The 47,089-nt window shown below is 50.7% G+C and carries 46 protein-coding genes and 1 tRNA gene (1 of these 47 only partly in view); 25 read left to right on the top strand and 22 right to left on the bottom strand.

Going from position 1 to position 47,089, the window contains the following annotated elements; translation table 11 throughout:
- Both PG722_RS09925 and PG722_RS09930 read right to left on the bottom strand, forming a co-directional pair.
- A protein-coding gene (locus PG722_RS09925; RefSeq protein WP_270580442.1) for an MATE family efflux transporter crosses the window boundary here: on the bottom strand, positions 1 to 1,313 show its 5' portion. 76 nt of this gene lie to the left of the window's left edge; 1,313 of the gene's 1,389 nt are visible here — the first part of the coding sequence; it begins with the start codon at positions 1,311 to 1,313; its stop codon lies beyond the left edge, outside the window.
- Between the two features lie 157 nt (positions 1,314 to 1,470).
- Positions 1,471 to 2,337, bottom strand: coding sequence for an AraC family transcriptional regulator (locus PG722_RS09930; RefSeq protein WP_118286228.1), 867 nt, complete (start codon positions 2,335 to 2,337; stop codon positions 1,471 to 1,473).
- 183 nt (positions 2,338 to 2,520) lie between these two features.
- On the opposite strand from PG722_RS09930, the gene PG722_RS09935 reads away from it, so the two are divergent.
- Positions 2,521 to 3,435: a sugar phosphate isomerase/epimerase family protein gene (locus PG722_RS09935; protein WP_118286227.1), complete on the top strand. Its 915-nt coding sequence runs from the start codon at positions 2,521 to 2,523 to the stop codon at positions 3,433 to 3,435.
- Positions 3,436 to 3,538: 103 nt separating this feature from the next.
- Here PG722_RS09935 and PG722_RS09940 read toward each other — a convergent pair whose 3' ends face one another.
- Entirely contained in the window at positions 3,539 to 3,889 is a 351-nt protein-coding gene (locus PG722_RS09940) for an LPS biosynthesis protein (protein WP_199667462.1), read from the bottom strand.
- Positions 3,890 to 5,392: 1,503 nt separating this feature from the next.
- Here PG722_RS09940 and PG722_RS09945 point away from each other — a divergent pair.
- The 3 genes from PG722_RS09945 (at position 5,393) to PG722_RS09955 (ending at position 8,478) form a co-directional block, all read left to right on the top strand.
- The gene (locus PG722_RS09945; RefSeq protein ID WP_270580443.1) at positions 5,393 to 6,514 is read left to right on the top strand and encodes an iron-containing alcohol dehydrogenase; all 1,122 of its coding nucleotides are present in this window, start codon (positions 5,393 to 5,395) and stop codon (positions 6,512 to 6,514) included.
- A 689-nt stretch (positions 6,515 to 7,203) separates the two neighbouring features.
- Positions 7,204 to 7,995 carry an S-layer homology domain-containing protein gene (locus PG722_RS09950; RefSeq protein ID WP_270580444.1) on the top strand — a complete coding sequence of 264 codons (792 nt, stop codon included), beginning with the start codon at positions 7,204 to 7,206 and terminating at the stop codon, positions 7,993 to 7,995.
- Between the two features lie 165 nt (positions 7,996 to 8,160).
- Positions 8,161 to 8,478, top strand: coding sequence for a hypothetical protein (locus tag PG722_RS09955; protein ID WP_270580445.1), 318 nt, complete (start codon positions 8,161 to 8,163; stop codon positions 8,476 to 8,478).
- A 50-nt stretch (positions 8,479 to 8,528) separates the two neighbouring features.
- Here the strand turns inward: PG722_RS09955 and PG722_RS09960 are convergent, their stop codons facing one another.
- Entirely contained in the window at positions 8,529 to 9,608 is a 1,080-nt protein-coding gene (locus PG722_RS09960) for a sensor histidine kinase (protein WP_270580446.1), read from the bottom strand.
- Positions 9,609 to 10,000: 392 nt separating this feature from the next.
- On the opposite strand from PG722_RS09960, the gene gap reads away from it, so the two are divergent.
- From gap to PG722_RS09990, 7 genes are all read left to right on the top strand, one after another.
- The gene (gene gap / locus PG722_RS09965; RefSeq protein WP_118480641.1) at positions 10,001 to 11,029 is read left to right on the top strand and encodes a type I glyceraldehyde-3-phosphate dehydrogenase; all 1,029 of its coding nucleotides are present in this window, start codon (positions 10,001 to 10,003) and stop codon (positions 11,027 to 11,029) included.
- A gap of 150 nt (positions 11,030 to 11,179) precedes the next feature.
- On the top strand, positions 11,180 to 11,614 hold the full coding sequence (locus PG722_RS09970) for a MarR family winged helix-turn-helix transcriptional regulator (RefSeq protein WP_118480639.1): 435 nt from the start codon (positions 11,180 to 11,182) through the stop codon (positions 11,612 to 11,614).
- Between the two features lies 1 nt (position 11,615).
- Positions 11,616 to 12,392, top strand: coding sequence for a sulfite exporter TauE/SafE family protein (locus PG722_RS09975; protein WP_270580447.1), 777 nt, complete (start codon positions 11,616 to 11,618; stop codon positions 12,390 to 12,392).
- A 39-nt stretch (positions 12,393 to 12,431) separates the two neighbouring features.
- On the top strand, positions 12,432 to 13,235 hold the full coding sequence (locus PG722_RS09980; protein WP_270580448.1) for a zinc-ribbon domain-containing protein: 804 nt from the start codon (positions 12,432 to 12,434) through the stop codon (positions 13,233 to 13,235).
- Complete coding sequence (locus tag PG722_RS14225; RefSeq protein WP_442867844.1) at positions 13,236 to 13,484, top strand: zinc-ribbon domain-containing protein; 249 nt, start codon at positions 13,236 to 13,238, stop codon at positions 13,482 to 13,484.
- Positions 13,485 to 13,764: 280 nt separating this feature from the next.
- Complete coding sequence (locus tag PG722_RS09985; RefSeq protein ID WP_270580449.1) at positions 13,765 to 14,955, top strand: AfsR/SARP family transcriptional regulator; 1,191 nt, start codon at positions 13,765 to 13,767, stop codon at positions 14,953 to 14,955.
- Between the two features lie 57 nt (positions 14,956 to 15,012).
- Positions 15,013 to 15,591, top strand: coding sequence for a flavin reductase family protein (locus tag PG722_RS09990; RefSeq protein ID WP_117490031.1), 579 nt, complete (start codon positions 15,013 to 15,015; stop codon positions 15,589 to 15,591).
- Between the two features lie 392 nt (positions 15,592 to 15,983).
- Here the strand turns inward: PG722_RS09990 and nagA are convergent, their stop codons facing one another.
- From nagA to PG722_RS10030, 8 genes are all read right to left on the bottom strand, one after another.
- Positions 15,984 to 17,096, bottom strand: coding sequence for an N-acetylglucosamine-6-phosphate deacetylase (gene nagA, locus PG722_RS09995; RefSeq protein WP_270580450.1), 1,113 nt, complete (start codon positions 17,094 to 17,096; stop codon positions 15,984 to 15,986).
- Positions 17,097 to 17,111: 15 nt separating this feature from the next.
- Entirely contained in the window at positions 17,112 to 17,849 is a 738-nt protein-coding gene (nagB, locus tag PG722_RS10000; protein ID WP_270580451.1) for a glucosamine-6-phosphate deaminase, read from the bottom strand.
- Between the two features lie 118 nt (positions 17,850 to 17,967).
- A complete protein-coding gene (locus PG722_RS10005) occupies positions 17,968 to 19,452 on the bottom strand; it encodes a PTS transporter subunit EIIC (protein WP_270580452.1) in 1,485 nt (494 codons plus the stop codon).
- A gap of 123 nt (positions 19,453 to 19,575) precedes the next feature.
- Entirely contained in the window at positions 19,576 to 19,833 is a 258-nt protein-coding gene (locus tag PG722_RS10010) for an HPr family phosphocarrier protein (protein ID WP_118730010.1), read from the bottom strand.
- Positions 19,834 to 19,854: 21 nt separating this feature from the next.
- The gene (locus PG722_RS10015; RefSeq protein ID WP_118730009.1) at positions 19,855 to 20,349 is read right to left on the bottom strand and encodes a PTS sugar transporter subunit IIA; all 495 of its coding nucleotides are present in this window, start codon (positions 20,347 to 20,349) and stop codon (positions 19,855 to 19,857) included.
- A gap of 370 nt (positions 20,350 to 20,719) precedes the next feature.
- The gene (licT, locus tag PG722_RS10020) at positions 20,720 to 21,565 is read right to left on the bottom strand and encodes a BglG family transcription antiterminator LicT (RefSeq protein ID WP_118730008.1); all 846 of its coding nucleotides are present in this window, start codon (positions 21,563 to 21,565) and stop codon (positions 20,720 to 20,722) included.
- A complete protein-coding gene (locus PG722_RS10025) occupies positions 21,562 to 22,332 on the bottom strand; it encodes a copper homeostasis protein CutC (protein ID WP_118730007.1) in 771 nt (256 codons plus the stop codon). Before PG722_RS10025 ends, licT begins: the two co-directional genes overlap by 4 nt.
- A gap of 133 nt (positions 22,333 to 22,465) precedes the next feature.
- Positions 22,466 to 22,621, bottom strand: a complete 156-nt coding sequence (locus PG722_RS10030; protein WP_158578359.1) for a hypothetical protein — start codon at positions 22,619 to 22,621, stop codon at positions 22,466 to 22,468.
- Positions 22,622 to 22,874: 253 nt separating this feature from the next.
- Here PG722_RS10030 and rfbD point away from each other — a divergent pair, with 253 nt between their 5' ends.
- Together rfbD and PG722_RS10040 are read left to right on the top strand one after the other, a co-directional pair.
- On the top strand, positions 22,875 to 23,738 hold the full coding sequence (gene rfbD, locus PG722_RS10035) for a dTDP-4-dehydrorhamnose reductase (RefSeq protein ID WP_118730006.1): 864 nt from the start codon (positions 22,875 to 22,877) through the stop codon (positions 23,736 to 23,738).
- Positions 23,735 to 25,009, top strand: coding sequence for a dicarboxylate/amino acid:cation symporter (locus tag PG722_RS10040; protein ID WP_270580453.1), 1,275 nt, complete (start codon positions 23,735 to 23,737; stop codon positions 25,007 to 25,009). The genes rfbD and PG722_RS10040 overlap by 4 nt, the downstream gene beginning before the upstream one ends.
- Positions 25,010 to 25,308: 299 nt before the next feature.
- Here the strand turns inward: PG722_RS10040 and PG722_RS10045 are convergent, their stop codons facing one another.
- From PG722_RS10045 to PG722_RS10055, 3 genes are all read right to left on the bottom strand, one after another.
- Positions 25,309 to 26,694, bottom strand: coding sequence for a tyrosine-type recombinase/integrase (locus PG722_RS10045; protein ID WP_270580454.1), 1,386 nt, complete (start codon positions 26,692 to 26,694; stop codon positions 25,309 to 25,311).
- Between the two features lie 7 nt (positions 26,695 to 26,701).
- Positions 26,702 to 27,304 (bottom strand): helix-turn-helix domain-containing protein, encoded by a 603-nt coding sequence (locus PG722_RS10050; protein WP_270580455.1) that lies wholly within the window; start codon positions 27,302 to 27,304, stop codon positions 26,702 to 26,704.
- An 802-nt stretch (positions 27,305 to 28,106) separates the two neighbouring features.
- Positions 28,107 to 29,243, bottom strand: a complete 1,137-nt coding sequence (locus tag PG722_RS10055) for a hypothetical protein (protein ID WP_270580456.1) — start codon at positions 29,241 to 29,243, stop codon at positions 28,107 to 28,109.
- A gap of 608 nt (positions 29,244 to 29,851) precedes the next feature.
- Between PG722_RS10055 and PG722_RS10060 the strand changes: the two genes are divergently transcribed.
- The 6 genes from PG722_RS10060 (at position 29,852) to PG722_RS10085 (ending at position 34,036) form a co-directional block, all read left to right on the top strand.
- The gene (locus tag PG722_RS10060) at positions 29,852 to 30,244 is read left to right on the top strand and encodes a hypothetical protein (RefSeq protein WP_270580457.1); all 393 of its coding nucleotides are present in this window, start codon (positions 29,852 to 29,854) and stop codon (positions 30,242 to 30,244) included.
- A 152-nt stretch (positions 30,245 to 30,396) separates the two neighbouring features.
- On the top strand, positions 30,397 to 30,720 hold the full coding sequence (locus PG722_RS10065; protein ID WP_270580458.1) for a hypothetical protein: 324 nt from the start codon (positions 30,397 to 30,399) through the stop codon (positions 30,718 to 30,720).
- 13 nt (positions 30,721 to 30,733) lie between these two features.
- Positions 30,734 to 31,045, top strand: coding sequence for a hypothetical protein (locus PG722_RS10070; protein WP_270580459.1), 312 nt, complete (start codon positions 30,734 to 30,736; stop codon positions 31,043 to 31,045).
- Between the two features lie 22 nt (positions 31,046 to 31,067).
- Positions 31,068 to 31,418 carry a hypothetical protein gene (locus tag PG722_RS10075; protein ID WP_270580460.1) on the top strand — a complete coding sequence of 117 codons (351 nt, stop codon included), beginning with the start codon at positions 31,068 to 31,070 and terminating at the stop codon, positions 31,416 to 31,418.
- Positions 31,419 to 31,486: 68 nt separating this feature from the next.
- Positions 31,487 to 32,515: a hypothetical protein gene (locus PG722_RS10080; RefSeq protein ID WP_270580461.1), complete on the top strand. Its 1,029-nt coding sequence runs from the start codon at positions 31,487 to 31,489 to the stop codon at positions 32,513 to 32,515.
- Positions 32,516 to 32,671: 156 nt separating this feature from the next.
- The gene (locus PG722_RS10085) at positions 32,672 to 34,036 is read left to right on the top strand and encodes an FtsK/SpoIIIE domain-containing protein (protein ID WP_270580462.1); all 1,365 of its coding nucleotides are present in this window, start codon (positions 32,672 to 32,674) and stop codon (positions 34,034 to 34,036) included.
- A gap of 70 nt (positions 34,037 to 34,106) precedes the next feature.
- Here the strand turns inward: PG722_RS10085 and PG722_RS10090 are convergent, their stop codons facing one another.
- Positions 34,107 to 34,757 (bottom strand): SprT-like domain-containing protein, encoded by a 651-nt coding sequence (locus PG722_RS10090; protein ID WP_270580463.1) that lies wholly within the window; start codon positions 34,755 to 34,757, stop codon positions 34,107 to 34,109.
- Between the two features lie 654 nt (positions 34,758 to 35,411).
- A tRNA-Leu gene (locus PG722_RS10095) sits at positions 35,412 to 35,498 on the bottom strand.
- Positions 35,499 to 35,874: 376 nt separating this feature from the next.
- Here PG722_RS10095 and PG722_RS10100 point away from each other — a divergent pair.
- Positions 35,875 to 37,248, top strand: a complete 1,374-nt coding sequence (locus PG722_RS10100) for an S-layer homology domain-containing protein (RefSeq protein WP_270580464.1) — start codon at positions 35,875 to 35,877, stop codon at positions 37,246 to 37,248.
- A 45-nt stretch (positions 37,249 to 37,293) separates the two neighbouring features.
- Here PG722_RS10100 and PG722_RS10105 read toward each other — a convergent pair whose 3' ends face one another.
- Genes PG722_RS10105 through PG722_RS10115 form a run of 4 tightly spaced genes read right to left on the bottom strand, consistent with a single transcriptional unit; the run spans position 37,294 to position 38,969 of the window.
- Positions 37,294 to 37,887, bottom strand: coding sequence for a stalk domain-containing protein (locus PG722_RS10105; RefSeq protein ID WP_270580465.1), 594 nt, complete (start codon positions 37,885 to 37,887; stop codon positions 37,294 to 37,296).
- Entirely contained in the window at positions 37,875 to 38,132 is a 258-nt protein-coding gene (locus PG722_RS10110) for a hypothetical protein (RefSeq protein WP_270580466.1), read from the bottom strand. The genes PG722_RS10105 and PG722_RS10110 overlap by 13 nt, the downstream gene beginning before the upstream one ends.
- Positions 38,133 to 38,141: 9 nt before the next feature.
- Positions 38,142 to 38,396, bottom strand: a complete 255-nt coding sequence (locus tag PG722_RS14230) for an S-layer homology domain-containing protein (protein WP_442867845.1) — start codon at positions 38,394 to 38,396, stop codon at positions 38,142 to 38,144.
- Positions 38,397 to 38,435: 39 nt separating this feature from the next.
- The gene (locus PG722_RS10115; protein WP_270580467.1) at positions 38,436 to 38,969 is read right to left on the bottom strand and encodes a WG repeat-containing protein; all 534 of its coding nucleotides are present in this window, start codon (positions 38,967 to 38,969) and stop codon (positions 38,436 to 38,438) included.
- 462 nt (positions 38,970 to 39,431) lie between these two features.
- On the opposite strand from PG722_RS10115, the gene PG722_RS10120 reads away from it, so the two are divergent.
- Positions 39,432 to 40,808 carry an S-layer homology domain-containing protein gene (locus PG722_RS10120; protein ID WP_270580468.1) on the top strand — a complete coding sequence of 459 codons (1,377 nt, stop codon included), beginning with the start codon at positions 39,432 to 39,434 and terminating at the stop codon, positions 40,806 to 40,808.
- Positions 40,809 to 40,865: 57 nt separating this feature from the next.
- Here PG722_RS10120 and PG722_RS10125 read toward each other — a convergent pair whose 3' ends face one another.
- Entirely contained in the window at positions 40,866 to 41,876 is a 1,011-nt protein-coding gene (locus PG722_RS10125; protein WP_158578080.1) for a LacI family DNA-binding transcriptional regulator, read from the bottom strand.
- 257 nt (positions 41,877 to 42,133) lie between these two features.
- Between PG722_RS10125 and PG722_RS10130 the strand changes: the two genes are divergently transcribed.
- Genes PG722_RS10130 through PG722_RS10145 form a run of 4 tightly spaced genes read left to right on the top strand, consistent with a single transcriptional unit; the run spans position 42,134 to position 46,851 of the window.
- Positions 42,134 to 43,294, top strand: a complete 1,161-nt coding sequence (locus PG722_RS10130; protein ID WP_270385372.1) for a zinc-dependent alcohol dehydrogenase — start codon at positions 42,134 to 42,136, stop codon at positions 43,292 to 43,294.
- Between the two features lie 44 nt (positions 43,295 to 43,338).
- A complete protein-coding gene (locus PG722_RS10135) occupies positions 43,339 to 44,871 on the top strand; it encodes a sugar ABC transporter ATP-binding protein (protein ID WP_270580469.1) in 1,533 nt (510 codons plus the stop codon).
- Positions 44,872 to 45,834 carry an ABC transporter permease gene (locus tag PG722_RS10140; RefSeq protein WP_110435556.1) on the top strand — a complete coding sequence of 321 codons (963 nt, stop codon included), beginning with the start codon at positions 44,872 to 44,874 and terminating at the stop codon, positions 45,832 to 45,834.
- Positions 45,835 to 45,861: 27 nt separating this feature from the next.
- Positions 45,862 to 46,851: a sugar ABC transporter substrate-binding protein gene (locus PG722_RS10145; RefSeq protein ID WP_270580470.1), complete on the top strand. Its 990-nt coding sequence runs from the start codon at positions 45,862 to 45,864 to the stop codon at positions 46,849 to 46,851.
- Positions 46,852 to 47,089 lie beyond the last annotated feature (238 nt).

Consider the following 47,089-nt stretch of genomic DNA (forward strand, 5'->3'; position numbering starts at 1 on the left):
GCGATTACTGCGGTCAGCACCTCCGCGATGGGGAACGCCAGCCACACGCCGGCCGGCAGCAGGTGCGCGAACAGCCATGCCGCCGGCAGCACAAAGATCAGCTGGCGCAGCAGCGACACGAGCAGCGACTGCACACCGCCCTCGGTGGCCTGGAACACGCCCTGTATGGCAATGTTTGCACCTGCGAACACAAAGCTGACCGCCAGCACGCGCAGACCGATCACGCACAAGCCCATCGTGCCTGTGGACAGTGAGAAAATACCTGCCAGCGGCTGCGCCAGAATTTCTACAGCCGCAGTGCAAACCAGCATGAGAACAATGGTGTACATCAGACCGCAGCGCACGCCCTCACGGATGCGTTTCGCATTCTGCATGCCGTAGCTGAACGACACAATCGGCGTAATCGCGTCACGCAGACCGAACGCCGCGAACAAAACGAACTGCTGAATTTTGTAAACAATGCCATAAGCGGTGACATACGAACTGTCCAGACTGCCGAAAATCAGATTGACACAATAATTCATCACGCTCATCGCGCCCTGTGCTATGATGGCCGGTACGCCGATGGAGTAAATCTCGCCGACGATACTGCGGCGCAGGCACAGAGCCTTGCGGTTGAACGGCAGTTCCCTGTTCAGCCGGAAATGGAACACGGCCGCCAGAGCCAGAGACGCAATCTGACCGAGCACGGTCGCCCATGCCGCACCTGCCACACCCAGTTTCGGACAGCCGAGCAGACCGTAGATCATGATTGGGTCAAGCACGATGTTCGTCAGTGCGCCTGTCACCTGTGCGATTGTAGAATAAAGCGAACGGCCGGTCGCCTGCAGGGTTTTCTCAAACACCGAGAAGAACAGAATACCGAACGAGGCCATACAGCAGATGCGCAGGTACTGACTGCCCATCGCCAGAGCGATCGGGTCGCTCGTCTGCGAGCCGATGTACGCGCCCGCACCGAACGCGCCGAACAGCAGGCACACCGCATAAATAATCCCCATGAGCGTCAGCGCATTGCCTGCCGCTGCCCCCGCCTTCTCCCGGTCACCCTGACCGAGTGCGCGTGCGATGAGCGCATTTGCGCCAACACCGGTGCCGATGCCGACGGCGACCATCATCATCTGCACCGGAAATGCAAGTGTCAGCGCGTTGACCGCGATTTCACCGTTTTCCGCCATGTTTGCCACAAAATAGCTATCCACAATGTTGTAGACCGCCTGCAGCATCATGGATAGTATCATCGGTGTGCCCATCTGCAGCATGAGCCGTCCTACCGGCGCGGTCGCCATTCGTTTTTCTGCCTTGTTCCGATCCATATCGAAACCTCCTGATTGGATTTTCGGAGTCTTTACGGAAAGCTGCCACAACCTGTCTTTTGCACAAAAGAAAAAAGTGCGTAAATCCATCTGGATTTACGCACTTCTGCTACTCGACTGCTTTATTTTATCAGCGTTTTTCACACTTGTCAAGCGGTTAGACCGGATACTTCCGAAAGATTCCCGGTGCAACGCCGACGTTCTTGCGGAAGCTGTGAATGAAATTCTCCTCACTGTTGTAGCCGGTCGCGTAGGCGATTTCCTTGACCGACAATTCGGTGGAGGCCAGCATATACTTCGCCTTGTCGATGCGGCGCAGCACGATATACTCATATGGCGAATAACCGGTCCGCGCCTTGAACTGCCGTGAGAAATGCGATGGACTCAGGCTGACGGCTGCTGCCGCGTCCTGTACGCCGATCGGCTCGAACAAATGCCGGTTCATATAGCGGATAGCCTGCGCGATACGGTCGCCGCCTGCGGTGCTCTCGGTGGTCTCGTCCAGCAGGAGCAGACACAGCAGCCTGTGGATCAGCTGTGAGCACCGTGCCTCGCTCAGCCGCGCGTCCTCGGCGCAGGCGCTCCGCAGAGAATCCAGCATTTGCGCAATCTCCGCCGGTGCGGCCGGCGAAAATGCCCTGCGGCCGCGTGCCTGCAGGATTTTCTGATAGAACGCGCGGGCATTCAGGCCGTTGAACAGCAGCCAGGTGAACTCCAGTCCGTCCGAGGCGGCATAGCTGTATGGCTCACGGCAGTCGAACAGCACGATCTGTCCGGCGCCGGCGATGGCAGGCGTACCGTTCAGCGTCAGCTCCATTGCGCCATCATGCACAAAAAACAGCATGATATTTTGGTTGTGGTCACCCTGCAGGGCAATTTCCGACCGGTGATTGAAGGAATACCGGCTGTTGCAGAAGTAATGTCCGAGCCGCGTCGGGTAATAAAAAAGCTCCTTTGCAAGCGAAGACGGCGTAAAAAAGTACCGTTCCGAGGTCTGATGGACACCTAATTCGGGAATCAGCATAGCGGTCACTCTCCTTGCCTCTATCCTATCAGAAGTATCCGTTTGATGCAATAGCGAATAGCAGGATTTCGCAGGTTTAGGGTGATTTGTATCATTGGCAAGACGGCAGAAACGCTTTATAATAGAGCCATCAAACAGGGAAGCCACCCTTGATATGGCAAACAGACAAGGAGGATCATTCTTATGAAAATCGCATTTGACGTTGACGTTCTTGCCAAGCAGATGTCCATCAACGATTATGTTCACAAGGTAGCTGACTGGGGCTACAAGTACATCGAGCAGTCCCCGCATCCGCGTATTAACCCGTTCTACAAGCACCCGCTGTTCTCCAAGGAGTGCCAGCAGGAGTACAAGCAGGCTCTCAAGGAGACCGGTGTAGAGATTTCCTCTTTCATCGTTGTTTACCGCTGGTCCGGCCCGACCGAGGAGCAGCGCCAGCACGCAGTTGCAAACTGGAAGCGCATGATTGAGATCGCGGTTGACATGGGCGTACCGGTCATCAACACCGAGTTCTCCGGCGACCCGAACCAGCAGGAGATCTGCAACGGTATGTTCTTCAAGTCCATGGAGGAGCTGCTGCCGATCATCGAGCGTGAGGGCATCCGCGTAGAGTGCCAGTCCCACCCGTATGACTTCGTAGAGCTGAACGACGAGGCCTGCGACATCGTTAAGTCCTTCCGTTCCAAGAACCTGGGCTACGTTTACTCTGCATCCCACGGCTTCTTCTACGATCAGGGCAAGGGCGACGTTCGCCACATGCTGAAGTACGCTGGCGATGAACTGACCCACGTTCTTCTGGCTGACACCTGGAACCAGACCAAGGACTGCCGCTACATCGTAAATCCGCCCTGGCTGAACCAGCGCGGCCGTGCTGACTACACCATCCATCAGCACACCGCTATGGGTGAAGGCGAGGTTGATTTCGACGGCATCTTCGAGACCCTGCGTGAGATGGACTTCGCGAACAAGCAGCTGAAGCCGGACGCACCGAAGGTTGGCGGCGACAATATCATCTGCGTATCCTACTTCGGCTTCCCGGAGAAGATGGATCAGCAGGCTCCGGAGGCACTCGACCGCATCAAGCACGAGCTGCTGTAAAGAATACTTCCTGAATACACAAAAGGACTTGAGTTTTCACTCAAGTCCTTTTTCCTTCGGCAGATAAAAACGGACAAACCGCTTTGGTTTGTCCGTTATATTTTTATTCTCCGCAACCGGGACAGTCGGAACAATCGCCGCACTCGATACCTTCCGCGGCCTTGCGATCCTCATAGGCGCGCAGCGTGCCTTCGGTTATGTGGCTGAGAGCCGCCAGCCGCTCATTTACCATATCCCACAGGCACATCGGCAAATGGTCGCGGTGCCCGCGGTGGATAGTCACGCACTCGAAGCAGTTGCCGTGATGGCGGCACGCCTCCTTACACGGGCAGTGATCACCGGATTCGCGCACCTGACGCAGAAATTCCAGCTTGATCTTGAGCGCTTCTTCCTTCTTGCCCTCGCGGTCAAGGTCGTTCTGCAGGATGGCCAGCTCGTTTCCGTCTATTTTCATAAGTATCGCTCCTCTATATATTGCACTGTATTGCATTTCCATCATAGCAGAGTTTTGACAGTTTCGTCAAAGCAACTTTATCCAAAACCGTGTTTTCGTGCAGTTATACAGATTTTCAACACTCATTTTATCTATTTTGCCATTGACAAAAAAGGACAAAATAAAGCCCTCATTCACAGACACATGAACGAGGGCTTTTACTTCCAAATCTCCATAGATCCTCTTTTCCCGACAGGATATTTCCCATCGCATTTGGATTGGTATTCGGTTGTTTTTTCGGCATCTTTCGATCTTACGTTCGCGGAACCGCCCGGCTAAGGTTCGTTTACTGCACAAACTACATAGTCCGTTTGGTTGCCTTTCCTACATTCGGGAACTCTATTTCCAGTGGGTGATGCGTCACTGCTCGGCGGAAGATGTGATACAGCCTGCCTTGTCGAACCGGATGTTACTCGGACTTTGATATCATCTCGTTCCGATGCGGTATGTCTATGCTGCAGATACTCATCAGTATGCCCATCGGCGGGTGCAGCATCCGGCAGGTATCGTAAGATACTTCGTTTTGTTCGCCGGCGCATCAAATATCAGGGTTCTGTCATGTATGAACCTTACTTTCCTGCTGCCTCGATCCGCTTGACTGTCTTAGTATGCCATGTACGGATAGTTAAATTCACGAGGATAGCTTCCCCAAAGTTACCGTTGTTGTTACCTTTGCTTAGAAGCCGATCGCGCTTTTCAGGCGGTTCAAATTGTGGAATTGGAACTCGCTCATTTTTTCAGCTATCACCTTGATCGTTTCGGTCACAGCGCCGCGGCGAGTCCCGCGAACTGGTAAGATGCCTCTTCTGATACCATTGGACTCACCTCTTTCGTGGGTATCAAACCGGATTGACATCCTTCAGATCAGATGAAGGTTTGCGCCTTTTGGAGTAAAACCCCTGTTTTACTTTGCCTTTGGTGTTTGCCTTTATCTTTTCTGTGTCATTATAATATCATTAATATTGCACAACGTCAAGCGTTTTTTACGACTTTTTAGATTGCATATTGCACAACAAAAAGCCGTTCATTTCGGTGATTTGGCTCTTTTCTCCAAGTGTGGAATTTGGTATAATAAAAGTGTTAGGGCTTGCGAAGCGAGCGGAATCTGCGCTGACGCCGCGCGGGGCGCGGCACGGGTATGTCGCGCAACTCGTTGGTCTGGATATAACGGACGGCACCTGCGAGTTACAATTATCAGTAATCTTTGCCGTAGGGTGCGATGTCCTCGGCACACCGTTACTTTCTGAACTGCACCATCTGCATCGTAGGGGCGGTCATTGGCCGCCCACGCAACGTGAGGATATTACTTAAGGCAACACCGCAAAATTTATTTGCAAATCGCTCTTGTTGGGTTATGCGGTATTGTCTTAACTCCCACTTGGTAGGAGCTCTTCACTCTAATTTCTAATCACTAACTACTAATCCCCAAAGGAGGCTATTGCAGTGGAAAACTTTAGCTTTTATATGCCGACACGCTTATTTTTCGGTGCCGGATCGGTCAAACGTCTGGCCAAGGCACGCCTGCCGCAGGGCGCGGGTCTGATCATCACCGGCGGCACCTCCACCACCAAACTGGGCTATGTGGCCAAGGTGGCGGATACGCTGGCGGAAGCCGGTCACCCGACCGTGGTATACAACAAGGTACAGCCGAACCCGACGATTGAGGGCGTGCGCGAGTGCGCTGCGCTCTGCCGTGAGCAGAACATTGCATTTGTTGTCGGTCTCGGCGGCGGCTCGTCCATCGACACGGCCAAGGCGGTTGCCATTATGGCGACCAACGACGGCGACTGGTGGGACTACATTCACGGCGGCACGGGCGGCGGCAAGCGCATGGCCAATGCCGGACTGCCGATTGTTGCCATTCCAACGACCGCAGGCACGGGCACGGAGGCCGACCCGTTCACGGTTATCACCAACGGCGAGGAAAAGATCGGCGGCGGCGGCGAGAAGTGCTTCCCGACCATTTCGATCGTCGATCCGGATTTTATGATGACCGTTCCGCCGCATCTGACGGCATACCAGGGCTTTGACGCATTCTTCCATGCGGCCGAAGGCTATCTGGCTAAGACTGCAAGCCCGATGAGCGACATGTTCGCGCTGCAGGCAATTGCGCTGATCGGCAAATCGCTGGCAACAGCTGTTAAGGACGGCGGCAACGCCGATGCGCGCGCGGATGTGGCACTGGCGAACACGCTGGCAGGTTTTGTCGAAACGCTGTCGAGCTGCAGCGGCGAGCACGCCATCGAGCATGCGCTGAGCGCGTTCCATCCCGATCTGCCGCACGGCGCGGGTCTGATCATGCTGTCCAAGGCATACTGGAGCCGCTTCAAGGACACCTCGGCTGACCGCCTGCAGGCCATTGCACACGCACTCGGACGTGTGGACGGCGATTTTCTCGCTGCGCTGGCTGAGCTGCAGCAGGCGTGCGGCGTGGACAAGCTGCGCCTGTCCGACTACGGCGTAAAGCCGGAGGACGCAGGCGAACTTGCTGACAACGCAGCAAGCACCATGGGTGCCCTGTTCCGTGTCGATCCGCGCACGCTGTCCCGCGAGGAGATTATAGACATCATCACCGAAAGCATTTAAGCGAATACGCTGAGAGCGGACCGATTGGTCCGCTCTGAGGCTGTCGAAAAACTTTGTTTTCGAACAGCCTCTCGCTCGAAACCACGCTTTCGAGCGAATCTCGAAGAAAAACCGCGTCCTGCAGACACATTTTTTCTTCCCTTGTATAAATTCCGAGATACACAAGGTGAATTGCCGCATAGCGGCAAGAGAGGGTGGTCTGGACCATGCTCCCGGAATTTATGAATTTGCAAAGCAAATTCGATTGAATGCGTGCTGCCGCACGAAGCATAAAAATCGAATATTGCTTTTTCGACAAGCTGAGAGCGGACCGATTGGTCCGCTCTTTTTTCGATAACGGCAGTTGCTAACACATTTTCGCGCGATAGCGCGTGTTAAATAGCATTTGCATTGCAAATGCCAGCCCGTAGGCCTCTATCCTTAAAAATATTTAATGAGAGCAAAAGTCGAGGTGTGTACCGCGCAGCGCGGCCAAGAAGCCGCGCAAGGATAGCGCTGACTTTTTGACTTTGAGAGGGAGAAAGTTTCAACCAACGGGCGGAACTTTCGGACGATTTTGTGTCGTTTGCGTTACATCTGTGTTACACCGCTTGTATTTCCGCCAGATCATGCTATAATAGTCACAGAGTATGATATACGTCATACATCTATTAGCTTGCGGCTCTGCCGCAGACAAGGAGGTACACTCTATGAAATTTCAACAGGTAATGGCATTTTTCCTCACCGGTGCAGTGGCACTCTCCATGAGCACCACCGCGCTCGCTGCCGACCTTCCGGATAACGTTGATACCACCGTATCCGCCACACAGGCCGCCGATAAGCAGGAAAACAACCTTTACACCAAGAACGACAAGGACCTGACCGATGCCGAGTTCGAGCAGAAATACGAGCTGCCGGAGAACTCGTGGTTCACGCCCGCAGTCCGCTATGTGATTGAGAACAACATCATGCTGCCGGCGGGTCATATCGACGGTAAAGAATATTTCCCGTGGTTCAATCCGGCGGAAAACCGCTGCACGGTTGCCGAAGCGATTTATAACAGCGCAAAGCTCATTGACCCTGAACTGACTGCATCCTATGCAGGCATGGCCATCAAGGAAGCACCTGACTACAACCAGATTTATGAATCTGATCGTCCCGGCATGACATTCTGCTTTGAATCCGGCATTATGACCGGTGACAGTCAGCACTACCTGCGTCCCTATGACTCCATCTCCCGTCAGGAGTTTGCGGCAGTGCTGCAGCGCTACATTACGCTGCTCGAAAAGGCCGGAAAGATTACGGTTTCGACTGATACGAGTGTGAATACCGCGTTTACCGATGCTTCTTCGATCGCTCCGTGGGCGAAGGATGCCGTTGCGTTCTGTCAGACCAACAAGCTGATGAACGGCGACAATCACGGCGCATTCAATCCCAAGGGACAGATTAAGTCGGTTGAGCTGGCACAGGTGCTGTACAACCTGTCTCAGCAGATCAAATAATATACAAAACCACCTGTTATCACTGATAACAGGTGGTTTTTCTATGTCTTTGGGGCGCCAATTTCACGTCACAGTTTTCAGTCAAAACGCGAATTATCAAAATACGGTTTATCTGCTATAATGCAGATACCGAGAGACAGCTTCCGCGAAAGAGGTGACGGCTCTATGAAAAAACGCATTGCATTCCTGCTGATCGTTCCGCTGCTGTGCGTGCTGGCTGCAAGTCTGAACATCAGCTATATGCCGACCGGCGGCCTGCTTTTTGTCAGCAGCACGCCAGACGATGAACTCACTGTCTGGCAGAAAACCATGCCTGACGGCACCAAAATCGCCGTTTACGACAGCGAAACCTCTATCGTATATGCGAAATACCACGGTTTGGCATACACCATCACCGAGATTCAGAAACCTGTGGACGGGCATTGGCTGCCGGAGTCCATTAAGGTCTACCGCGGTTCGTACACCTCTCCCGACAACACATAAGAGAACAGCCTCAGAGCGTGATTTCTCCACGCCTCTGAGGCTGTTTTATTTCATTCCATGATGGAAAATTCAATTTCTTCGACGGTATAGCCGTCCTCGATGATAGTCGGTGCGCGGAACAGGTCATCCTCGAGCGTATGCGGCAAATGCGCCAGACACAGGTGCAGCACACTGCCGCCGCCCTCTCTCTGCGTGAGCAGCAGCCGTCCGCCGTGCGCCTGCGCGATTTGACCCACGAGCGGCAGGCCAAGACCAAGCGGTGTGCCGCCGCGCACGAGCGCCCGGTAATCGTCCATCGAGGTGGTGCGCCGCCAGCAGGAAAGCAGGTCATCGAACTTCGCAGGGTCCAGTCCCGGGCCGGTATCGGCAACCGCAATCGTCACAAAATCCCGCGTGTCGGTCAGCGAAACCGTGATTTCGCCGTCCTCCGGTGTTACGCGCAGCGCGTTTGTCAGCAGGTTATAGATTGCCGTACGCACCAGTCTCGTGTCAATGAGCGCGTCTGCGTGCTCCGGCACCTGTACGATGAATTTTGCACTGCCCGCAGGCGCATGCGTCTCCGCCTGCTGTACGGCATCGCGGCAGAGCGCTGACAGGTCGCAGCGCCGCAGAGAAAGCTGCTCGGTCAGCAGAGGGTCGTGCAGTAAATCCGAGTGCGTCAGCAGCCGGTACAGCCGCATACACTGCCGCCGCAGTCCGTCTGCCAGTGCAGGATCCTCCACCTGCTCGGCCTCGGCCATCAAAGCGCCCAGATAACGCGAGCTTTTGTCCTGAATGACCCGCAGGCTGCCGTCATAGGCGGCACGGTCGCGCCGCAGATACGCCAGCAGTGCACCGCCGCGGTGCGGGATCATTTCGACCGTGTAGACCGTTCCGTCGATGTCCTCCTCTGCGGTGCAGGCAGACTGTGTATTTATGCACCGGAGCAGTATATTCCGCGTGCTGCCGCTCAGGAACGGATCCAGCTCCTCCATCGGGTGCAGACCGGAAAGCTGCTGTGCCGCGTCGCTGCACCGCTCGATACGCAGCGTATCGCTCACTGCGAACAGCGCCGCATGCCGCAGCTCGGTGCGCAGCAGCAGCTCGCGGACTGCGTTGCCGTCCAGCTGCGAAAAAAATGCGTCTTCCATCATTATCCTCCCAAAACACCGTGTAATTTTACCTTTGTACTGTGGGAAAGCTGCTGTCATTCTTGATCGTGTTTTCCTGCGTCCGGTATATGCTGCGCGGTATTTGGCATACTAATCTCTGTCTTCGCGGATGTGAAAAAACAGCACGGCGCGCGCTGTGCTTTTCTCATCCCGAAAATCGGGGGATTATACAAACCGAATCCCCATATTTTGTACGATGTGTTTATTATACCACTGCCGCTACTGTCATTGCAAAGAAAATTATACAAAAATACCGGTCGGAATGACAAAAAAATCACAAATATTACACCTTGCGGCAAACTGCGCATTTAGTGTATAATAAAAACATCAACAGAGAACTTCATCAAAACATTTAGGAGGAACACTGTAAAATGGGTATCAAAGTAGGTATCAATGGTTTTGGCCGTATCGGCCGTATGGTTTTCCGCGCTGGTCTGAAGAACCCGAACATTGAGTTCGTAGCGGTAAACGATCCGTTCATGACTCCGGACTACATGGCATACATGCTCAAGTATGACACCATGCACGGTCGTTACGACGGCACCATCGAGTATGATGACAACTCCATCACCGTTGATGGCAAGAAGGTTCTGTTCTTTGCAGAGATGGACCCGAAGAACATTCCGTGGGGCAAGGTTGGCGCTGACTACGTTGTAGAGTCTACCGGCGTATTCCTGACCAAGGAGAAGGCACAGGCTCACATCGACGGCGGTGCTAAGAAGGTTATCATGTCTGCTCCGTCCAAGGACGACACCCCGATGTTCGTAATGGGCGTTAACCAGAACACTTACACCAAGGATATGACCTTCGTATCCAACGCATCCTGCACCACCAACTGCCTGGCTCCGATCGCTAAGGTACTGGACGAGGCATTCGGCATCACCGAGGGCCTGATGACCACCGTACACTCTGCAACCGGCACCCAGAAGGTTGTTGACGGCCCGTCCAAGAAGGACTGGCGCGGCGGCCGTGCTGCTTGCGGCAACATCATCCCGTCCACCACTGGCGCTGCAAAGGCTGTAGGCAAGGTTTACCCGAAGCTGAACGGCAAGCTGACCGGTATCTCCATGCGTGTACCGACCCTGGACGTTTCCGTTGTTGACCTGACTGCTAACCTGGCTAAGCCGGCTACCAAGGAAGACATCTGCGCTGCTATGAAGGCTGCTTCCGAGAAGCCGCTGTCTGAGGGCGGCCTGAAGGGCGTGCTGGGTTACACCGAGGATGCTGTTGTATCTTCTGACTTCCTGGGCGACGAGCGCACCTCCATTTTCGACGCTAACGCTGGCGTTTACCTGACCGACACCTTCGTAAAGGTTGTTTCCTGGTACGACAACGAGTGGGGCTACTCCAACAAGCTGCTGATGCTCATCGAGCACATGGCAGAGGTTGACAACAAGTAATTGCTGCCCACTGGCGTATAAAATGTTTTCAAAAAGCTCTTGTTCTTCGGAACAAGAGCTTTTTTCTTTCTCTCCGGCTTGACGGCACAGGCATATCATGCTATACTTAGTTCAAATTTAGACTATCTATTTTTGAAGCAGGTGATATACATGAATCCCTATATGGAATTTACGCACAAGACCGATCTGGCATACAGCGCAATGTGCCGACCGCTGTGCCGCGAACTCAAGCTGACACAGACGGCGTTTGACATCCTGCTGTTCCTTGCCAACAACCCCGGCCATGACACCGCCAGCGACATCGTGGAGCTGCGCCGGATCAAGGCGAACCTCGTATCAGTCAACGTCAACCGGCTGGTCGAGGAGGGCTATCTGCGCCGCGAGAGCATCCCCGGCGACCGCCGCAAGACCCGTCTGATATGTACCGACAAGGCGCTTCCCATCATCGACCGCGGCCGCGCATTGCAGGCGCAGTTCATCGACCGTCTGCTCTCCGGCATGAGTGATGAACAGCGGCAGGCGTTTGGCGATGCCGTCGGTGTCATCGACCGCAATCTCGACCAGCTCTTGCAGGAGGTGCGCTGATATGACGATGCTTTTCACCGTGCTCGTCACGTTTTTCGCCGGCATGGGCGCTGGCCTCGGCACCGGCTTCGCGGGCATGAGCGCCGCCGCCGTTATCAGCCCCATTCTCATCACCTTTCTGCACATGGACCCGTATATGGCGGTCGGCATTGCCCTGTCGTCCGACGTACTGGCGAGCGCTGTGTCCGCCTACACCTACGGCAAAAACAAAAATCTCGATGTGAAAAACGGCCTTCTGATGATGGTCAGCGTGCTTACGTTCACCGTGGTCGGCAGTTACATCGCCAGCCTGCTCCCCTCGCGAACGATGGGCAGCTTCTCGGTGTTTATGACGTTCCTGCTCGGCGTGAAGTTCATCGTCCGTCCGGTCATGACCACCAAAGAGGCGATGATGAACGTGTCCGCGCGCAAACGAGCTGTACAGTCCATCGTCTGCGGCGTGCTGATCGGGTTTATCTGCGGCTTCATCGGCGCGGGCGGCGGCATGATGATGCTGCTCATCCTGACCTCGGTGCTCGGCTACGAGCTGAAAACCGCCGTCGGCACCAGCGTGTTCATTATGACGTTCACAGCGCTCACAGGCGCGGCCTCGCACTTCGCCATTGGCGGAATGCCTGACCCGCTGATCTGGGCTCTGTGCGTGATCTTCACGCTCGTGTGGGCACGCATCGCTGCCGTGTTCGCCAATAAGGCCAGCCCGAAAACGCTCAACCGCGCCACCGGCGTGATTCTTGTCGTGCTCGGCCTTGCTGTTATGTTATTCTCCAAAATCGCATAAACAAACCCCTTTCCGCTCTGTCGGAAAGGGGTTTTTCAGTTGAAAATTGAGAATATGGATATTTTTTTGCCTGAACACAAATTGGTGCTGGAACATGATGGGCACTATTATCACAGCAGTCTGGCGGCCAGAGAGAGGGCAGAACGGAAAGACCGCGCCCTGCGAGAGGCGGGATATCAGGTGCTTCGAATCTGTGACAGCCGGGAGCTGGCTGAGCCGGTTGTATTGCAGAAGACGAAAATTCTGTATCGGTCTGATGAGCAGGACAGGCATCTTGACCAAATGATCGCCTCTGTATTTTGCTATCTTGATTTACAGCCGCTCGATTTTCATCACCGGCGGGATCAATATGCAATGAATCAAATGTATTTTCATGAGCGAAAGAAACGCACTCTGGCGGTAGAATATCCTGCAATCGCGTTGGAGTGGAGCACCCGCAACGCCGACAAGCCTGATACTGTATTCAGCGGTTCACCTCGAAAAGTTTGGTGGCACTGTCCAAAATGTCAGCAGGAGTATCAAGCAACGATCGCTAACAGGACCAAGCGCCGTTCCAACTGTCCGTTCTGTGCCAATCTTCAGGCGTATGAGAAAAACTGCCTGGCAGTGCTCCGGCCGGAAATTGCCGCGGAGTGGCATTCTGCGTTAAATTCCCCTCTGACACCTTATGATGTAGTGCCCGGCTCTGAAAAAAAAGTATACTGGATCTGTTCGGAAGGACATGTTTGGAAAGCAGCCATCTGTTCCCGCACCAATTCCCGAAAAAGCAGATGCCCCATCTGTCATCCGAGAACTGGGACGCGATGCGGCTTGGTGAGGCCGCCGGAGCCTGCGCTTATTTGAATCTGGCACCCCACAAAGAATTTGACGCTTTTGCCCAGTGAGATAGCAGGGCAATCCAATAAGAAATTGGGGTGGAAATGTGAAAAGGCCATGAGTGGCAATGCGAGAAGGGACATGTCTGACAGAGTTCCATCAGCAAGCGGATTCGCGGGGATGGCTGTCCATATTGTTCCGGTCGGCGTCCAAGCAGAGCGTATTGTCTGCAAGCCTGCTACCCTGCCCTTGCTCCTATCCGTACAGAGAAATTGAACATTCAATAAAGAACGTGCGTTCTTTTTAGTGCAAATCATGCTGCATTTTCGTATTTTCCTCAGAATCAATCCATATACTATGTTATTTTATGCGCTCGCTTCTCAATGGCAGTTCTCCCTCAAATCTGCGGCTGCACCTGCAGAAACCCCTCTGTTCCCTGTTCTCCGGTTTGCATTTTTGCCAGTTTCGTGGTATATTTTTAATATATGCCGTATGACTTTGTAATCGGTCATGCGCGTCAATCTGCGAACACATCATACAAAGGTGGGGAGCAAAGATGAACGGACCTACATTACAAGTGCAGATGCTCGGGCAGTTTACCCTTCGATACGGCGACCGCACCATTTCCGACAGCGACGACCGTTCCCGCCGGGTATGGTCACTGTTGGCCTATATGCTGTATAACCACGGCCGCTCGTTCGCCCAGGAGGAGCTGATCCATCTATACTGGAGCAACGGCGAGAAAAGCGCGGATCCCGGAAATGCGCTCAAATCAATCTTTCACCGCATTCGTACCGCGCTGGACAAACTGCAGCCGGGACTTGGCCGCCTGCTCATCCGCCGCAAAGCAGGACGATACTTCTGGAACAACGTTATACCGCTTTCTCTCGATATTGAAGACTTTGAGGCGCATTTTCATGCCGCCGAAGCTGCCGAAGACGACGATGTCCGTCTGGCAGAGTATCAGGCTGCACTGGCACTGTATGCCGGCGATCCGCTGCCGCGCATGACCGATGAAATCTGGACCATTCCAATCGTGGCCTACTATCACAGCCTGTACACCCGTGCGGCAGCCGGGGCGATCGAACTGCTTGAAAAGCAGGAATGCACCGCCGAAGCCGTTGCGCTGTGCCATCAGGCGATTCATATTGAGCCGTATCAGGAGGACCTGTATGAGCACCTCATGCGTGGTCTGCTCCGCACCGGCGATATGAAGGGCACTATGTCGGTCTACGAGGAAATGAGCGAGCTGCTGTTTGCGCATTTCGGCGTTATGCCGTCCGAGACGCTGCGCACACTGTATCGTCAGGCAACACGCACCGTAAACGACCGCACACTGACCATGGACGAGGTTTGCTCTCAGCTTGCGGAGCCCGCGCCGCACGGCGGCGCCATGGTATGCGAATACGACTTTTTCAAGATCCTGTACCGTGCCGAAGCCCGTTCGATCGCGCGAAACGGCCATTCAGCGAATATCTGCCTGCTGTCGGTCTCCGGCAAGGACGGCGAAATGCTTGCACGCCGCAGTCTGGACCCCGCAATGAACAATCTGCAAGTGCTTGTCCAGAACAATCTGCGCCGCGGCGATGTGATCGCTCGATGCAGCATTTCGCAGTATATCATCCTGCTGCCGCAGGCGAATTACGAAAACAGCCGCATGGTTGCCGACCGACTGGTAAGCGCGTTTTACCGTCGGTATCCGCACTCGCCTGCACGGCTCCGCTATACGGTGCAGCCGCTGGCATAACCAGACTTTCAAAACAACTGCGTGCCGTCTATCCCACGCACAATAAAGGAGATAAACATGGGTAAACAAAGCTGGAAGCCCGGCAACATGCTCAATCCCGTTCCGGCGGTAATGGTCAGCGTTGCCGATGAAGCGCACCGTCCCAACATCATCACGGTAGCGTGGGCCGGTACGATCTGCACCAACCCGCCGATGGTGTCAATTTCGGTCCGTCCGTCACGATATTCTTACGATATTATCGAGAAAACCGGTGAATTTGTCATCAATCTCACCACCGAAAAGCTGGCGCGCGCGTGCGACTACTGCGGCGTTGTCAGCGGCCGTGATGTGGATAAATTTGCAAAAACCGGTCTGACGCCCATGCCGGTCGAGCATGTCAGCGCACCCGCTATCGCGGAAAGCCCGGTCAACATCGCCTGCCGCGTCACCGAGAGCCGCGCACTCGGCAGCCATACCATGTTCATCGCCGAGGTGGTCGGCGTGACGGTTGATGACGAATATCTGGACGAAAACGACCGGTTCCATATCAACGATGCGAACCTTATCATGTACTCCCACGGCGAGTATTTTGCGCTCGGCAAGTATCTCGGCAAGTTCGGATACAGCGTGCAGAAGAAAAAAAAGAGAAAGAAGTAAGGCGTTTTCAACTGCATACTATTGGCTGAAATATCAAATCGGAATTTGGAAAGGGGTGCACTGCCCTGCTGAGAAAATTGAATTGTTTTTTAAACATCGTTATTAGTTCATTCATAGGAGTTTTTATTGGGTACGGAATTTATAAGTTCTGGCACTTTAAAACTTATCCAAATTTATATGTCATGCAGTCTGCACCGTGGTACACAGAGTTACTGTTGGATGGTGCCATGGTGGTCGTTGTGGTGGTCGTATGTATTATTCTAAAGCTGATTATTTGGAAAAAGTTAAAGCCATAACTTCCAGTTTTCCGCACCATGCAACCCAAAACAACGCAAAACCGGCATCTTCCGATGCCGGTTTCTTTTCATTTCATTTCTTTATCAAATTGCTGTTCAGCCCAGCATTCTGCCGCGCAGCAGAATCGTGTGAATGTTCAGCTCCTCATCCAGCAGGAGCACATTCGCCAGCTTGCCCGGCTCGAGCGAGCCGTAATCGTGCTCAACGCCGATAGCGCGCGCCGGATTGGTGGACGCGGAATGAATCGCCTGACCGAGCGGAACACCCATTTTAACAGCCGAGCGCACGCAGTCCATCAGGTTGGTTGCGGAACCCGCAATTGTGCCGTCGTGCAGGGTGGCAAGGTTGCCGCGCACGGTAACCGCCTGTCCGCCGAGCGAATACTCGCCGTCATCCAGTCCGGTCGCCATCATGCTGTCCGAGATCAGGATAACACGGTTCTCAAACAGCCGGAAGGTCGCGCGAACGACCGACGGATGCACATGCACGCCGTCCGCGATGAGTTCAACCGCCACGTTATCGTTGTCAAAGGCCGCACCGATGACGCCCGGTGCCCGATGAGAAAACGGCGGCATGGCGTTGTACAGGTGGGTCACCTGCCGGGCTCCGTGCTTGAAGGCTTCGCAGGCGGTGTCGTAATCCGCTGTCGTGTGCGCAATCGAGATACGCACCTCGCCTGCCAGCTCGTCGATTGTCTCCATCGAACCGGGCAGCTCGGGTGCCAGATCGCACAGCTTGAACAGACCGCCGGCTTTTTCCTGCACCCGGCGGAACATGGCCGCGTCCGGCGCATGCAGATAAGCGCCGTTCTGCGCACCCTTTTTCGCCTCGGAAATGAACGGGCCTTCCATGTTGATGCCCACAAGCGCCGCGTCATTACTCTCCGCCTGATAGGTTGCGGCGGCTTCGGCAATCTGTGTCAGCTTGTCCTCCGGATAGGTCATAGTCGCCGGACAGATGGCGGCCACGCCGATCTGTGCCTGATACTTTGCCAGTGTGGAGATAGCCTCATGCGTGCCGTCGCAGAAATCGCGGCCCATGCAGCCGTGAAAATGCAGATCGACCAGTCCAGGCACGGCGTACAGACCGCCCATATCCACCGCATCCGCGCTCACCTCTGCGGATGCAATCCGGTCGCCCGAGATGGACAGTCCGCCGGTTTTGAACGTGCCGTCCGGCTGATATACCCTCAAATTGCTAAATTCCATAACTTCTCTTCCTTTTTAGAGCAAATCGCCGCACTTAGACAGTGCCGCCTCGTCCGCTACGATGGAAACATCGGTGTGCAGCTGCAGGATGGATGCCGGAACCTGAGGTGTTACCGGGCCGAAGAACGCTTCGCGGACGGTCTCTGCCTTGTTTTCACCGGAAACCACCAGCACGATGCGCCGTGCCAGCATGATGGTCTGCACACCCATGGTATAGGCCTGCCGCGGCACGTCATCCGCCGACGCGAAAAAGCGCTTGTTGGCCTCGATGGTGGACTCGGTCAGGTTCACGCAATGCGTGCCCTTGGAGAAATACTCGTCCGGCTCATTGAAGCCGATGTGTCCGTTCAGACCCATGCCGAGCAGCTGCAGGTCAATGCCGCCCGCCGCCTTGATGGCCGCATCATAGCGCTTGCACTCCCGCTCGGCGTCAAGCTGCGCGCCGTCCGGCAGATTGATGCGCTTTGCCGGCACATTCACCGCGTCGAAGAAGTTTTTGTGCATGAAATAGTGATAGCTCTGTTCGTGATCGGGTGTCAGGCCGCGGTATTCGTCCAGATTGAAGGTCGTGCAGCCGCCGAAATCCACATCACCCTTGTTATACCATTTAATCAGCTGCTCGTAAATGCCGATCGGCGAAGAACCGGTCGCCAGACCGAGTACGGAATCCGGTTTGAGAATAACCTGTGCCGAAATGATGTTGGCTGCCTTGCGGCTCATGTCGTTATAATCCTTAGCGCGAATGATTTTCATGGAATACCTCTTTCTTCTGTCTCCGGAAATAGAAAGGGCAGGCAATGTGCCCGCCCTTTCCATTGCGCGGAGCGCAATTTCGTGATATGCAAACAAGATAGGTTTGGTTGCGTAGATTTTACAGCATCTTTGCCATTTCGTCGGCTACGAACTGGACCTTGGTGCCAATGATAACCTGAACTGCGGTCTGCGACGGACGCATTACGCCAGCCACGCCTGCAGCCTTGATCTTCTTCTCGTTGACGAGCGTGCCGTCCTTGACTTCCAGACGCAGACGGGTAATGCAGTTATCCAGAGATTCTACATTTTCCTTGCCGCCCAGACCTTCGAGGACTGCAGCTGCGATTGCGGTGAAGTCGTTATTTGCCAGCTTGGCATTCTTGTCAACCTCTGCGAAGTCGGCTTCTTCATCCTCACGGCCCGGGGTCTTGAGGTTGAACTTGGTGATCGCAAAGTAGAATACCAGATAGAATACAACGAATGCTGCGATACCCAGCGGGATGATCATCAGCGTGTTGTTCGCTGCCGGCAGGAAGGACGAGAATACGAGGTCGGTCGCGCCTGCCGAGAAGCAGAAGCCTGCACGGAAGCCAACATAGTAGGTGATGATGGTGAAAATACCGTACAGAGCTGCATAAACAACATACAGCGGGAAGCACAGGAACATGAAGCCGAACTCAAACGGCTCGGTAACGCCGCAGATGAATGCACAGATGGCAGCGGACAGGACCAGACCGATAGCAGCCTTCTTGTTCTTGGCAGCCTTGATCATAGCAAGAGCCGCACCGGCAATACCGAACATCATGCAGGGGAAGAAGCCGGACATATACATGCCGAGGCTCCAGGTAACGCCGTTCTGACCGGTAATGTCGCCGGCCCAGTAGTGGGACAGATCGCCCAGACCGATGGTATCGAACCAGAATACGTTGTTGAGTGCGTGGTGCAGGCCGGTCGGAATGAGCAGACGGTTAAGGAATGCATAGATGCCGGCGCCGATGCCCTCCATGCCGATGATGCCTTCGCCAACAGCTACCAGAGCGCTGAAGATGACCGGCCATACGAACAGCAGAACAACGGATACGAGAATGGAAACCAGACCGGTTACGATGGCAACGCAGCGCTTGCCGCTGAAGAATGCCAGCCAGTCCGGAAGTTTCGCGTTTTTGAAGCGGTTGTAGCACGCAGAACCAATGATGCCTGCGATGATCGCGATAAAGACGTTCTCGATCTTATCGAACGCGAGCGTCTTGACCTGATCGTCTGCGATTGCGGGCATCAGCGTAGTAACAACGCCGGTGCTCAGCAGGTTGGTCATCATCAGCCAGGATACCAGACCGGCCAGTGCCGAGGTACCCTCGCGGTCGTCGGATAGTCCGACTGCAACACCGATGACAAACAGCCATGCCATATTGTCAATCAGCGCGCCGCCTGCCTTTATCAACAGGAAGCCAATGTTATACAGTGCACCGCTCGTGGCCGCACCCGGCACGCCCATAACGCCCGGAGCGATCGCGTAGCCGAGACCCATCAGGATACCGCAGATCGGCAGCGCAGCTACCGGCAGCATCAAAGCCTTGCCCAGCTTTTGCAGTTTTTTCATCATAAGAGTTTCCCCTCCTTATTTTGTGGACCGCCGAAGCGGCCGATTGTGTTGACGGATGGGAGAGCCGAACTCCGTTTCCGTCCCCCTATTTCATCGCCGTTCACACCCAGCGAAATGAAATCCTTACAAATTACTCTCGAGGAACGCCTGCATTGCAGCTGCAGCGGTCTCCTCGTCCTCACCCTCGATGGTAAGCTTTACGGTATCGCCGCCCTTAACGCCGAGTCCCATCACGCCCATGATGCGCTTGGCATCGACTTCCTTTTTCGGGCTGGCGATCATGATTTTCGAGGCAAACTTGCCTGCCTCCTTGACCAGCAGTCCGGCCGGTCGAGCGTGGATACCCAGTGCATCCGTAATCGTATATTCAATGGTCTTCATCTCAGAATTACTTCCTTTCCGTTACTTGGTTTCCAGGTGCAGCAGTACGTCGCCTGCAGAAACCGTTTCTCCTGCCACGGATTTTACGTCCTTGAACGTATCCGGATTGCAGATTAAAACCGGCGTTACGATCTTGTAGCCTTCGGCCTTGATGGCCTCCGGGTCAAATTCGATCAGCGTGTCGCCCTTCCTGACCTGATCACCGGCCTTGCAGCAGGCCTTGTAATGCCTGCCCTCCAGCTGTACGGTGTCGATGCCAACGTGGATGAGCAGCTCTGCACCGCCCGCCGTGGTCAGCGATACCGCGTGACCGGTCTCAAACATCACATCCACCGTGCCGTCCGCCGGAGCAACAATGCGTCCTTCGGTCGGCTCGATTGCAATGCCCGGACCGAGAATGCCCTGTGCGAACGTGGGATCGGGTACGTCCTCCAGTGCTACCACCTTGCCGGCAACCGGCGCCGTTATCTCGATGCCGCTGTCGCCGCCAAACAGATTTTTCAGTTTACCAAACATTTAGCTCACAACCTTTTTGATTCGGCAATACCGCATGGTTGAACACGAGTGATTTGCGCGTAAATTGTGCGGTGTTGCCTTAAGTATGCCTGTTTTGTCCGAAAACATACAGAAAATAAAAAGAACCAAACTTCTGCACAGATACAACTTGCCCTTTGATGGCAATTCCTGCGAGAAATCTGGTTTTGCCCGCCGAAGCGGTAACAATCCATTTCAAACGGATACTGTTTACTTGTTAATTGCAGTATAACAAACTTTTCTCACCTTGGCAAGAGCAACCTGTCGAATTAGTTGCCAAATTTTCGCGTTGTTTTTCTGCACTTTGCACAAAAAACAAGTCCGCACTGCTTGTGCAGTACGGACTCCGTGATTACTTTTTATCATCAATGTGCTCCATCACACGGGCGATGTGAATGGTGAGATACAGCAGCTCATTCTGTCCGGAGTGGAAATTTTTCTCCCTCTGGACGTACACGCGAATCTTGTCCGCACAGGCATACGCCTTCGGGTACTTGAACCGCACCACATCGAGCAGATCGCTGTCCTCATCGCCGTAGCCTTCTCCGCTGACGATACGCCGTGCGTAGAACTTGAGGTGCGTGACAAACCGGTAGTAATTGAGCGATTCATCATCCGGACGGAAACCGTATTCATCGTAAACGATGCGGAAAACCGCCTGCAGCAGATAGGTCATGTCGTAAATATCGCGGATTTCACCACCGAGCTGTGCATTGACAAAGTGCAGCGCGATAAACGCTGCCTCATCATCCGTGAACTCCACGCCGGTCTCCTCCTTGACGATCTCATTCGCCTTGAGACCCACGCGGAATTCGTCCTTGTACAGCTGCCGGATGTCCCACAGCAGCGGATTGGGCAGTACAATGCCCTCCTTATAGCGGTTGACGGCCGCCGAGATATGATCGGGCAGCGTAACGTAAATGCTGTCCGACAGCTCCTTGCCGAGCGCGATCTTCGCATGGTTGATAATGCGTTCGCTCATCAGGAAATGCGGCAGCGGAATGCTTGTTATCAGCTGCTGGAACCGGTCGAAAAGCTGATCCGAGTGCAGCGTGAACCGCTTTTCCACCTTGTCCGGCGGTGCTTCGTCACCTGCGCGGCGGCCGAAGCCCAGACCGCGCCCCATAAGCACAGTCTCCGCACCGTTTTCATCCAGCGCGACCACAACATTGTTGTTAAGTACCTTTTCTATTTTCACGTCCGCGCCTCCTGACCCGCACCGCAGCACGCATCAAACGCTTCACGCGCCGCACGGACTGCATTTTCGTCGCACTGCCACAAACTGAATTCGCTCAGTCCGGGCAGCCCCATCGGCACATTTTCGCGCCGGAACTGCATTCTGCTGTTTTCCACCCGCTTTGCGGAAAGATGGAAGGCATTCGCGCCTGTTTTCGGCTGCAAATCGCGGATAACATCGGCGTTTACGCCTGCACCGACCAGAATCTGCACGTCCTCTCCTGCTTTTGCAACCAGCGCGCGCAGTAAATCCGCGCCTGCGGTGCAGTCCGCCTGCTGCCCTGAGGTCAAAATGGTATCCACACCCAGCCGCTTTGCGGTTTCCAGTGCCGCAAACGGATCGCGGCAGACATCGAACGCACGGTGCAGCGTCACACCGCAGCCGCCTGCAAGCGCGATCAGCTTTTCCATGCGCGCCTCGTCAAGATCGCCCTCGGGTGTGAGCACGCCGATGACAATGCCGTCCGCGCCGAGCGCGGCAAAGCGCTTCACCTGACGGCAGAGCAGCTCAAATTCGCTTTCCGTATACAAAAAATCGCCGCAGCGCGGACGCAGCAGCACACGAACCGGTACGGAAACCCGTTCCCGCACCATGCGGAACAGATCCTCATCCGGCGAAGTACCGCCGATCATTAAATTTGCGCATAACTCCAGCCGCATAGCACCGCCGCGCTCCGCGCTTACCGCAGACTCGACCGAGTGGGCACAAACCTCCAGAACCGGTTTCATTTCCTGCTCCTCCTTCGAGACAAAATAACGCTTGGCAAATTATGTGATTCAATCCACACTGTTATCCGTTAATTATATCACCGAAAACCGCATAGGTCAACGCAGGTTTTTACAGCATTCTGCACAATAAAAATCAGATGTTTTCATATAAAATAAACCACCTCCCCGCTTCGTATGCAGAGAGGTGATTTGCAGTATTTTCCGCATAATGGCGGCTGATCTCGACCATGCCGCGGATACCGTCGATCGGTGTACGGACATCATAGCGCTGACAGATATTTGCGTCCATATTCCCAAAAAATTCTCCGCGCTTTTGGCTGTTTCTTTTCTTCGGCTGAGCTGTCTTGTCAGTTTGTATAAAAATGCAAGCAAGTTTTGCACAAATCGGATAGTTTGCAGGAATTCGAGCATACTTATGCAAATAGACCGCATATTTTGTTGTTTTTTTAACAATTTTGTGCTATACTGAATATACAGCCCATAAAATGGGTAATGCGCGCCGGAGCAGTTCCGCTGCACCGGGCCGACAGGAGAGGTGTTTTATGAACAGTATTACAACCCGCGTTTGGATCGCGGGAGCAAGCGGCAGACTGGGTTCCGCGCTTAGTCATCGTTTCGGCGGCAACACAGCATATAAGCTGGTAACCAGCGACCGCGATGTACCGGTTGAGGATGTATCCGTTGTCGGCCGTTTCGCCGATATTAACCATCCGGATGTCATCATTAACTGTGCCGGCCTGACCGACGTGCAGGCCTGCGAGGAGAACCCCGAAGAAGCGTATAAGATCAACGCCATCGGCGCCCGCAATCTGGCGACCGCTGCAAGACGCATCGACGCAAAATTCATTCAGATCTCGACCGATGACGTATTCGGCGGCGACGAGGACAAGGCTTTCTGTGAGTTCGACGATCCCCATCCGACCACGATGTACGGCAAGAGCAAGTACGCCGGTGAAAAGCTCGTGCGCGAACTGACCGACAAGCATGTTATCGTGCGTTCGTCGTGGCTGTACGGCGTCGGCTCGTACGACTTTGTTGACCGCGTGCTCGATACGGCGGCAAAGGAAGGCGCGGTCCATCTGCCGGAGGACGAGATTTCCTCCCCGACCTCGGCGAAAGCGCTCGCCGGCTTTATCGACTGCCTGATGCACAGCCGCGAGTACGGCCTGTTTCACGCATCGTGCGACGGCTCGTGCTCCCGTGCAGAGTACGCCCGCGAAATTCTGCGTCTCGCCGGCAAGGAAAATGTGCCAGTCACCTCGGCCTCCGAGAACACTGCGCTGCGTCCGCGCTTTACGCTGTTGGATAACATGATGCTGCGTATCACTGGTTTGTATCAAATGCCGGACTGGCATGACGCGCTGAGCGAATACATGGCCCACCGGAAGACGGGAGTAAATAAATGAATGAAGTAAAAGAGAAAAAGAAACTCGGTCTGACTACAAAGATCTTCATCTCGCTGATCGCCGGTGCGATTGTCGGCATTGCGCTCAATATGTTTGCAGCTGATGTGGATTTTGTGCAGAACGTGCTGGTAAACGGCGTATTTTATGTTGTTGGTCAAGGCTTTATCCGCCTGATGCAGATGCTGGTCGTACCGCTGGTATTCTGCTCGCTGATCTGCGGCGCTACTGCCATCGGCGACAGTAAAACGCTCGGCAAGGTCGGCGTAAAAATCATCGGCTTCTACATTTTCACCACGATGATGGCAGTTGCCGTTGCACTCGGCATCGGTCTGCTGATCAAGCCGGGCATGGGCTTGGATATGTCGCAGATCCAGACCGCCGAAGTCACCGCTTCTTCGGATTCGGTCAGCTTTGCGGAAACCCTGCTGAACATCATCCCGAAAAACCCGATCGGCGCACTGGCCAACGGCGAAATGCTGCAGGTTATCGTGTTTGCGCTCATCATCGGCGTTATCCTCGCCAAGCTGCAGGATAAGACCCAGCTGGTAACGAACTTCTTCCAGCAGGGCAACGATATTATGATGGAAATGACCATGATGGTCATGGGTCTGGCTCCCATTGGTGTATTCTGCCTGATCTCTAAGACCTTTGCCGGTCTCGGTTTCTCCGCCATGGTGCCAATGTTCAAGTACATGGGCGCGGTGCTGCTGGCGCTGTTCATCCAGTGCTGCGGCATATACCAGATTCTGCTGGCGCTGCTTACGAGACTCAATCCGCTGCGTTTCCTCAAGAAATTCGCTCCGGTTATGGGCTTTGCGTTCTCGACCGCAACCTCTAACGCCACTATCCCGATGAATATCGACACGCTGGAGGAAAAAATCGGCGTCAACCGCCGTATTTCGTCCTTCACCATCCCGCTCGGCGCGACCATCAACATGGATGGTACGTCCATCATGCAGGGCGTTGCCGTTGTATTCGTTGCACAGGCGTTCGGCATCCAGCTGACCCCTGCGGATTATCTGACCGTTATTGCGACCGCAACGCTCGCCTCCATCGGTACCGCAGGCGTGCCGTCGGTTGGTCTGGTTACGTTGGCAATGGTATTCGATTCGGTCGGTCTGCCGGTTGCCGGAATCGGTCTGATCATGGGTATCGACCGTATCCTCGATATGGCGCGTACTGCCGTTAATATCACCGGCGACGCTGTCTGCACCACGATCGTGGCGCATCAGGACGGCGCACTGGATAAGTCTGTATTTAACAAAAATTAAATCAAACTAACAGGAAAAACCCCGTATTTCGTAAGAAATACGGGGTTTTTCTGGTGCCGCCAGCCGGAATCGAACCGGCACGGGTTTAACTCCGGGGGATTTTAAGTTTTCTGATGGCGGTGAAAAGTGTATTATTTTGTCCTCAAAACATGGTTATAAGTGCAATATTTTCTGTAAAATGTGATTTTTGCTAACATCTAAAACCATCTGTTTTGGTATGGATAAGCACCAAATAAGCACCAAATCCAAGCACCAAAAAAGACGTTCCGAAGAACGTCTTTTTGTGAGAATACTTCTTTTTATGAAGCAGATTTTTGATCGTCTGTTTTGTGGAGCAGTGTTTGCATAATATCGGCGCTCTCGTCCTCCACGGAACGAATGGCATGGATATAAGTATTCATGGTCGTTTGCATCGTCGAGTGTCCCAGATGGCTTGCGAGTGCCGAGGCGTTGATACCTGCGTAAGCAAGCAGACTTGCATGTGTATGTCGCATAGAATGGAGGCAGGAGTCAGCGAGATTATTTTTCTTTACAAAAGCATGATACCATTTCGAGGCGGTATCCGGGTGCAAGCGCCCACCAAACTCGGTGGTAAAAATACGACCGCTGTCAATCCACTGATCGCCCAATGCTAACCGTTGCTTATCTTGATCTTCTCTGTACTCTTTTAACAATGCAAGCATATCTTCGCTCAGTTTAATGGTGCGGCGCGATTTAGCGGTTTTCGTATCGTCGGTGATAACGCCTTTACTCTTGATAGCGACCGATGTACGCGCTACTGAGATTGTGCTGTGTTTCCAGTTGATGTCACGCCATTCAAAGCCGCATAACTCTCCGCGGCGGCATCCTGTGTTTAGTGCCAATAAAATAAATGTCCGCCTTTTTATCGGCAGATTGTTTGCAGCTTCGATAAGTTCCATAACCTGTTCTTCATCCAAAACTCGTGCTTCTTTGTGCTCGGCTTTGGGTGTTTCTACTCGGTCGCATGGATTAGAAAATATAACCTGCCATTCGACCGCTGTTGCCAATATTGATGAAATCGCCCGATGATAATGCTGCACTGTGTTACCGCTTAACTTACCACTTTCCGGGATTACGAATACCTCATCGACGGGAAGTTCGAGGACTTCGGCAATCTTTTCTGCGTTTTTCTTCATTAAACCACTGCCGTGTGCAGCCTTGGAAATCTGTACTGTGCTAACGCCGCTCTGACGCGAAATCTCTGACTGCGTTAAGTTACGCTCTTTCAGCAATTCACTCCAGTTGTCACGAAGATACATAATCAGATTTTTCTTAGCACCATCCGATTTGAGTTTTTTATAAAATGCGGTTAAATCGGCTGGCTTGATCTTGCCAATCCTACGGCTACCAAGTTCTTCGTTAATGCGCGGCATCAACTTTTGATACCCTTGCACTGTGCTTGGACGCAGATTTTCCTCGGCATACTCAGCAAACCATTTTTCTGCAAAGTCTATGAACTTGATATTACCATCAAGAACCTGACCGTTTCTGCACTGTTCCTCAAAAAGAATGGCCTGTCGGTTAAGTTCCTTTCCAATTTGCCGTGCCGTCATGCCGGGCGTTGGTATCCAAGTCATATGATGCCTTATCTGCTTGCCGTTAATATCATAGCCGCATGACACCGAAATCTTATAGGTGCTACCACGCTTCTTGATAGCTGCCATAGCCGCCTCACTCCTTATTTAGAATCCACGCTTTATGCCAGTAAGTCGGGCGTTTAATAACTTTAGCATTGTTAATAATCCGATGTGTTAAAAAATCTGCATAGCTATTGACGCACTCTTTCAAGTTGTGAAATTGTTCCCAAGTCATTTCGTAGCATTTCTGCGTTTGGGTATCTCGTATCCAGATTTGATCGGGTTCATCTTTTTCTTGCGTATATATACGCTGCAAACTATTTTTCAGAGGATGCTCGTTGAGCACCTGTGACGTTTCAACTGAATAACCGAGTAACGCAAGTATGTCCACAACAGGTTCAACGGTATAAGAAACTAACCCATCGGATTTTTCCTCTTGCAGTACATCATCCTCTACGTCTGAACCCATAAAATCTCCGACTGTGGTATTCAGACCTTTCGCAAGCAATTCCAGCTTGGTGTTAGGAATTTTTTTGATTTTTCCTGCCTCGTATCGTTGCAATGTTGCTGCACTTATATCGGTTCGATCGCTGAGTTCTTGATAGGTTAGTCCAAGCTCGGTCCGCCGTTGCTTTAGTCGCGCCGAAAATTCTTCAATCGGCATATTATCCCATGTAGTATATGTTTTCCATCCCAATCTAATCAACTCCTCTTTTCATTTACAGTATACCGCTGCATTGAGATAATTGCAATATTTATTTCTCGTTTTTATTGTTTTGTATTGACTCCACAAGGTTCCCGTAGTATGATAGTAGTCGGGATGTGATTTGTTGCGTAGAACCGCGAAATTAGGAGGTTAATACATGGCGAAAAACATTGATATGAGGATGTGACGCTATTTTGTCTAATTTACCGCGGATGCGATTTCCGAAACAGGCAGTAGAAGAACTTCGACGAATTGACCCCGACACACCGATTAAAGTCGGTTATGTACGAAAGTTGGTAAGAACCGGCGCAATTCCGTCCGTTCCTATTGGCAATCGCCGCTTACTCAACTTAGATGTTCTGATTGACTACCTTGCAAACCCGCCCGCTTGATGTTATCAAGCAAATCGTTCCAGAGAGTCCCCATACGGGGACTCTTTTTCTATGCCTACCTCCCGAATTTAGGCAATAAAAAAGGAGCTTGACCCTGCATCCAATGTGCAGCTCAAACTCACAAAAAAGATTCGATATAGAATTGTGCTGTTATGCCGTAAACCGCTTTTCCTTCGCCATTTAGACGATCACTCCTTTCTTTTATTGTTTTCCATGATTTCTTTACTGCAATCAATGGCATCACGCTCCTTTTGTCTATTATGCTTCTATTCTACATCTATTATTTGTTTTCGTCAACATAAAATAGAACAATTGTTCTGTTTTATGTTTTGGCATTTTTCTTTTTCATAAAAAAAGCGAGTCGCATTACGCGACTCGCTTCCATTAATATAATTTACCAATTACCGAATGCTCAAATCAATACGCATTCTCGTTGGATTAGCGTCTCGAACATCAGAGCTGTCTATATCTGCGCCATAGATATCATAGGTTTTACCATCAATTACCGTTTTCATGCTAGTAAACTCAATAGATGTACCAATTACGCTAAATACATCTTCACCTGCCAATGTTTTCTTGTAAAGACTTTCCGGCATCTTAAGTTCGAAAGAACCCTCCCCATTAATAGATAAAGTCATTGCCGTCAAACCGCTTTTACTAAGCCGAGAATCAGTTACTGTAATTTGCATCGGAAATCCACCAAGAATTCCTTTTTTACCAGCATTCGAACATTCAGTATAATAATGAATTGTTTTAGTAATGATCTTTTCTCCACAAGTATCGAGCAGATTCTGGTACTCTGCGCTGTAGCGGCCATACGAGGGATAAAACCAATACATTGGGTCATCCGCCAATCCCATATTAACACTTTTAATGCCCTTATCGTCCGCCTGTCTCAAATCCGTATCGCGCGGACCCACATCATCCCTCCGCGTGCCAGTTGTCGGCTTCGACGGAGTGGTAGGCTGTGTCGGAGTCGTCGGCTGTTCCGGAGTGGTGGGGGTGGTGGGTTCGGTCGGAGTCGTAGCAGAATCCTCATCGCCATACCCCACGGTCGTCAAGATATCTACGCGCTTGGTCGCATTGTCATACTTAACGCCGATATCCATGTCCTTACACAGATCACGGAGCTTGTAGTAGTTATTATCAGAGATCGTGTAGCCGGTGTATGCCGCCTTGGTGCCATCCTTAAATACGAGCGCCTTAGACTCGGTTGCAGATTTAGTCGCGTTCGAAGGCAGCGCCAGTTCCCCACCGACAACGGTGTAAGCCTTGTTGGTCGTCAAGTCGATGCGCTTCCCCGCCTGATTCCAGCTTACCTCGAACTGTTTGGCACTGCCGTTCACCATCGCTGCGATGTCACGCAGCTTGAAATAGTTGTTGCTGTTGATCATGTACGCTGCGCCGTTGACCTGCTTACCGTCCACATAGATGCTGTTGCCAGTCGGTGTAGCCGTCGCGGTATTGGCCGCACCTGCACACGCCATCATCAGCGCGGACAGACCGGCCGCAATGGCTATTGTTCTTTTCTTTCTCATTGTTTTTCCTCCCTTTGGAAATCTTTGAGTCCATTATAAGCCTCGATATTAGTCGTGTCAATTTTTGTTTTATGTGTTTATTCTGTTTTGAAATTGAAAGTGCACTTTCAATTTTGTCGTTACTTGTTTCTCACCGAAAAGTGTTGACAATCGACCTTAATTACGTTATTATACTTGTATAGTATCGAGTTTCCGACTGAAAAAGTCGCGTTGTTTTTGAGTTAACGCCGAACATATCGGCACAGTTTAGTATAAGTATGCCCTTATGGCGTAAAATTTGAGATTGTACCAATCATAATGATTGCGTTTTTCAGACACGGTTCATTCACCGTGTCTTTTTGTATCCATTTTTAAGGAGTTAAAACAGAAATCCCAGCGGAACGGGCAGTTTTTATCGCAATGCCCCAAATCTTTTAATCGAGGAGGTGGTCATGTGGAAACTTTCCCCCAGCAAACCCCGCGCCTGCCCCTGCACCTGTCCCCGCGCCCGTTCGTATCCACCCTGACCCCTGCTTGTTCCGCTCGGATTTTTGTTCGTTGGTTTGTTCGCTATATCTTTAAGCGCTAATTACGTTTAAAGGTCGATTCTGTTATTGAATAACAGAATTTTGGACGAATTTAACCGTTATAATAGAGAGAATAATACCAATCTTCGCTGTTCAGCATTGTTGATTGCGTTAAATCAGATTATCAATAAAAATAATCTGACTATTCAGAATTTTTGTACCAGAACACTACTTTCCGAACATCCATTTAAGACCATTGTTAGCTATGCTTCAGAATCTTTTCAGTTTAAAACTCTTGCGGCTATTTTCATTGCTGTTGGGCTTTCGCTGGAAGAAGCAGATAACCTATTCCATGAAGCTGGTTACTTTCTGAACAATTCCGTAACTCATCGTATTGTTCGTTTTTCGCTTGAAAATCACTTGTCGATTGACGAGGCCGATGATTTGCTCTATGCGAAAACGCACCAGCATTTCTACAAAGCAAAGAAAAATTGATATGTCCCGATTTTACACGAGGCGGCCATTGGTCGCCTCTTTTCTTTTGTCCGTAAAAAGGAACTTCCGAAGTTCCACGCTAAGTTTTTTGCTGATTTACAATATATGTGTAAACAAAAGCCCCCGAAATAGTAGGAGGAGGTGAAAAAATAATGCATACTCAAATCCAAGGCGGCCTGCACTATAAAATCGCGTTCAAAGCGGATGTCCTGTTGCTGGCAACCGTGTATTTCGCAATTTTCAACGAAGTTGCAGAAGTCGTCCGCATCGAAGTCGGTGATAAGGTTACGACCCCTGAGCAAGTCAAAGAGATTGTTCACGAAATCGACCTTTTCCTGACCGAAAGCGGTGCGACAGTCGCATATGTCCACGCAGATAACTTTGCGGATGCACTGGTCGATGAGTTCGTTTTTGCCGGTTACGACGAAGATTGGACTCAAAGCAGCAATGTCATGTATAAATTTTTGAAAGAATAAGGAGGAACACCCTATGTTAAAGCTCAATCAACTGAGGATTGATCCTTATCTGACCGTTGGCGACCATTTTCGCTTTTTAGAGGCTAAGACCGCCTATGTCTACGAAAAAGGCGAAGCCACCAGTAAGGTTAAGGGCTACCGTTGCAAGCTCGCAATGGTCGATCGGAGCTATGACACTTTTTTTGTTACCGTGCCGACCGCGCCCGAAATCCCCGTGGACACCCCTGTTCGCGTGACGGATTTAGAGATCAAGGCTTTTGTCATTGATGGCAAGCCGCGCATCTCTGCCAAGGCCACCGCCATCGAGCCCACCAAAGATGCGTAACCTGTCGAAAGGAGGTGATTTTTTGAAAAAGTATCCTGTTGCTGCCCGTGCTTGGATTGTAACCATCAACAATCCCGAAAACTATGGTTACAGTGATTGTCCGTGTGTTCTTTGCGAACAACTTCGCGCCCAGTGGCTTTCCGAGCGCCCGTCGCGCTCTGGTGTCTGGATGTTCTGCGTGTCAGACGATGGCGTTCCTCATGTTCATATGGTATTGATTGACACCGTGCCGTTTCGCGACCGCCACATCTACGATTACGTCCCTGCGGACTCTGCTGTCCCGTTGGCTACATCGCACGATATTGTAAGTGATGTAGAGCACTTTGTTCGTCATATTCTCGACAAGGAAACCGTTTTGGTGATTGTTCACTAAACCCCATTGCATCCGGGCTGCGCCCCTCACGGGATGCAGCCCTTATTTTCAACAAAAGGAGGGGTTATATGGGAAATAGTGTCACCAAATCATGGTTTGCTGTGCTCAATAATCCACAGGAACATGGTTACTTCGGCACACCGCAAGAAATCTGTGAGCAGCTAAGGGACGAGTGGGTAGGTACCAGCACGACACGAACCGGCGCATGGGCCTATTGCATTTCGGCGCTCGGTCTTCATCATATTCATATGGTTCTCGAGGACGCCGTTGCTATGCGTTTCAGTGTCATCAAAAAAACCTATGCGTGTGGTATGCACTTTGAGGCCACCAAAGGCACGAAAAAACAGGCCGAGGACTACATCCACAAGCGCTCTCCATTTGACGAAAAAGGTGAGCAGGTCTTATGCATAGTGAAAGCTGGCGAGATTAAAGGCCGAAGTGCAAATCGTAGTGATCTGGCCGAGATTGAGGCTCTGCTGAAAGAGGGTTACACGCCCTCAGACATTATGGCATCCAACCTTAATTTTCGCCGCTATGATAGGATGATACGCGATGCATTTTTCGACCAGCGTTTCAAGTCAACACCGCCCATTCGTCCAGTCACAGTGCATTGGATTTGCGGCGAGTCGGGAGCAGGCAAAACATATCATTACGTTACTTTATGTAATGATAAGGGCGAGGATAATATCTATCTCGTTTCCGATTTAAAGCATGGTGCTTTTGATAAATACTGTGCTGAAGAAATTTTATTTCTCGACGAATTAAAGCCCGATAGCATTTCATATTCCGAACTTCTATCGCTGTTAGACGGTTATAAAAAGCAAATTTCCGCAAGATATACCAACTCGTTCGCATTATGGAGCGATGTTTATATTACGAGTGTCTATTCTCCTGAGCAGCTTTATGCGGAACTTGTCCCATACCATAAACGCGGTACTGACACTTATGAACAACTACGCCGCCGTATCAGTGAAATTGTCTATTGCTATTTCGATGCCGACCACAAACGAAAGTTTGTATGTGTAAGCAGTGATTTTTATAATGATATATCCTCGTTAAGAGCATCGTTAGAAGATAACACCCATCATTCGTTTTAAATAGAGGTGGCCGGTAGTGTTACCGGCCACCTCGTTACGGTTACATCAGGCACGAAAAGCCTTGAAAACACTGGGGATTTGAGCACTTTTCTTGTAACCATGCGCGTTACAAAAATTAAATCCGTTACACTTTTCGATGAAAAAAAGGTGAACACCATGAACAGTAATAAGAAAAATGAACTCATTAACGAGAGCGCCTATAAATATACATTTTGCCGTCTTTGCGAGGGCATGAAACACATCAGGCATGATCCACACAAGCAACACCGCTTGCTGCTGATTTTGGCATTGGTGTTGCTGTCGGCTATTCTTGTGCGGCACGCCTTTGATAGTAATGCAATCGGTGACATTCTGAAAATCGCTATGTATTTTCTGATGGCTGTTATCACGCTGATTGCTGTGCTTTGTTATATTCTGTATTGCGGAACTCCCCCGGTTGCATACCGCATCCATAATAACTTTTCGCGGATAGGCTTAACCAATTCTGCGGGTGAAATTCCGCTTTTGCTGCGAGAATATCCATTTTATAAAAAATCGACTTCTCGACAAGTTTTTTGTTTAGATTTTATCTCTTGCAGCATTGAAAAATCCATCTGGGAGGAAAAAAAAACCGCCATCGAAACGGCTCTAAATCGGAATATTGCAAAAATCGAGGAAATCGACGGGAAACAGGGCATACGCCTCTATACTGTGCCGCTCGAACAAGGTCTAAGTGATAAGATTATTTGGAAAAATACAATGTTAGATACGCAAATTCCCATTTGTAAAATCGTTTTGGGTGAAAGTCTACTGGAACAAGTCACCGTTGACCTTAACGTTACACCGCATATTCTTATCGGCGGTTCAACCGGCTCCGGCAAAACCGTTCTTTTGCGCTTAATCCTTATGCAGCTTCTTAAAAAACAAAACGTGAGGGTTACAATAGCCGATTTTAAAGGCGGCGTGGATTTTTCTGATTGTTGGAAACAGCATCCCAAGTGCCGCATGATTTTGGAACGTTCTGAACTTTTATCCTATCTTGATGGGTTAATTATCGAACTCAACCGTCGTAAAGCGCTTTTTGCAAGCAAAAATAATTGCAACAATATCTTTGATTACAATATCAATCCGATCTACACTCATAATGATGCCGAGCCACTTGACAGAATTGTGTTTGCCGCCGATGAAATCGCAGAAGTGCTTGATAAAACCGGCCTTAGCAAAACGGAAAAAGAAGTAGTGGCGCAAATCGAGAGCCGCATTGCAACTATTGCCCGCTTAGGCCGCGCATTTGGTATTCACTTGATTTTAGCTACCCAGCGCCCAGATTCCAACATCATTTGCGGCCAGATTAAAAACAACATCTCATATCGAATTTGCGGTCGTGCAGACAATGTGCTGTCAATGATTATCCTTGATAATACAAGTGCTGCGGATGAAATTCCTTCCGACGCTCGAGGCCGTTTTATCACTAATAACGGTACGCTGTTCCAGGCTTATTGGTTTGACGAAGCTGCAGTCGATTGGGACGCACAAATCTAATTAAAATCTTCACATATTTTTGAAAGTGCACCTTCAATATCATTCCTGAAAGTGCACTTTCAATTTTCCTTTATTCAACCGGCTCCATCCTCAGCAAGCAATCGCCGCACAAGATGTTGACCTCCCGAGTCGCGCGTACTGACATTTTGCAATGGGGACAGATATATTTGCGAGTGCTGCTCGTCTTCTTGGGCTTGGGCGGCTCGGTCGTTCCAGAGCTCGTCCCGCGTCCCGGTCTGCCAGAGATATAACCGTCCATGCGGCCCATGCGGATGTCTTCCCATCCCTGAGTAACGATGAAATCAACCAACGCCTCGGTCGGAGAAGTGATTGACCAGCCAATCCTTGGGTCAAAGTCAATTTGCAGGTCACATATTTCGGCAGTCAATTTAAATCGCTTGTTATGATAAGTGCCTCCGCGACTGCAATCTTTCACATTGTTTTGCAGGTGGTAAAGGTGTACCATCTCATGGAGCAGAGTAGCGGTCACGTCCTCAATAGGGCGGTCAAGCGTGCCCGCGTCAATGTTAAGTTCGTGCCGCCATTCACCGTTATTTTTGTGCCAAGTCTTTGACACAGTAACATGACCATATGCTTTCGGGGTAGACTGAATTGTGATAATCGGTTCTTCAACTTCACCATTAAAGTAATGGTCATTAAGTGAGCGGAACATCTTTTCAAGGTATCCTGCCGTTCGGCTTGTTTTAATTGTCTGTTTCAAAAAAGCACCTCCATAATTTCTTTTCGGGCCTCGCCGTTCTCGTTCCGAGAACGGCTTAATTTCGCTTGCAGACACGCCGGGTTCTGGGTCAAGACTGGCTCGCAGAGCCACTCGCACAAAAAATTACTCCGCATATTTCGTTCATGCGGTGCAAATTTTTGTGGTCTTGACGCAGGGCGCGGGGTGTGCCACACGCGGAGGCAGAGGCCCCAAATCAGGTTGTTACTATCTTTTATGCGGTTCACTCATATATGGATATACATACCTATTGTCGAAAAGATGTAGCGCTCTATCCAAATTAGTTTACAATTTGTTCACATTTTAATTGCACGCAGTTAAGCTTAACCAAGGGCTTTGATGATATAAAAAAAAGCCGCCCTTATCGGACGGCTTGAAAACTTCACTTGAAGAATAAATAAGTGTAATCACTGTACACAATAAGAAATGGACGAGTTTCTTATTCATATATATCTCTCTTACTTAGGAGAACAAACAGCAATAGCAAACATTTGAAAAGTGTTTCCACAAACGGGAGCACCATTATTTTTGAGATTCATAAGCACCAAATAAGCACCAAACGCAATTTTTACAAATATTTCAAAACGAAAAAAGTTATAAAAACACCCGCAAATCCTAAGAAATGCGGGTGTTTCTTGGTGCCGCCAGCCGGAATCGAACCGGCACGGTTTTAAGGCCGGGGGATTTTAAGTCCCCTGCGTCTACCAGTTCCGCCATGGCGGCGTGTAAATATTATACCAGAATGGATTCGGTCTGTCAAACCATGTGCGCCGCCGGTTTGAGGTTTTTTCAATCCCGCCTCTGCTGCTTTCCTATTGCGGTTTTTCAGAAAAAGCGATACAATAAATATAATAGTTCTCCTGTGCAGAAATGAGCATACGATACGCTTTTTATGCCGTTCCGGCTATGCATTTGACGTACCAATTCGATGTCAGAGAAAAAATTTTTGAAACATGCGGAACAAACCATACGGAACAAACGTCTAAGCTAATATATGGCAATTCCCCCACCGCAGCAGCGGCCGTGCTGTCGATGGCATTTGTTATTGTCATATACAGGATAGAGAGTATAAGCATTAACAGTGAAAAGGAGGAAAAATATGAAACGGTTTCAGAAGGCGTTACTCGGTGTTGTGGTAAGCGGTGCATTGCTGTTCTCGGCACAGGCGACGGAACTGCCCAGTTCGGCAAAGGATGCGCTGCAGTCGGCCATGACCACAGTACAGCAGGAGATCAAGGATTACGGTCAGTTGAAAACACTCGGCTTTACCGGTGAAAACTGTGAGATTATCCTCTCGAACCTCAACGCGAAACAGTATTTGGTTAACCTAACAGCTGACAGCACACACAAGTATGGTATTCTGGACAAAACGACTGGAAAGCTGGTCGTTCCGGTGGAGTACGATTATTATATTCCGCTTGGCGGCACGGAAACACTGGTTAGCCAGTACGATGCGGATCATCACCCCAGCTACTGGTTCGCCGATGAAACCGGCAAGCTGACGCCGATGAAGCTGCCGTCCGGTTATGAGCTTGCAACGTATGAGCCGAACAGCAATGTGTTCATACTCTACAAAAATGTGAAAAAGCCAGTATATGATTCGCATTCTGCCGATGGTCCGGCTACACTGATTGAAGATGTCACCTTCTTTGCTCTGGCCGACAAAGACATGAACATCATTCTCGACGACATCGACATGGTACCGGACTGGTACGCTGATTTCTTCATCGCCAAGACTGGAAGCACTAAGTGGGAACGTGTTGGCAAGGCAGGCGCGGACGGCAACGGCACCTGCGGTCTGTTTGACCCGAAAACCGGAAAATTTGTCGGCAAGCATGACTTCAACCAGATTTTCTGGTACGATCAGCACTTTATCGGCACACGCAGCAGAGGCACAAAATCTTATCTGCTGGATGGCAAGGGCGGCGAAACCCTGCTGCCCGCAAACGTCAAGGAGTACAGCAGCTGGGCCAAGACCGAAGTAGCTGCCGCAGAAGAGCACGGTCTCACCGAGTCATTCTCCTACCCCAGGCTGGACATTACCCGCGAAAACTTCACCATGCTGGCGATGAACCTGTACAACAAGATTTATCCCAACAAGGAGATTCCGGCTCTGGAAACCAAGTTCGCCGACTGCAGTGACGACCCGAACGTGAACAATGCCGCCGCACTCGGCATTGTCACCGGCTACGAGGACGGCACCTTCCGTCCGTACAAGACCATCTCCCGTCAGGAGGCGGCCACCATGCTCGACCGCCTGTACGCAGCACTCGGCGGCCAGACCGAGTTGATTGCCGACCCTGCCTACGCCGATGATGCACAGCTTGGGGACTGGGCACGCGGCAGCGTTTACGCCATGCGCCAGATCGGCATCATGCAGGGCAAGGAAAATAATCGGTTCTGCCCAACCGACGGCTACACCGCAGAGCAGTCCATTGTGACCATCGAGCGCATGTATCAAATCATCAAATAACCAGCCATACCAAAAAGGACTTCGTTTTTACGAAGTCCTTTTTGCTTACTCATAACGTCCCATGGAAATCTCGGTGACGACACCGTTTTCGATGGTGACATGCAGCAAGTCAATCATCATTTCGTCCCGTGCGTCAAGTGAGCCGTACAGATCGAGGAACCGTGCTTCGCTGTCTCCGACACGCAGTCCGCGCACAGTTTTGTGCCGCCAGAACAGCCACCGGCGGGTCAGTGGAATTTCATCCGGTGCCTCGGTGATGATAACGCGGTTGCGGCTCTTATCCCACCGTATCTGCGGAATATGACTGTCCCACAGGTACGAAAACGGTGTGTACAGTACACCATTTCGTTCCACGCCGGAGACAGCGGTCTCAGCACCGTGCAGTGTGTAGGTTTTGCCGTCTGTCGTACCGCCAAGGTGCTCTACAACCTCGTAAAGTGGGATATATGGCTCGTTTTTGTACAGAATAACCGGATTCTCCAGCGTGATCGGCTCTCCGTTTTGCAGGGCTTCCCTGCTGCCGATTTCTATGCTGAGCGACGTGTTCGTCCGCTCCAGATAGCCGATTCGCCAGGCCGCCAGTCCAATCGCAAGCACAAGCGCCAGCAGCGGCAGCCAGTATTTTTTCACAATACGCATGATTTTCCTCCCTGATTACGTCTCTGCGTCATGCGCAGCATGGTGACGAGCGCCTGCTCGATGGTGCAGCCATCCTTCGGGCAGAATTTGCTGCCGCTCTTGCCCTGCAGGATGCCGCCCTGCTGCATCGCGTAAACCGAATCCTCCGCCCAAAAGCCGGTACTGCCGTTGTCGGCGTAGATTTTCGCAGAATTTCCGCTCGAAACCATGCCGTACAGCACGTTGTACAGTCGGTGCAGAATCACTGCTGCCTCCTAATGCAAAAGCTCGCGCGTAGGCTGGAAGGTGCCGTCCTCATAGCCGGTGACAATACCGAGTGCCTCGATCTGACGTACTATGTCTTCATCGCAGTCGGAGAACGGCTGTGCCAGTTCAGGCAGATTGATGTTTGGGTTTACCGTCTGAATGGTTTGCCAAGCCAGCTTGCAGAATTCATCGCGGTGGATATTCAGGCGGTATGGTGTATGATAGGACAGTCGGAGTCCGTCTTTCTCCGCTTGTTCGACTATATTTTCAGCCCAAGTGCTGGAAACATAGCAGTAATTCGCCTATTCGCGCTCATTTCCGTTGCTGTCCAACAGATACTCGGTCGTACCGTGACAACCAAACCAGCGATCGTTTTCGTTCGATACTTCATCATAGCGCGCGTTGCTGACGATCTTGCCGCTGCGGTCGATGAACATATATTTACTGTTGAAATACAGCCGCGGCCACGGTCCACCGTCCGGCAGATACCAGTCGGACGCACCGACACGGACAGCGGCGAGATCGTTATAAAACAGTTCGCTATCATAAGAGTAATCATACTGACCAACGTTGTAATACTGGTCGATGCCGTCCTGCAGGACGGTAAAATCCGGTCCCAGCAGCGTGTACTGATAAAATGTGTCATTCATCGTGCCGCTATCGGTCCGCACAGTTCTGGGGACCGGGTACTGGCAAAGGACATATCCTTGATCATCGACTGCCAGTACATGACCGGTATGAGGAATGGATACATCGGTCAAGCTGCCGTTCAGGTCACACAGCTGATACCTGCCGCCGGTCTCCAGCAGCAGCTGATCATTCGCAGCTTTCCACATGCTGCCGTTGAACAGCGGTGTGATGATCTTTCCTGTGGACAGATCGACCGCACAGATCCATCGGCTGCTATCGTCACTCGGGGTAAATATCAGCTCCCAGATGTCCTTTTCCTCGATCAGTCGACACGGAAAAACCTCGCAGCTGTCAATTTGCCAAGTTTTCCATGTCGGGTATCCCGGATAACTGGTATCCTCTTCTGGTGGGCTTTGTTGAAAATGCGTGATCGCCTGCCGCGTAAGCTATGTTTGCGATGCGGCATCTGCGGCTCCGGCGCCAATCAGCATACAGCCGCACAGCACGAGTACAGACAGCAAAACCATTCGTTTTTTCATGTTCCCTATCCCCTTGCCAGATGAATTCTATACCATATATAATATAATAATATATAACCATTCTGCACTGTCAACTGTGACATGAAAATAAATTTTTGGAGAGAACTTTGTCACACTTTTCCTCGTCTAATGGTTATAGTAAGCGAAGGACTTCACAGGCAGGAGGTATTTTTTATAAAACGATGGCGTTATTTATGTGCAGCCGCGCTGATCGCGGGCAGCATGGCGGCGGGAGCCGGTGCGGTATCGATACCAAGCACTGCTTTAACACAGTTGCAGCAGCAGCGGCAGGCAGATACTTCCGCAGATTATCTTTCCGCAGACAGCGGCCAATCCCGCATAGCAGCGTATGCGCTCGTGCCGAAAAAAAATCTGTACAGAATTTCTGCCGACAGCTTGTACGGTATTGCCGATTTGAAAACCGGAAAAATGATCGTTCCCGCAGAATATACCACAATCGATGTGCTGTCAGACGGCAGATTTCTGCTGACTCGTTATGAAAACCAGGCTTCTTCGTTCTATTATGCCGATGCGAACGGAACGGTCACACCGATTCAGACGCCGGTCAAAGGCACCTATTTCAGCATGGCAGGCGATGACTGTTTCTTCATCGGTGTCTATGCGAAACGTCCGCTGACGGCTGCAGTACAGCAGCCTGCCGAGCAGTATGATATTCCGACACTTGTGCTGCTCAACGAAAACATGAAGGTTATCCGCGATGATATCGACGGCGCTTGCGGTGCTGCATCCACGCCGCATTTTACGAATGGCTTGATGCCAATTCAGACCGGCAGTACTTTGTGGATTGGTTCCCGAAAAGGAGCAATCGGCAACGGAACGTACGGTTTGATTGACAAAACCGGCCAGTTTGTCGGCAGGAACGGCTTCGACGAGCTCAGCTGGACGGACAGCCGCTACATCGGCAAGCGCGGCACCGCGCTGTACCAGCTGGACGGCAAAAGCGGTGAAATCCGGCTTCCGGCTAACGCTTCGCAGGAAAGCAGCTGGGCCAAGGCGGAACTGGAAGCCGCTCGGGAACATGATATTTCGCTTTCTTTCTATTATCCCAGGCTGAATATCACGCGCGTGGATTTCTGCAGACTGGCGGTCAAGCTGTATCAAAAGGTGCAGCCGAATGCCTCCGCGGCTCCGGCAGCGGCCTTTTCCGATTGCGAGAACGAGAGTGTCTGTCTGGCAGCGGCGCTCGGTATTGTAACCGGCTATGATGACGGAACATTCCGACCGTACCAGTCCATCACCCGTCAGGAGGCCGCAGCGATGCTTGATCGGCTGTATACCACGCTCGGCGGCAAGGCCAGTGCTGCAAACGATAAACCATACGCCGATGATGCCCAGCTTGGCGATTGGGCACGCAGCAGCGTGTACGCGATGCGCGAGATCGGTATTATGCAGGGCAAGGAGAATAACCGGTTCCGTCCGAAGGATGGGTATACGCAGGAGCAGGCTGTTGTAACGGTGGAACGGGCGTTTCAGGCTGTGAAATAACTGTAAGCTACAGAATACCCCGATGCACATAGTGTATCGGGGTATTTTTATTGCCTATTATCTTTTCGGCGGAGCAGTAGTCTCTCGCACCACCAACTCTGCATTGACCAGTGTGACCTGTGCCGTCTTATCTCCATTGATAATCTCATGCAGCCGATGAACCGCCAGTTCACCGATTCGTTTCTTTTGTATCCGCATGGTTGTCAGCGACGGAGAGATCAGCGTACATACCAGCGAATCATCAAATCCCACGATAGAGATATCCTCCGGCACACGCAACGGCGAAGCAGCTAATGCCTTTAGTGCACCTGCTGCAATGATGTCATTGTACGCAAAAAATGCGGTTGGAAAATCATGCGTGCTATCCAAATATCGCTGAAAAACCTGACGCGCAGGCTCCACAAAAATCGGTACCGTAACAATATCCTGCGGACGCAGCTCCAATCCCAACCGTTTTTGACACAGATAAAATGCATTCTGACGTTCCGGAAGCGCACCAGTTGCTTCATCTGCAGTCAAAAATCCAATTCTGCGATGCCCCAGATCATACAAATACTTGAGTGCCTGATAGACGCTGCACATACTTTCCACTGTGACCGAATTGATTGGCTGTTCCAACAGCCGTGAATCCACAACAACCAGCGGCAGCGAAGTTTCGGTCAGCATTTCAGCATGAACAGGCTCAAATTCCGACGCAAAGAAAATGATTCCATCAGTATTTTGCAGTTCAGCATCCTTTAACAACTGCGGCAGACCTTCCAGATTAATATTAGTCACCGTAATGGTATAACCCAGAAGTTTTGCAGACGCATCTGCACCATCAAAAATCCGTTCATAAAAATCATCTACGGCTTCAAATAAATGACCGGAACCACGAAATCGAATAAATAGAATATTTCTTTTGTCATATCGTATATCTTCTTTGCCACGCACCGCATATCCGTGTGACAAAAGCAATTCTTCTACACAGGCCCGTGTGCTATCACTTACACCAGAACGATTATTTAAGACCAACGACACTGTTGCCGGGGAAACACCAGCCAGTTCAGCAATCTCCTTTAGCTTCATTCGGTTATACCTCCTGATTTCTATCTTTATCATACAATATCGCGTGTAAGAATGCAATAAATTTCAATCGACAGATTTTAAATAATTTTAGTTATTTTTATTACACCCTTCACATATCACTTAGGATTTTCCACTAATATCTTGTGTTCTATTTCGTATATTACGTCATATTGACAAATATACCACAGTATGATTTAATAAAATCACAAAATAAATTTAGATTATTTTAAAATATTTTAAAGGAGTTGATGATAGATATGCAAAAACAGGTAAAAGCAGCGGTTATCGAAGGTCCCGGTAAGATTTCCATTCAGCATTTTCCCTATCCTGATCTTGAGCAATATCAGGGTTCCGTCCTCAAGGTGACGCAATGCGGCATCTGCGGCACAGACAAGCATTCCTATCGCGGCGAAACAAGGCAAAACAGCGGTAGCGATACAGAATTTAACGTAGCGTATCCCTACATCATGGGACACGAAGCAGTCGGCATTCTGGATGCCGTATCTCCCGGTACAATCCGAAAGGACTTTTATGGTGAAGAACTGCATCCTGGTGATCGCATTACTTTCTGCCCCGATATTGTCTGCGGCGAATGCTACTATTGCCGCACTGCACCGTGGTACCCGTGGTGTGAAGATCCTTCTCGCGAATGCTTCGGCAACACGATGTCCATCACACGTAAACCCAGCCTATTCGGTGCAAATGCCGAATATATGTTCATCCCGCCTAAAGCCTATCTGTATAAGGTTCCGGATGAATTGCCCGATGACCTTGCTGTGCTCACTGAACTGATGTGTGTTACCTACTCGCTCGATAAAGCAAAAGAAATGTTTGCTTTCGATGGAGAAGGCTTTGAATTTGGTGGTTCTGTAGTTGTTTTAGGCAGCGGTCCGCTTGGTTTGGCACATATCATCAAGGCGCGCATGCTCGGTGCAGGCACGATCATCGCAACCGATATTTCAGACTACAAGCTGAACCTGGCTAAGGAATTTGGTGCCGATATCGTATTGAATGTTCGTAATACTGCTGCCAAGGAACGCGTACAGATGGTCAAAGAGGCAACACATGGCTTGGGTGCCAATGTCGTATGTGAGTGTTCCGGTGTTCCTTCTGTTGTACCAGAAGGACTGCAAATGACACGCAAGTGCGGTGTATTCCTCGAAGTCGGTATGTATGTAGATATGGGTGGTATCCCAGTCAACATGGCAGAAGTAACCGGTAAAAACATCCGTATCATCGGCATGAATAATCATGCTGCTACCGGCTATCGTCCAACCATGGAAATGATGCTTCGTCATCAGAACAATTTCCCATGGGCGAAATTTATCAGCCATAAATTCAAGCTGGACGATTATGACGAAGCAATCCGTATCAGCCAGACAGACGAAAGCATGAAGGTCGTTATCGAAGCCTGGTAAAGCAATGATCATTCGGGTATGTGAAAATGATCTCATACCCGAACGTGGACAAGAAGGTGGTGAAAAGCATGGCGGAAGCATTGCGGCCGGAACCCATCGTCCGTTTCGAACATGTAACAAAAACATTTCCCGGTATCCGTGCTCTGGATGATGTATCCTTCAGCATTCAAGAAGGCGAAGTACATTGTCTGCTGGGCGAAAACGGTGCTGGAAAATCCACTCTGATGAAGATTCTCACCGGTGTCTATCATGCCGAGTCGGGCAGTGTTTATCTGCGTGGCAAAAAAGTTGAGGTCGGTGATATTCACCAGGCACAGCAGCTTCGCATCGGCACAGTATTTCAAGAAAATAGTCTGATCCCTCACATGACGGTTGCAGAAAATGTATTCCTGACGCGTGAAATCAAAAATCACGCCGGTTTGATCGACTGGAACCGTATGTACAGTGAATGTGTCCGCTGGGGAAAAGAACTTGGAGTCGAACTCGATCCGCATGCACAGGTCAAACGGCTTTCCGTAGCACAGCAGCAGATCGTCGAGATTGTAAAAATGTTCTCACAGGACCCGCAGATCGTTATTCTGGATGAGCCTACATCTTCCCTTTCCGATCACGAAATTGACAATCTGTTTGAAATCATCCTGCGCATGCAGAAAAAAGGAATCACCTTTATCTATATTTCTCATCGCATGGAGGAGATTAAACGAATCGGCAACAGTGGCACCGTACTCCGCGATGGTAAATTCGTCGCTTCCATCGACGACGTAAAAAGCATGGATATGGAACAGATCATCAAACTGATCGTCGGCCGCAGTCTCGAGGAACAATATCCAGCCCGCGAATCCCATATCGGTGATGTATTGCTTGATGTGCAGGGATTGAGCGTTAAAGGCTTAATTGAGGACGTTTCTTTTCAGGTACGTCGCGGTGAAGTTCTTGGATTTTCCGGTTTGGTCGGTGCAGGACGCACTACAACAGCCAAAGCCGTATTTGGTGCACTCAAAAAATCCGTAGGACGTATTTTTATTGATGGTAAAGAAGTCAGGATTCGCAGTCCGCATGATGCAATCCGCAACGGAATCAGTTTGCTACCCGAAAACCGCAAGGAAGAAGGTTTGATTCTAACCAAATCTATCGCATGGAATTTGGTCTTTGCTAGCCTACACAAATATAAATGCGGTCCATTCCTGAATGAGCGTAAGGAATATCAGGATGTTGCGCAGTATCGTGATATGCTTTCTATCAAAGCACCTTCTCTGGAGCGTCAGATCAAGTATCTATCCGGCGGCAATCAACAAAAGGTCGTATTTGCAAAATGGCTCTGTGCCGAATCCAAAATATACTTTTTCGATGAACCGACCCGAGGAATCGACGTTGGTGCCAAGAGTGAAATGTATAAAATCATCAATATGCTGGTTTCCGAAGGGAATGCGGTCGTTGTGATCTCGTCCGAGCTGCCCGAAATACTCGGTGTATGTGATCGGATCGCCGTATTCCATGAAGGACGCCTGACCGGTACACTAGACCGGGCCCAGGCCACACAGGAATCCATCATGCACTACGCGTTAGGAGGGCAGTAAATGGAACAGATCAAAAAAGCCTGGAATAAAATCAAGCGTGTAAATGGCATTGGTTCCCTGCTGCCGCTGGCTTTGCTTCTTGTATTCTTCGCTGTGACGACCAGTACCTTCTGGAGCACGAACAATCTGATGCAGATTCTCCGCCAGTCCGCCGTATACGTTATCATGGGTATCGGCATGACTTTCGTTGTATTGACCGGCGGAATTGATCTTTCTCAAGGCTCTCTGTTGGCATTGTGCTGCGTAACCAGTGGTCTGACTCTGAATGCTACCGGTAATATTCCACTATGTATCATCGTCGCTCTGGCAACCGGTTTGTTGGTCGGATTGATCAATGGTTTGATCGTTGCTTATGTGAAAATACCGGCGTTCATCATGACACTCGGATCAATGTATATTGTACGCGCTATTACGCTTTGGATCACTAATTCTGAACAGATTTCTGTCAAAAATGCTTCATTTTCTTTTATCGGACAAGGCTTTATTGCCGGAATTCCTGTTCCCGTTTATGTATTCATTATTATCGCAGTTGCCGCCTATGTTTTTCTTGCACATACTGCGACTGGCCGTTACATCTTCGCCGTTGGTTCCAATGCCGAAACTGCACGGCTATCCGGTGTAAATGTTGAACGAACCACTATCCAAGTATTCGTACTTTCCGGTATTGCCATTGCACTGGCCTCAATCGTATATCTCGCCCGCTTGACTGCAGCACAGCCGACAGCCGGTCAGAGTTATGAGATGGAAGCTGTTGCAGCTACTGTTATCGGTGGTACCAGCATCGCCGGTGGTGAAGGCGGTATCTTTGGTACCGTAATCGGTGCAGTTATTGTAACTGTTATCCGCAATGGTCTGGTACAGCTCGGCGTAGGCAGTTATTTTACCACACTAGTCGTTGGCGTCATTATCATCGCAGCTGTTTCTTTAGATGTAATCCGTACTCGAATTGCAGCAAACAAATAACTTACACAAAAATGGAGGGAATCCGAGATGAAAAAATTTTTAGCAACAATGTTATCTACCACTATATTGTGCTCTGCCATGGCCGCATGCGGCAACCAATCCACCACTCCGGATACCGACGATACTGCTCAGAGCAGCAGCTCGTCCACTTCCACCAATGCAAAGGGTACGATTGCTGTTGTTACTAAAACCATGAATAACCCCTTCCACGTCACCTATGGCGAAGCCATCAAGCAGGCCGGTGAAGCCGCCGGTTACGAAGTACTCGTCTCCGGACCGGACGCTGAAACCGATGTTGATAAGCAGATCAGTTTGATTGAAACCTATATCGAGCAGGGTGTTTCCGCGATTGTCACCTCAGCTTGCTCGTCTACTGCCATTGTCGATGTAATTGAACAGGCAGACGCCAAGGGAATCCCCGTCTTTCTCGTAGATTCCGGCGCAGACGGCGGACCATATGTGACATTTATCGGCACAGACAACTATGCAGGTGGTCAACTCGCCGGTGAATGGGTCGGCGAAAATGTTGATTCCGGAAAATGTGTTATTCTGGACGGTAATTCCGGCAACGATGCTACCACCAAGCGTGTAAAGGGATTCTCTGAGGTAATCACCGACAAGTATCCGAAAATCGAAATCGTTGCTTCCGATTACGCAAACTGCGAAATTTCCAAGGCTATGGAGGTCACTGAAAACTTTCTTGCCGCTTATCCCGATCTAAAGGTTATCTTCTGTGCCAATGATAATATGGCAATTGGTGCAGGTCAGGCAGTTGCCGCAGCAGGTCTGCGCGATCAGATCAAAATTTGTGGTTTTGACGGTCAGCCTGATGCTGCGCAAGCAATCATCGATGGTGAAATCGACGCAACAATTGCACAGAAGCCTGCGACTATGGGAAAAATGGTCGTTGACGCGATTGAAAAATACGAGGCAGGCGAAACGGTCGATAAGGAAGTAGATACCGGCTGTGATGTCGTTACCAAGGATAACGCCAAGACCTACCTCAACTGGCAGTGAATTCTCTCTTCTATCTCTCTTTTTTGCTTTACTATTAACCATAGGGAGGGGCTGTTGCATGACAGCCCCTCCCTATGGTTTCCTCGCATTTTATTTTCATTTTTTACTTATTCGATGTATTCCTAATTCTCTTTAAAAGTTCATATTTTTGTTATTTTTCGTTTTTTATTGCATACAATACAGTTTTAGATTCTCTGTACTGCAATCTCAAAAAGGTTCTTGCACTGGTACTGGCGTT

The sequence above is a fragment of the Butyricicoccus sp. OF27-2pH9A genome (assembly GCF_027693185.1).
In the GTDB taxonomy this organism is placed as follows: Bacteria; Bacillota; Clostridia; order Oscillospirales; family Butyricicoccaceae; genus Agathobaculum; species Agathobaculum butyriciproducens.

Coding starts and splice junctions, on each gene's coding strand:
- rfbD (WP_118730006.1), top strand. CDS start 22,875: ATGAACAGTATTACAACCCGCGTTTGGATCGCGGGAGCAAGCGGCAGA.
- PG722_RS09935 (WP_118286227.1), top strand. CDS start 2,521: ATGAAAATCGCATTTGACGTTGACGTTCTTGCCAAGCAGATGTCCATC.
- PG722_RS10005 (WP_270580452.1), bottom strand. CDS start 19,452: ATGATGAAAAAACTGCAAAAGCTGGGCAAGGCTTTGATGCTGCCGGTA.
- gap (WP_118480641.1), top strand. CDS start 10,001: ATGGGTATCAAAGTAGGTATCAATGGTTTTGGCCGTATCGGCCGTATG.
- PG722_RS09985 (WP_270580449.1), top strand. CDS start 13,765: ATGAACGGACCTACATTACAAGTGCAGATGCTCGGGCAGTTTACCCTT.
- PG722_RS10055 (WP_270580456.1), bottom strand. CDS start 29,243: ATGAGAAAGAAAAGAACAATAGCCATTGCGGCCGGTCTGTCCGCGCTG.
- PG722_RS09945 (WP_270580443.1), top strand. CDS start 5,393: ATGCCGACACGCTTATTTTTCGGTGCCGGATCGGTCAAACGTCTGGCC.
- PG722_RS09950 (WP_270580444.1), top strand. CDS start 7,204: ATGAAATTTCAACAGGTAATGGCATTTTTCCTCACCGGTGCAGTGGCA.
- PG722_RS10025 (WP_118730007.1), bottom strand. CDS start 22,332: ATGAAACCGGTTCTGGAGGTTTGTGCCCACTCGGTCGAGTCTGCGGTA.
- PG722_RS10120 (WP_270580468.1), top strand. CDS start 39,432: ATGGTTATAGTAAGCGAAGGACTTCACAGGCAGGAGGTATTTTTTATA.
- PG722_RS10030 (WP_158578359.1), bottom strand. CDS start 22,621: ATGGACGCAAATATCTGTCAGCGCTATGATGTCCGTACACCGATCGAC.
- PG722_RS10010 (WP_118730010.1), bottom strand. CDS start 19,833: ATGAAGACCATTGAATATACGATTACGGATGCACTGGGTATCCACGCT.
- PG722_RS10065 (WP_270580458.1), top strand. CDS start 30,397: ATGCATACTCAAATCCAAGGCGGCCTGCACTATAAAATCGCGTTCAAA.
- PG722_RS09940 (WP_199667462.1), bottom strand. CDS start 3,889: ATGAAAATAGACGGAAACGAGCTGGCCATCCTGCAGAACGACCTTGAC.
- PG722_RS09955 (WP_270580445.1), top strand. CDS start 8,161: ATGAAAAAACGCATTGCATTCCTGCTGATCGTTCCGCTGCTGTGCGTG.
- PG722_RS10145 (WP_270580470.1), top strand. CDS start 45,862: ATGAAAAAATTTTTAGCAACAATGTTATCTACCACTATATTGTGCTCT.
- PG722_RS09975 (WP_270580447.1), top strand. CDS start 11,616: ATGACGATGCTTTTCACCGTGCTCGTCACGTTTTTCGCCGGCATGGGC.
- PG722_RS10115 (WP_270580467.1), bottom strand. CDS start 38,969: ATGTGGAAAGCTGCGAATGATCAGCTGCTGCTGGAGACCGGCGGCAGG.
- PG722_RS10045 (WP_270580454.1), bottom strand. CDS start 26,694: ATGGCAGCTATCAAGAAGCGTGGTAGCACCTATAAGATTTCGGTGTCA.
- PG722_RS10040 (WP_270580453.1), top strand. CDS start 23,735: ATGAATGAAGTAAAAGAGAAAAAGAAACTCGGTCTGACTACAAAGATC.
- PG722_RS09970 (WP_118480639.1), top strand. CDS start 11,180: ATGAATCCCTATATGGAATTTACGCACAAGACCGATCTGGCATACAGC.
- PG722_RS10015 (WP_118730009.1), bottom strand. CDS start 20,349: ATGTTTGGTAAACTGAAAAATCTGTTTGGCGGCGACAGCGGCATCGAG.
- nagA (WP_270580450.1), bottom strand. CDS start 17,096: ATGGAATTTAGCAATTTGAGGGTATATCAGCCGGACGGCACGTTCAAA.
- PG722_RS10140 (WP_110435556.1), top strand. CDS start 44,872: ATGGAACAGATCAAAAAAGCCTGGAATAAAATCAAGCGTGTAAATGGC.
- PG722_RS10105 (WP_270580465.1), bottom strand. CDS start 37,887: ATGCGTATTGTGAAAAAATACTGGCTGCCGCTGCTGGCGCTTGTGCTT.
- PG722_RS10130 (WP_270385372.1), top strand. CDS start 42,134: ATGCAAAAACAGGTAAAAGCAGCGGTTATCGAAGGTCCCGGTAAGATT.
- PG722_RS10125 (WP_158578080.1), bottom strand. CDS start 41,876: ATGAAGCTAAAGGAGATTGCTGAACTGGCTGGTGTTTCCCCGGCAACA.
- PG722_RS10070 (WP_270580459.1), top strand. CDS start 30,734: ATGTTAAAGCTCAATCAACTGAGGATTGATCCTTATCTGACCGTTGGC.
- nagB (WP_270580451.1), bottom strand. CDS start 17,849: ATGAAAATCATTCGCGCTAAGGATTATAACGACATGAGCCGCAAGGCA.
- PG722_RS09990 (WP_117490031.1), top strand. CDS start 15,013: ATGGGTAAACAAAGCTGGAAGCCCGGCAACATGCTCAATCCCGTTCCG.
- PG722_RS10085 (WP_270580462.1), top strand. CDS start 32,672: ATGAACAGTAATAAGAAAAATGAACTCATTAACGAGAGCGCCTATAAA.
- PG722_RS09930 (WP_118286228.1), bottom strand. CDS start 2,337: ATGCTGATTCCCGAATTAGGTGTCCATCAGACCTCGGAACGGTACTTT.
- PG722_RS10080 (WP_270580461.1), top strand. CDS start 31,487: ATGGGAAATAGTGTCACCAAATCATGGTTTGCTGTGCTCAATAATCCA.
- PG722_RS09960 (WP_270580446.1), bottom strand. CDS start 9,608: ATGGAAGACGCATTTTTTTCGCAGCTGGACGGCAACGCAGTCCGCGAG.
- PG722_RS10100 (WP_270580464.1), top strand. CDS start 35,875: ATGAAACGGTTTCAGAAGGCGTTACTCGGTGTTGTGGTAAGCGGTGCA.